This is a genomic window from Anaeromyxobacter sp. SG64 (assembly GCF_022690745.1).
Taxonomy (GTDB): Bacteria; Myxococcota; Myxococcia; order Myxococcales; family Anaeromyxobacteraceae; genus Anaeromyxobacter; species Anaeromyxobacter soli.
This window is the reverse complement of record NZ_JALCZB010000031.1, coordinates 1-48538: the sequence shown is the minus strand read 5'-3', so window position 1 is coordinate 48538 and position 48538 is coordinate 1. Positions and strand designations below refer to the sequence as shown.

Annotated in this window: 46 protein-coding genes and 1 pseudogene; 24 read left to right on the top strand and 23 right to left on the bottom strand. The window is 73.0% G+C overall.

Features of this window, described 5'->3' with window-relative positions; genetic code table 11:
• Positions 1–132 precede the first annotated feature (132 nt).
• On the top strand, positions 133–840 hold the full coding sequence (locus tag MNZ29_RS11640) for a J domain-containing protein (RefSeq protein ID WP_242355307.1): 708 nt from the start codon (positions 133–135) through the stop codon (positions 838–840).
• A 6-nt stretch (positions 841–846) separates the two neighbouring features.
• Complete coding sequence (yhbY, locus tag MNZ29_RS11635; RefSeq protein WP_242355305.1) at positions 847–1314, top strand: ribosome assembly RNA-binding protein YhbY; 468 nt, start codon at positions 847–849, stop codon at positions 1312–1314.
• Between the two features lie 202 nt (positions 1315–1516).
• Here yhbY and MNZ29_RS11630 read toward each other — a convergent pair whose 3' ends face one another.
• Positions 1517–1819, bottom strand: a complete 303-nt coding sequence (locus tag MNZ29_RS11630; RefSeq protein WP_242355303.1) for a hypothetical protein — start codon at positions 1817–1819, stop codon at positions 1517–1519.
• A 110-nt stretch (positions 1820–1929) separates the two neighbouring features.
• Here MNZ29_RS11630 and MNZ29_RS11625 point away from each other — a divergent pair, with 110 nt between their 5' ends.
• Positions 1930–2550, top strand: a complete 621-nt coding sequence (locus MNZ29_RS11625; RefSeq protein WP_308197061.1) for a putative metallopeptidase — start codon at positions 1930–1932, stop codon at positions 2548–2550.
• A gap of 139 nt (positions 2551–2689) precedes the next feature.
• On the opposite strand, the gene MNZ29_RS11620 is transcribed toward MNZ29_RS11625, so the two are convergent.
• A complete protein-coding gene (locus MNZ29_RS11620; RefSeq protein ID WP_242355301.1) occupies positions 2690–3283 on the bottom strand; it encodes a fumarate hydratase C-terminal domain-containing protein in 594 nt (197 codons plus the stop codon).
• 220 nt (positions 3284–3503) lie between these two features.
• On the opposite strand from MNZ29_RS11620, the gene MNZ29_RS11615 reads away from it, so the two are divergent.
• Positions 3504–4439, top strand: coding sequence for an RluA family pseudouridine synthase (locus MNZ29_RS11615; RefSeq protein WP_242355299.1), 936 nt, complete (start codon positions 3504–3506; stop codon positions 4437–4439).
• Between the two features lie 95 nt (positions 4440–4534).
• Here MNZ29_RS11615 and MNZ29_RS11610 read toward each other — a convergent pair whose 3' ends face one another.
• The 4 genes from MNZ29_RS11610 to MNZ29_RS24940 form a co-directional block, all read right to left on the bottom strand.
• The gene (locus tag MNZ29_RS11610; RefSeq protein ID WP_242338327.1) at positions 4535–4990 is read right to left on the bottom strand and encodes a biopolymer transporter ExbD; all 456 of its coding nucleotides are present in this window, start codon (positions 4988–4990) and stop codon (positions 4535–4537) included.
• A gap of 2 nt (positions 4991–4992) precedes the next feature.
• Positions 4993–5409, bottom strand: coding sequence for a biopolymer transporter ExbD (locus tag MNZ29_RS11605; protein WP_242338329.1), 417 nt, complete (start codon positions 5407–5409; stop codon positions 4993–4995).
• Between the two features lie 43 nt (positions 5410–5452).
• Positions 5453–6211, bottom strand: a complete 759-nt coding sequence (locus tag MNZ29_RS11600; RefSeq protein WP_242338331.1) for a MotA/TolQ/ExbB proton channel family protein — start codon at positions 6209–6211, stop codon at positions 5453–5455.
• 65 nt (positions 6212–6276) lie between these two features.
• Positions 6277–7020: an energy transducer TonB gene (locus tag MNZ29_RS24940; protein ID WP_242338333.1), complete on the bottom strand. Its 744-nt coding sequence runs from the start codon at positions 7018–7020 to the stop codon at positions 6277–6279.
• Between the two features lie 488 nt (positions 7021–7508).
• Between MNZ29_RS24940 and MNZ29_RS11590 the strand changes: the two genes are divergently transcribed.
• Together MNZ29_RS11590 and MNZ29_RS11585 are read left to right on the top strand one after the other, a co-directional pair.
• Complete coding sequence (locus MNZ29_RS11590) at positions 7509–10925, top strand: TonB-dependent receptor (RefSeq protein ID WP_242355297.1); 3417 nt, start codon at positions 7509–7511, stop codon at positions 10923–10925.
• 22 nt (positions 10926–10947) lie between these two features.
• Positions 10948–11502, top strand: coding sequence for a hypothetical protein (locus MNZ29_RS11585; RefSeq protein WP_242338337.1), 555 nt, complete (start codon positions 10948–10950; stop codon positions 11500–11502).
• 279 nt (positions 11503–11781) lie between these two features.
• On the opposite strand, the gene tsf is transcribed toward MNZ29_RS11585, so the two are convergent.
• The 3 genes from tsf to MNZ29_RS11570 all read right to left on the bottom strand — a co-directional run bounded on the left by tsf (position 11782) and on the right by MNZ29_RS11570 (position 14919).
• Complete coding sequence (gene tsf, locus MNZ29_RS11580; RefSeq protein ID WP_242338339.1) at positions 11782–12441, bottom strand: translation elongation factor Ts; 660 nt, start codon at positions 12439–12441, stop codon at positions 11782–11784.
• A gap of 83 nt (positions 12442–12524) precedes the next feature.
• Complete coding sequence (gene rpsB / locus MNZ29_RS11575; protein WP_242338411.1) at positions 12525–13478, bottom strand: 30S ribosomal protein S2; 954 nt, start codon at positions 13476–13478, stop codon at positions 12525–12527.
• A gap of 421 nt (positions 13479–13899) precedes the next feature.
• Positions 13900–14919: a competence protein CoiA family protein gene (locus MNZ29_RS11570; protein WP_242338341.1), complete on the bottom strand. Its 1020-nt coding sequence runs from the start codon at positions 14917–14919 to the stop codon at positions 13900–13902.
• A 122-nt stretch (positions 14920–15041) separates the two neighbouring features.
• Between MNZ29_RS11570 and bcp the strand changes: the two genes are divergently transcribed.
• From bcp to mutM, 3 genes are read left to right on the top strand one after another with little or no spacing between them, the layout of a single operon-like run.
• Complete coding sequence (gene bcp, locus MNZ29_RS11565; protein WP_242338343.1) at positions 15042–15497, top strand: thioredoxin-dependent thiol peroxidase; 456 nt, start codon at positions 15042–15044, stop codon at positions 15495–15497.
• A gap of 44 nt (positions 15498–15541) precedes the next feature.
• A complete protein-coding gene (locus MNZ29_RS11560; RefSeq protein WP_242338345.1) occupies positions 15542–16855 on the top strand; it encodes an RsmB/NOP family class I SAM-dependent RNA methyltransferase in 1314 nt (437 codons plus the stop codon).
• A 53-nt stretch (positions 16856–16908) separates the two neighbouring features.
• Positions 16909–17736, top strand: a complete 828-nt coding sequence (mutM, locus tag MNZ29_RS11555; protein ID WP_242338347.1) for a bifunctional DNA-formamidopyrimidine glycosylase/DNA-(apurinic or apyrimidinic site) lyase — start codon at positions 16909–16911, stop codon at positions 17734–17736.
• 203 nt (positions 17737–17939) lie between these two features.
• Here the strand turns inward: mutM and MNZ29_RS11550 are convergent, their stop codons facing one another.
• Entirely contained in the window at positions 17940–18326 is a 387-nt protein-coding gene (locus tag MNZ29_RS11550) for a GFA family protein (protein ID WP_255821299.1), read from the bottom strand.
• Positions 18327–18491: 165 nt separating this feature from the next.
• On the opposite strand from MNZ29_RS11550, the gene MNZ29_RS11545 reads away from it, so the two are divergent.
• The 8 genes from MNZ29_RS11545 to MNZ29_RS11510 all read left to right on the top strand — a co-directional run bounded on the left by MNZ29_RS11545 (position 18492) and on the right by MNZ29_RS11510 (position 24547).
• Positions 18492–18929, top strand: a complete 438-nt coding sequence (locus MNZ29_RS11545; RefSeq protein WP_242338351.1) for a VOC family protein — start codon at positions 18492–18494, stop codon at positions 18927–18929.
• 62 nt (positions 18930–18991) lie between these two features.
• Positions 18992–19528, top strand: a complete 537-nt coding sequence (locus MNZ29_RS11540) for a dihydrofolate reductase family protein (RefSeq protein ID WP_242355295.1) — start codon at positions 18992–18994, stop codon at positions 19526–19528.
• Between the two features lie 81 nt (positions 19529–19609).
• The gene (locus tag MNZ29_RS11535; RefSeq protein ID WP_242355293.1) at positions 19610–19876 is read left to right on the top strand and encodes a hypothetical protein; all 267 of its coding nucleotides are present in this window, start codon (positions 19610–19612) and stop codon (positions 19874–19876) included.
• A gap of 347 nt (positions 19877–20223) precedes the next feature.
• Positions 20224–21189: a ribonuclease HII gene (locus MNZ29_RS11530; protein WP_242355292.1), complete on the top strand. Its 966-nt coding sequence runs from the start codon at positions 20224–20226 to the stop codon at positions 21187–21189.
• Between the two features lie 116 nt (positions 21190–21305).
• Complete coding sequence (locus MNZ29_RS11525; RefSeq protein ID WP_242355290.1) at positions 21306–22919, top strand: CCA tRNA nucleotidyltransferase; 1614 nt, start codon at positions 21306–21308, stop codon at positions 22917–22919.
• A gap of 90 nt (positions 22920–23009) precedes the next feature.
• Positions 23010–23759, top strand: coding sequence for a UMP kinase (gene pyrH / locus MNZ29_RS11520; RefSeq protein ID WP_242338365.1), 750 nt, complete (start codon positions 23010–23012; stop codon positions 23757–23759).
• 18 nt (positions 23760–23777) lie between these two features.
• Positions 23778–24341: a ribosome recycling factor gene (gene frr, locus MNZ29_RS11515; protein WP_242338367.1), complete on the top strand. Its 564-nt coding sequence runs from the start codon at positions 23778–23780 to the stop codon at positions 24339–24341.
• Entirely contained in the window at positions 24338–24547 is a 210-nt protein-coding gene (locus tag MNZ29_RS11510) for a hypothetical protein (RefSeq protein WP_242355287.1), read from the top strand. Before frr ends, MNZ29_RS11510 begins: the two co-directional genes overlap by 4 nt.
• 296 nt (positions 24548–24843) lie before the next feature.
• Here MNZ29_RS11510 and MNZ29_RS11505 read toward each other — a convergent pair whose 3' ends face one another.
• The 4 genes from MNZ29_RS11505 to MNZ29_RS11490 all read right to left on the bottom strand — a co-directional run bounded on the left by MNZ29_RS11505 (position 24844) and on the right by MNZ29_RS11490 (position 29080).
• Positions 24844–25932: an IS110 family transposase gene (locus MNZ29_RS11505; RefSeq protein WP_242355285.1), complete on the bottom strand. Its 1089-nt coding sequence runs from the start codon at positions 25930–25932 to the stop codon at positions 24844–24846.
• A 261-nt stretch (positions 25933–26193) separates the two neighbouring features.
• Positions 26194–26631, bottom strand: a complete 438-nt coding sequence (locus tag MNZ29_RS11500; protein ID WP_242355283.1) for a hypothetical protein — start codon at positions 26629–26631, stop codon at positions 26194–26196.
• 147 nt (positions 26632–26778) lie between these two features.
• Entirely contained in the window at positions 26779–27114 is a 336-nt protein-coding gene (locus MNZ29_RS11495; RefSeq protein WP_242355281.1) for a hypothetical protein, read from the bottom strand.
• A gap of 259 nt (positions 27115–27373) precedes the next feature.
• Positions 27374–29080, bottom strand: coding sequence for an NAD+ synthase (locus MNZ29_RS11490; protein WP_242355279.1), 1707 nt, complete (start codon positions 29078–29080; stop codon positions 27374–27376).
• Between the two features lie 69 nt (positions 29081–29149).
• Between MNZ29_RS11490 and MNZ29_RS11485 the strand changes: the two genes are divergently transcribed.
• The 3 genes from MNZ29_RS11485 (at position 29150) to MNZ29_RS11475 (ending at position 32349) form a co-directional block, all read left to right on the top strand.
• Positions 29150–30133 (top strand): ABC transporter substrate-binding protein, encoded by a 984-nt coding sequence (locus tag MNZ29_RS11485; protein WP_242355277.1) that lies wholly within the window; start codon positions 29150–29152, stop codon positions 30131–30133.
• A gap of 253 nt (positions 30134–30386) precedes the next feature.
• Entirely contained in the window at positions 30387–31748 is a 1362-nt protein-coding gene (locus MNZ29_RS11480) for a serine protease (protein ID WP_242355275.1), read from the top strand.
• Between the two features lie 259 nt (positions 31749–32007).
• On the top strand, positions 32008–32349 hold the full coding sequence (locus MNZ29_RS11475) for a LuxR C-terminal-related transcriptional regulator (RefSeq protein WP_242338380.1): 342 nt from the start codon (positions 32008–32010) through the stop codon (positions 32347–32349).
• Between the two features lie 168 nt (positions 32350–32517).
• Here the strand turns inward: MNZ29_RS11475 and tkt are convergent, their stop codons facing one another.
• The 4 genes from tkt to MNZ29_RS11455 form a co-directional block, all read right to left on the bottom strand.
• Positions 32518–34518, bottom strand: a complete 2001-nt coding sequence (gene tkt / locus MNZ29_RS11470) for a transketolase (protein ID WP_242355273.1) — start codon at positions 34516–34518, stop codon at positions 32518–32520.
• A gap of 112 nt (positions 34519–34630) precedes the next feature.
• Positions 34631–35077, bottom strand: coding sequence for a histidine phosphatase family protein (locus tag MNZ29_RS11465; protein WP_242355271.1), 447 nt, complete (start codon positions 35075–35077; stop codon positions 34631–34633).
• 3 nt (positions 35078–35080) lie between these two features.
• Complete coding sequence (locus MNZ29_RS11460) at positions 35081–38137, bottom strand: malto-oligosyltrehalose synthase (protein WP_242355269.1); 3057 nt, start codon at positions 38135–38137, stop codon at positions 35081–35083.
• Complete coding sequence (locus tag MNZ29_RS11455; RefSeq protein WP_255821296.1) at positions 38121–39776, bottom strand: 4-alpha-glucanotransferase; 1656 nt, start codon at positions 39774–39776, stop codon at positions 38121–38123. The genes MNZ29_RS11460 and MNZ29_RS11455 overlap by 17 nt, the downstream gene beginning before the upstream one ends.
• Before the next feature lie 107 nt (positions 39777–39883).
• Here MNZ29_RS11455 and gluQRS point away from each other — a divergent pair, with 107 nt between their 5' ends.
• Positions 39884–40843, top strand: a complete 960-nt coding sequence (gene gluQRS, locus MNZ29_RS11450) for a tRNA glutamyl-Q(34) synthetase GluQRS (protein WP_242338392.1) — start codon at positions 39884–39886, stop codon at positions 40841–40843.
• Between the two features lie 84 nt (positions 40844–40927).
• Here gluQRS and MNZ29_RS11445 read toward each other — a convergent pair whose 3' ends face one another.
• Positions 40928–41458, bottom strand: a complete 531-nt coding sequence (locus MNZ29_RS11445) for a hypothetical protein (protein WP_242355267.1) — start codon at positions 41456–41458, stop codon at positions 40928–40930.
• A gap of 123 nt (positions 41459–41581) precedes the next feature.
• On the opposite strand from MNZ29_RS11445, the gene MNZ29_RS11440 reads away from it, so the two are divergent.
• A complete protein-coding gene (locus tag MNZ29_RS11440; RefSeq protein WP_242338395.1) occupies positions 41582–42148 on the top strand; it encodes a tRNA-(ms[2]io[6]A)-hydroxylase in 567 nt (188 codons plus the stop codon).
• A 277-nt stretch (positions 42149–42425) separates the two neighbouring features.
• Positions 42426–43466 carry a zinc-dependent alcohol dehydrogenase family protein gene (locus MNZ29_RS11435; RefSeq protein WP_242338397.1) on the top strand — a complete coding sequence of 347 codons (1041 nt, stop codon included), beginning with the start codon at positions 42426–42428 and terminating at the stop codon, positions 43464–43466.
• Between the two features lie 65 nt (positions 43467–43531).
• On the opposite strand, the gene MNZ29_RS11430 is transcribed toward MNZ29_RS11435, so the two are convergent.
• Positions 43532–44620, bottom strand: coding sequence for a histidinol-phosphate transaminase (locus MNZ29_RS11430; RefSeq protein ID WP_242355265.1), 1089 nt, complete (start codon positions 44618–44620; stop codon positions 43532–43534).
• Between the two features lie 138 nt (positions 44621–44758).
• On the opposite strand from MNZ29_RS11430, the gene MNZ29_RS11425 reads away from it, so the two are divergent.
• Positions 44759–45073 carry a hypothetical protein gene (locus MNZ29_RS11425; protein ID WP_242338401.1) on the top strand — a complete coding sequence of 105 codons (315 nt, stop codon included), beginning with the start codon at positions 44759–44761 and terminating at the stop codon, positions 45071–45073.
• A gap of 131 nt (positions 45074–45204) precedes the next feature.
• Here MNZ29_RS11425 and MNZ29_RS11420 read toward each other — a convergent pair whose 3' ends face one another.
• The 3 genes and pseudogenes from MNZ29_RS11420 to MNZ29_RS11410 all read right to left on the bottom strand — a co-directional run.
• Positions 45205–46311 (bottom strand): arginase family protein, encoded by a 1107-nt coding sequence (locus MNZ29_RS11420; protein ID WP_242355263.1) that lies wholly within the window; start codon positions 46309–46311, stop codon positions 45205–45207.
• 65 nt (positions 46312–46376) lie between these two features.
• A complete protein-coding gene (locus MNZ29_RS11415) occupies positions 46377–47957 on the bottom strand; it encodes a leucyl aminopeptidase (protein ID WP_242338406.1) in 1581 nt (526 codons plus the stop codon).
• Between the two features lie 122 nt (positions 47958–48079).
• Positions 48080–48538, bottom strand: a pseudogene (locus MNZ29_RS11410) (serine/threonine protein kinase); the annotation flags it as partial.

Here is a 48538-nt window from a genome sequence, read left to right as displayed (position 1 = left end):
GCGCCGTCGGCCGCGACTTCGCCCATGCCCTCGCCCGGACCGCCCGCCGCGCGACCCGCCTCGCCCGCGAAGCCATCCCCCGTCGCTCCGCGACCCCCGCCCGCCGCCACCCGTCCGCCGGCGGCGCCCGCGGTGTCCCGCCCGAGCGCGCCCCCGCCGCCTCCTCCTCCGCTCGACGCCGGGGAGCTCCGAGTCCTCCTCGAGGGGCTCGCGAGCGCCGATCACTTCGAGGTCCTGGGCGTGAAGCGCGCGGCGACTGCGGCGCAGGTGAAGGTCGCCTACTTCCGGCTCGCGAAGACCTACCACCCGGACGCGGTTCCGGCGGACGCCCCCGCCGAGGTGCGTGCGCTCTGCGCCGACGTGTTCGCGAAGGTGAGCGCCGCGTGGAGCGTGCTCGGTGACGAGGCGCAGCGCGCGAAGTACGAGGAAGAGCTCGCGTCCGGCGGGGCCGCAGACGTGGACGTCATGCGGATCCTCCAGGCCGAGAACGTGTTCCAGGCGGCGACCGTCCTCGTCCGCGCCCGCCGCTACGCCGAGGCGCTCGCGAAGCTCCGCGAGGCGATCGTGCTCAACGCCGACGAGCCGGAGTTCGCGATCTGGGCGGCGTGGTGCGAGTTCCTCGTCGCGAGCGAGCCGCGGGCGCAGCACGCGGCGAGCGCCGCCTCCATCGAGGAGGGGCTCCGCCGGAATTCCCGCTGCGCGCCGGGGTACCTGTTCCTCGGCCAGATGGCCAAGCTCGTGGGGGACCTCTCCCTCGCCGAGCGCCACCTCAGGCGCGGCCTCGCGGTCGCGCCCGAGCACGTGGACCTCGTCCGCGAGCTCCGCTATCTCAGGAAGTGAACGCACATGCCTGCTCCCACGAACCCGAAGAAGCGCGCCCTGATGGCCTCGACCCGGCTGCGCAAGACCCTGCGCGCCGCCGGACACCACCTCTCGCCCGTCGTGCAGGTGGGCAAGGAGGGCGTGACCGAGGCGGTGCTGCGCCAGCTCGACGACGCGCTCGGGACGCACGAGCTCGTGAAGGTGAAGATCGGGACCGAGACCCCCGAGGATCGCTTCGAGGCGGCGGACCGGCTCGGCGCCGAGACCGGCGCGCAGGTCGCGCAGATCCTCGGGCGCACGATCCTCGTCTACCGGCGGCACCCCGAGAAGCCGCGCTACGAGGCCGCCCCTGCGCGCCCCGCGGCTGAGGCGCCCGAGCGTCCCACGCGCGCGCGCGCGACGAAGCGCACGTCGGCGCGCAAGTCGACGGCGGCTCGCGCGAAGCCCACCCGGGGCGCCGGCCGGTCCCGACCCCGGACCCGCACGCGCTAGGGCCCGGCTCACGGGCCGGTCAGCGCCGTCTCACGTCCGCAGGGAGGGGCCCCGTCGCGAAGCGACGGGGAGGGATGCAATCCCTCCCGGCGGGGAACGGTCGCGAACCCGCGAAGCGGGCGCGACCGTTCACGGGACCCGCCGCGCAGGGGTGGGGCCCCAGCGGCTCTGCCGCGGGGGCGGGGACGCAGTCCCCGTTGGATCAATTCAGCTCGCCGTCGCGCGCCCGGTCGTAGCCGGAGGGCGCGTCGGCGATGAAGCGCCGGCGCACCGCCTCGATGTCGTCTTCGTCGGCGACGCCCTTCTCGAGCAGCACGTTCTCGGCGATCTCCGCCTGCGTGACGGCCTGGGCGACCTCCCCCTCGGCGGCCTCGAGCCGCATCCCGAGCTCGCTCACGCGCTCTCCCAGCTCGGAGACCTCGGCGACCAGGCCGCGCTCGCGGCGGACCAGCCGCACGAGCGCGGTGGAGAGCAGGGCGACGGCGAGCGTGAGGAGCAGGACCATCGGCGGCCATCGTATCGGGCCGGCCCGGCGAAGTGAAGGATGCGGGTGCGGCGAACGGTGTCGCTGTGGGAGCTTGTCGCCCGGGCTGCGCTGGGCGATCCTGGCCCTGCGTGGCCCGGCTCAACGTGACGCTGGCGGTGAAGCGGCTCGTGCGCGACGTCGCCGCGCGGATCCCCGAGCTCGCGCACGTGCGCGTCTCCCGCATCCTCGTCGTCGCCGGCGAGGCGCGGCGCGCCTCCCGCGCCACCATCCGGCCGGCCCACTTCAGGCAGACGCGGGCCCGCGGCGACGCCGGTCGGAAGAAGCCGCTCATCCGCGTGAAGGGCCGCAAGATCCTCTACGTCGTCACGCTGCGGCCGCTCTGGTTCCGCGCCTCGACGCCGGAGCAGCGGATCGGCACGATCCTCCACGAGCTCTACCACGCCTCCACGCGCTTCGACGGCACGCTGCACCGCGGCCGGCGTCACTCGCGGCTCGCGCGGGGACCCTACAACCGCAAGATCCGCAGGCTCCTCGAGCGCTACCTGGCCGAGGCGCCGGCCGAGATCGTCGCGCCCTTCTCCAAGCACGGGATCGTCCGGGCGCGCATGTGGCTCGAGCGGCCCTGCGGCTACTACCGCGAGGAGAGCTACCGCGGACGGCAGACCTACACGGAGGCGCAGCTCTTCTACGGCCTCGTGCGCATGGAGCCGCCCGGGCGTCGCCGCGCGCCGCGCCGCAAGACGCGGTGAGCGTTCGCGGGGTGGGGCGCCCGCGGGGCACTCACGGCCGGCCCGCGCGGCTCGAGCTCCTCGCCGAGGCGCCCGAAGGCGTCGCCGCGGGGCAGCCTTTCGCCTCGGCGGGAGCCGCACCGCCCGAGCGCGAACGCAATCAGAGGCTCGTCCGCTCCAGCAGCGCGCGCGCCGCCTCCGCCTCGCGCTCGAGCGTCGCGTGCAGGCTCTCGCCGTGCGCGTCCATGGTGACGATCGCGGGGAAGTCCTTCACCTCGATGTCCCAGATCGCCTCGCGCACCCCGAGCTCGTCGAGCCTGTGCACGCCGTGCACGCGCACCACGCGGCGGGCGAGCGTCACGGCGAGCGCGCCGACCGCGTGCAGGTAGACGGCGCCGTGGCCGGCGAGCGCGGCCAGCGTCGCGGGCCCCATGCCGCCCTTTCCGACGACGCCGCGCACCCCGTAACGCGCGATCACCTCGGCCTGGTAAGGCTCCTCGCGCAGCGACACGGACGGGCCGGCGGCGGCGAAGCGCCAGGCGTGCGTGGCCGGATCCTGGGCGACCACCGGGGCGCAGTGATAGATGAAGCGCCCTTCGACGAGCCCCTTCACGGCCGGATCGAGCGCGCGCAGGAGGGCGCGGTGGGCGGCCTCGCGAGCCGTGATCATGCGACCGCTGAAGAGCACCTCGTCGCCGACGTGGAGCGAGCGGACGGCCTCGTCGTCGAGGGGCAGGGTGAGCGAGGTCGGCATGATCCGGTCCTAGCCGGAGGTGGGGCGCTGCGCCGCGGCGGGGCGGCCGCTCGACCGGGGCGCTGCAGGCGAAACGCGGTTGCCTCGCCGGGCGGAGAGGCTCTATCTCCCTCTCGGGGCCGAGCCTCCCCGATAGCGTGGCGCCGCGAACCCGGCGCCGAACGGGGCCCAGGGGCTGGCTCCGCAAGAGGCCGCGCCAGGGGCGCGGAGAACGGATCGCATGCGACGGGAGATTCGACTGCCGCTCACCGCCTCGGGGCGGCTCGATCGGGCGCTCGCGGACGCGCTCGGGCTCGGGCGGGCCACGGTGAAGCGCGCCTTCCAGCTCGGCGAGGTGCGGGTGCGTGGACGCCGCGCGCGCGCGAGCGACGCGGTCGAGCCGGGCGCCCTGGTGGAGATCGACGTGGAGGCGCCGGCGGGTCCGCCCGAGCCCGAGCCGGAGGCTCCGCTCGCGGTGCTCGTCGAGACGCCGCGCCTCGTCGTCGTCGACAAGCCGGCGGGCATCGCCGTCCACCCGCTCGCCCCCGGCGAGGGCGGGACGCTCGCGAACGCGGTGGTCGCGCGCTTCCCCGAGTGCGCCGGCGCGTCGCCGGAGCCGCGCGAGGGCGGCGCCGTCCAGCGGCTCGACATCGAGACGAGCGGGTGCGTGCTGTTCGCGCGCGACGCCGAGGCGTGGGAGGCGCTGCACTCCCGCTTCTCGCTGCGCGAGGTCGAGAAGGTGTACCTCGCGCTCGTCGTCGGGCGGGTCGCCTCCGGCGGGGTCTCGTCCGTCCCGCTCGCGCAGCGCGGCGGCCGGTCGGTGCCGGTCCCCGATCCGGAGACGGAGGAGCGGCTCCTCGCGAAGGGGCTCCGGCCGCGACCCGCCGAGACGCACTGGGAGGTCGCGCGACGCTACGAGACGCACACGCTGCTGCGCGTCCGCATCGTCACGGGCGTCATGCACCAGATCCGCGCGCACCTCGCGAACCTCGGTCACCCGGTCGCGGGCGACGCGCTCTACGGCGGCGCGGCGTCCGAGCTCCCGGGGCTGCGCCGTCAGTTCCTGCACGCCTCGCGGCTGGCCGTGGACGGCCCCGACGGCGCGCGCGTCGAGGCGATGAGCCCGCTCCCGCCGGAGCTCGAGGCGGTGCTCGAGCGGCTCGGCGCGGCCCAGTAGGGCTGGGGCCCCGGAGCCTGGGATCGGGGCGCGCCGCTAGTAATGAGAAGGGCCGGCGCGAGCCGGCCCTTCGAGACGCTCCGCCTGGAGCGCGGCTACTGCGGCGCGGGCTGCGCCGCCGCGGCCTGGGCGGTGATCGGCGGGTCGGTCATCATGCCGATGGTGTTCACGCCGGAGCCGTGCGCCTGGTCGAGCACGTACACGACCTGGTCGTACTTCACGGTGTCCTCGGCGTTGAAGAACAGCACCTTCGAGGGCCGTCCGTCGTACGCCACGTGGAGCCGCTGCATCGCGTCGGCGACGCTCATCTCCTGCTTGTTGAGGAGCACGTTCCCGTTCTGCAGCGCCGTGAGGATCGTCTGGTCGGGCGGCACCGAGTCGGGCGGGACCGGCTGCATCTCCGGCTGGTAGTCGGGGACGCGGATGAACTTCTGCTTCTCGGCGAGCGGCGTCAGCACCATGAAGATGATGAGCAGCACCAGCACCACGTCGATGAGCGGCGTGACGTTGATGTCCGAGGCGGGCTTCTTCGTCCCGAGCGCCATCCCCATGGCTATCTCTTCTCCTTGATCTCGCTCGCGGCGAGGCTCACGCCGAGCAGGTGCGTCTTCGAGACCTCCAGGATGATCTCGCGGACGCGCTTGTAGTCGACGGCCTTGTCGCCCTTGATCATCACGGGCGAGCCGGGCGCCATCTGCATCGCCACGTTGAGCTCGGTGGAGAGCTCTTCGAGGGGCACCTCCGCCTTGTCGATCCAGGCCTTCCCATCGGCGGTGATGGAGAGGAGGACCGGGTCGCCGCCGCCCTTCAGGGCGGAGACGTGCTTCGCGTCGGGGAGCTGCACCGGCTTCCCGCGCTGGAGCATCGGGGTGATGACCATGAAGATGATGAGGAGCACCAGCACGACGTCGACGAGCGGCGTCACGTTGATGTCGCTCTTCACCGACTTGCTGCCGACATCCATCGACATCGCGTTCGGCTCCTGAGAGGCGTCCCGGAGGTGCGCGCGGCGGCTACTTCGCCTCGCGGCCTTCCTTCATGAAGAAGTCGACGAGCTCCGTGGCGGAGTCGGTGATGTCGACCTGCATGTCCTCGACGCGGTTCGTGAGGTAGTTGAACATCATGACGGCGGGGATCGCGACGAGGAGGCCGAAGGCGGTGTTGATGAGCGCCTCGGCGATCGCGCCGGACACCGTGCCGAGACCGCCGGAGCCGGTGGCCGCCATGTTCTGGAAGGCCTTGATGATGCCCCACACCGTGCCGAGGAGGCCGACGAACGGGGCCGTCGAGCCGATCGTCGCGAGCGAGCCGAGGCCGCGGCGGAGGTCGTTGACGGTGCGGAGCGAGCTGCGCTCGACCGCGCGGTTCACGGCCGCGATCACGTCGAAGTCGCCCACGTCGTGGGGACCCTTGGTGCGGACCGCGTCGACGCCGCGGCTGTACTCCTCGATCGCGAGGCCGAGCACCTTGGGCAGGTGGCCGCGCTTCAGCTTCTTGGAGAGCTCCACCGCGTCGCCGAACTTCCCGCCGGGGAGGAGGTCGCGCAGGCTCGCGGCGTACTGGCGGGAGGCCTTGTTGGCGCGGGAGTAGGTCACGAGCCGCTCGGCCATCACGCCGAGCGAGTAGATGCTCATGATGCCGAGGATCGCGGCGACCACGATGCCGAAGCCCTCGATCGACTTCACCATGTTGACGAGATCGAAGGTGCCCGGGGCGGCGCCGGCGGCCTGGGCCATGACGAGGTTGTTCAAGGAAGCGAGCGGCTGGAACATCGACATCTCCTGTGGGCTGAAACTACTTCTTCGAAAGGTGAACGCCTCGACGCGGGAACGAGCGCCTAGCCTGCGGTGAAGCGGATGGGGAGGATCACCCAGATGGACACCGGGCGGCCCTGGGCATCCGCGCCCGGCACCCAGCGGCACCCCTGGACCGCCTGCCAGATCGCGGTCGAGATGCGCTGGTCGGGGACGTTGGTCATCACCTCGAAGCGCGACGGCGAGCCGTCCGGCCGGATCGCGAACTTCACGGTGATCGGGCCGGAGATGTAGCCGGCGAGCTGCTGCGGGATGCGGACCGAGCGCTGGACGCAGCCCGGCTCGGCCATCTGCGGCTTGCGGTAGCCCGCAGTGGCGAACGCGGGTGCGTCCTCGATCTCGTTCGTGGGCCGGGCGCCGACGACACCGCCGACCACGCCCTCGCCCTCGGCCGCGTCGCCGTAGTCGTACTCCGGCTCGGGCGCCTCGTTGGGATCCGGCGCCTTCATCTCAGGCTGGATCTCCTGAGGCTGGATCAGCGCCTGGGGCGGCGGCGGCTTGGGCAGATCCGTCCGCGGCTTCGCGTCGGGCGGCCGCTTGCGGGCCGCGGGGGGCGGCGCAGGCGGCGGGGGAGGGGGCGGCGGCGGCGCGGTCTTGACGAACTTCACGTCCACGACCGGCTCGTCGATCACCTTCGCCTTGATGGCTGCGGAGGCGGTGATGATCGCCGCGATGAGAATGCCCTGGAAAAGCGTGGAACCGAAGACGTAGCCCGCGCGACGCGCAGCGGCCTTACCGCCTTCCTTCTTGGTGACTTCGTCGAACACGCGCCGGCGGCCTCGCTGCTGCTGCGGTTGACGGCAGAATCAGCCGGAAAAATTGAAGACGCTTCCTAGTCTCCGCGCCTGCACGTTGTCAACAGCGCTGGCGAAAATAGTGCGCATGGCGCGGAGGCGAAGGCAAACCGTTGCGCGTGCTCGATGTGCGCTGACCACGGCCGGCCGACCTTCCAGCCGCTCGGGATCCCCCGAGGGCGTGCGAGCAGCGTCCCTTCTGCGGTGCCCTCCACGCCCTAAGCGGAACGTCGCGACTTGCCGGGGCTTTCGGAAAAAGCACGTAAACTCGGAGTGTTACGTCCCGGGCGGGGTGTAAGAGACAAGCTCGGCTAACAGTCGGCGTCGTCTTGACATTCCTCATAACGACTGCCTACAAGGGCGCACTGACCCGTCGGTCGATCGCTATGTGTGCCGTGATGTGCCCACACGAGCGATCGCCCGCCTGGCTGCGGCTGAGTGCTCTCTCCCTGGAGGAAGTCATGAGGAAGAAGTTGCTTCGCCTCGCGCGCCTCGCGCCGCTCGCGTTGCTGTTCGCGAGTGTCGCCTCCGCGCAAACCACCGGCACCATTCTCGGTGTGGTAACCGATGCTTCGACCGGAAAGCCGGTCGCCGGCGCCGTCATCGTCGCCACGAGCCCTGCGCTTCAGGGTGAGCAGACGGCCGTCACGGACAACAACGGCAACTTCCGCTTCACCCTTCTCCCCTCCGGCGCTTACCGCCTCGCGGTGCAGCTCGAGGGCTACAAGTCCACCGAGCGCTCCGACGTCACGCTGCGCCCCGACAAGACCATCCGCGCGAACCTCGCCGTCGTCCCCGAGGCGGTGCAGATGGAGGAGCAGGTCGTCCGGACGGGGGCCGCACCCGCGGTGAACGTCGGCTCCGCCGAGGCGGGCGCCGTCGTCTCCAAGGAGTTCATGTCGAGCATCCCGGTCGGCCGCGGGTTCGACGCCATCGCCGTCGTCGCCCCGACCGCCAAGCTGGACGCCACGGGCGTCGGGTTCGCCGGCGCGCAGGGCGCCGAGAACCAGTACATCGTCGACGGCTTCAACACGACCGACCCCGCGTACGGTACGCGCGGCGGCAACGGCGGCTTCAACGCCCCGCCCTCCCTCCGCTCGAACTTCCTCCAGGAGATCGACGTCAAGACGAGCGGGTTCAACGCCGAGTACGGCCGCGCCACCGGCGGCATCATGAACGTCATCCTGAAGTCGGGCTCGAACGAGTTCCACGGGTCCGTCTTCTCCACCTTCACGCCCAGCATGCTCGTCGAGCCGACGGGCAAGACGACGGGCGGCCTCGGCGAGGCGCTCGCCTACCGCGCCAAGCCGGACGAGGGGTCCTACGGCCTCGACTTCGGCTTCGAGGTCGGCGGCCCGATCATGAAGGACAAGCTCTGGTTCTACGCCGGGTTCTCGCCTGTCACGAGCCGGACCATGTACCAGCGGTTCGCCCGCCAGAACGCCACCGAGCTCAACTCGGGCGGCACCTGCCCCGCCGGGACGACGCCGGACGGCGGTCACGGTGAGTGCGTGGACGCGCTCCTCAACCCGATCCAGACCACGATCCCCGGGACGGAGCGGAACCTCCGGACGAGCCGCACCACCTACCAGTGGGTCGGCAAGCTCACCTACCTGCTCGACGAGAACAACAACTTCACCGTCACGGGCTGGGGTGCGCCGTCCTCGCGCACGTCGCTCAACGCCGGCGGTCCGTTCTACGGCGCCTCGCCGGCCGCGGCGGCCCGGAGCCGCGAGCTCCTCCCGCTCGACGAGAACCAGCTGTCGGTGCTCGGTCGCTACGGCGGCAAGTTCCTGGACAAGAAGCTCATCACCGAGGTCTCGGGCGGCGTCTACCACTCGAAGACCTCTCCCCAGGACAAGACCGTCGGCGGCGTCGACCAGTTCAAGACCGCCGAGGTGGAGTGGGGCGGCACGGAGCTGAACCTGACCGACTTCGAGGCCCTTCCGGCCGGCGCCGTGGCGCAGGGCTTCTGCAGCAACCCCGCCGACACGGCGGCGTGCCCGCTCGACGCGTACACGACGGGTGGCCGTGGCACGGTCTTCGACAGCACGAGTGACCGCTTCAACGGCAGGGCGTCCGCGGCGTACCTCGCCGAGCTCGCCGGCCAGCACACCCTGAAGGGCGGCGTCGACCTCGAGCGCGTCCAGTACAAGGTCGACGGATATCACTCCGGCGGCGCGATCTGGTACTTCGCGCCAGCGACTTCTACCCTGCCGGATCGCTTCTACGCGTACCGGTCGTTCGGCACGATCGTGAACCCGGGCGGCGGTCCGCTTCCGACCAACGCCAGCACGGGTTTCCCCGGCCTGGAGCTGTCTGCTATCCAGGCCGCGGCCGCGGCTGGTACGCCGGTCGTCACGCGCACCACCCAGACCAACAAGTCCGAGACCGACAGCTTCGCGTACTTCCTCCAGGACTCGTGGCAGCCCGGGTTCTTCCCGAACCTGACCCTCAACGCGGGCCTCCGCCTCGAGACCCAGTCGATGAAGAACCTGTCCGTGAAGAACGGCAGCTCGTTCGACATCACCGACAACTGGGCGCCGCGCGTCCAGGCGATCTGGGACTTCACGGGGAACGGCCGCGGCAAGCTCGCCGGTGCGTGGGGCCGCTACTACTACGCGATGCCGCTCGACATGGGTAACCGGTCGTTCGGCGCCGAGGTCCAGCTCCAGTACTTCCTGAACGCGTCGAGCTGCGGCTTCGCCGGGAACTTCGGCTCGTTCGACCCGAAGAGCCTCGACTTCCCGTCGGCGCTCGGCAACGGGTTCAACTCGACCTCCTGCGCGATCCAGCCCCGCTCCGGTGGCAACAACGACGTGCGCCTGTACGGTGGTGCGACCCCGATCGACCCGAAGCTCAAGGGCTCGTACAACGACCAGTTCGGCGCTCAGGCCGAGTACGAGATCCTCCCCGATCTCGCCGTGGGCGTCGATTACCAGGGCCGCCGCCAGGGCGCCGTCATCGAGGACATGTCCTCCAACGACGGCGGTACGTTCTTCATCTCCAACCCCGGCGAGCGGAGCGGTGACATCACCGTGAACGGGGTGGTCGTCGGCAACGCGACGAACGTGCAGACCTACGATCCGATGACGAACAAGACGGTCACGACGAAGTTCCCGAAGCCGGAGCGTTCGTACGACGGCGTCACCTTCAAGGCGACGAAGCAGTTCTCGAACAGCTGGCTCGCCCAGGCGAGCTACACGTACTCGTCGCTGCGCGGCAACTACTCCGGCCCGTACTACCCTGAGTACGGCCAGCTCGACCCGGGCATCACCGCCGCGTACGACCTCGCGTCGCTCATGGCGAACACGACGGGCTACCTCCCGGGCGACACCACCCACCAGGTCAAGCTCTTCGGCGCGTACACCTACAGCTTCAGCCCCCGCCTGAGCGCGACCGCCTCGGGCGCCTACAACGGCATCTCCGGCACGCCGGTCAGCGCGATGGGCGCCCACCCGGAGTACGGCTCGAGCTCCGCGTTCATCATCCCGCGCGGCCAGGCCGGCCGCACGCCGTTCGTGAACACGGTCGACGTCGGCGCCGGCATCGGCTACACGGTGAAGCCGCCGTACGCGCTCAACTTCCGCGTCGACGTGTTCAACGTGTTCAACGCGCAGGAGACCCTGGAGTACGACCAGGACTACACGTTCGACACGGTCACTCCGATGAACGGGCTGAACTGCGACTCGAAGAACTCGATCGGAAAGTCTGACCCGATCGGCGCGATCCAGAAGGACTGCCCGGGGCTCGCCTACCTCAAGAGCGTCGACGGCCGTCCCGTCACCGTCAACCCCAACTTCGGCCGTCCGAGCCGCGCCACCACCGCGTACCAGCTGCCGATCTCGCTGCGGCTGGGCGTGGCGCTCTCGTTCTAGCCCGGTCCAGGGAGGAAACGACATGAAGAACACCAAGTGGTTGTCCCTGGTGGCGGTGGCGGCGCTCGCCGTCGCCTGTGATCCGTACTCGGACGCGAAGAAGGGCTCGCCCCAGATCGTCGCCGTGACCGCGGCGAACCTGGCGGGCGGTGCAGACGCCGTCTCCGCAGACCGGACCGGCGAGGCGTGGAGCTCCGCGGGCACCTGCGGCGGGATCCTCGACAAGGATAAAGCTGTCGTGAATCCTGGCCAGTTCGACGCGACGACCATCTTCGTCACGTTCGATCGACAGGTCGACGGCGGCCTCGTGCAGACGTCGCTGACCGACTGCACGCCCGCGGCCGGCTGGCTCACCGTGACGCCCGCCGCTCCGGCGGGATCGGCCTGGTACTCGTGCTACTCGCCGTCGTCGCCCAGCGCGGCGGAGGGCGGGTCGGTCGTCGTGTACCTCGGCCCCGCCGCCGGCTCGGACGGCTGGGGGGACGCGGAGTTCATCGACGGCTCCGCTCCGGTCCACATCACCGGCACCGTCGCTGGCAGGGCCATCGACGTGACGCTGGGTGCCTGCGCGCCGTAAGCGTCGCGAGCACCACGTAAGACATGAGAGGGCCGGCCTCCGGGCCGGCCCTCTTCTATTTGCGGGTGACGCCAACAAGCCCGCCCCAGCCCCCCGCGCGACGCGACCGACCCGCGACCCCCGCGACCCGACCGAGAGTTCTCGCGTTCGTCCGGTGAGTCCGTCCCGCGGACGGTCGCGCTGCGGCGCCCGCTCCGTGGAAACCCGTGCCACGACAAAGCCCCGGCCCGCTTGCGCGGACCGGGGCTTCGGATGCTGCGAGGCTTCTGGAACCGCTGCCTACTTCTGCAGGCCGGCCGCCTTGGCGACCTCTTCGGCCAGGTTCTCCTGCTTCTTCTCGAGCCCCTCGCCGAGCACGAAGCGGGCGAACCGGCGGACCTGGATGTTCTCGCCGATCTTGGCGACCGCGTCCGTGAGGACCTCGGACATCTTCTTCTTGTCCTCCTTCACGAACGGCTGGTCGAGCAGGCAGAACTGCTCGTAGAACTTCTCGAGCTTGCCCTGGGCGATCTTCTCGAGGATCGCCTCGGGCTTCTTCTGATCGCGCATCTGCGCCTTCGCGATCTCGAGCTCCTTCGCGACGATCTCGGCGGGGACCTCCTCGCGGCGGACCCAGGTGGGCGACGCGGCGGCGATCTGCATCGCGATGTCCTTCACGAGCGCCTGGAAGCCGTCGGTGCGAGCCACGAAGTCGGTCTCGCAGTTCACCTCCACGAGGACGCCGATCTTGCCGCCCATGTGGATGTAGCTCGCGACCTGGCCCTCGGTGGCGGCGCGGGAGGACTTCTTGGCCGCGGCGGCGAGGCCCTTCTTGCGGAGCACCTCCTCCGCCTTCGCGAAGTCGCCGCCGGCCTCGGCGAGCGCCTTCTTGCAGTCCATCATCCCGGCCCCGGTCTTCTCCCGGAGCTCCTTCACCATGTTCGCGTTCACTTCGGCCACGGGTGTTCTCCTTCGTGCGTTGAAAAAGGATCGGGGGCGGACCCGCCGGGCCCGCCCCCGGAAAGCTCCGGGATGCGCCGGGTCTACCGGTTCGCGTCGCCGCCGGGCGCAGGCTGCGCCGGCGCCGCCGTCACGTCGCCCTTGCGGACGACCTCGACGTTCGCGCTCGCGGCGGCGCGGTCCTCGCGCGGCTCGCGGCGCTCGCGGTCACGGCCACCTCCGCGGCGGTCGCGGCGGTCGCGGCGATCCTTCTGCCCGCGCTCGCTCGACGCGTCGCGATCCTCCTCGCCCGGGCGCCGCTCCTCGCCGTGCTGCGCGGCCCAGGCGGAGTAGCGGGCGCGGCCCTCGATGCAGGCCTCGGCGACCTTGCCGGTGAAGAGGCGGATCGAGCGGATGGCGTCGTCGTTGCCCGGGATGACGTACTCGATGCCCTCGGGATCGCAGTTCGTGTCGACGACCGCGACGACCGGGATGCCGAGCCGGTTCGCCTCGTGCACCGCGATGTGCTCCTTCTTCGTGTCGATCACGAAGATCGCGGCGGGCAGGCGGCTCATCTCCTTGATGCCGCCGAGGTTCTTCTCGAGCTTCTCGCGCTCGCGCTCGAGCTGGGCGACCTCCTTCTTGGGGAGCCGCTCGTAGGTGCCGTCCGCCGCCATCTTCTCGATGGTCTTCAGCCGGTCGATGCCCTGCTTCACGGTCTTGAAGTTCGTGAGCGTGCCGCCGAGCCAGCGGTTCGTGACGTGGTACTGGCCGGAGCGGGAGGCCTCCTCGCGGATGGCGTCCTGCGCCTGCTTCTTCGTGCCGACGAAGAGGACCATGCCGCCCTTCGCGGTGGCGTCCGAGACGAAGCGGAGCGCGCCGCGGGCGAGGCCGACGGTCTTCTGGAGGTCGATGATGTAGATGCCGTTGCGGGCGCCGAAGATGTACGGCTTCATCTTCGGGTTCCAGCGCTTCGTCTGGTGGCCGAAGTGGACGCCCGCCTCGAGGAGCTGCTTCATCGTGATGGCGGTGCCCGTCGTCGTGAGGGCGCTCGCCATCGTGGGCTCCGCGGCCTGGGCGGCGGGGGCCGCCTCCGGCGCCTCGGGCGTCGGCGTGGGGGGAGCGATCGGGTCCTGCTGCTGCGGCTGCTGCTGGTTTTCCATGTGATCTCCGGTTTGTGTCCGCCACCTCGCCGGGACTGAAGACGCGCCTTTTGACCCACGGGACGGGCGAGAAGCCGCCGTCGCCGGGAGCACCGGAGCGCGCCGATGCGGGAGGTGTGTGAATTTGCTGCGCCACGCGTCCCAGGCTGCGGGTCGCGCCACCGCGAGCCACGAGGGCGCACGGGGGACCGTCCTCTAACACAACGGACTCCCCGTCGCAAGGCGACCCGACGTGGACGGCGAGTGGCGGAGGATGTCGAAAACCTCCGTGGTTGCCGCGGCTTGCGGGGGACTTTCCTGCGCCCTCCGTGAAGGGTCAGCGCCGCCACCAGGACAGCGCCACGACCGTGCCGTCGTAGCCCCGCCAGGCGACCGGCCGCGCGGTGCGATCGGGGCAGGCGTGGCGGGCGATGCGCGCTCCGAAGCCGAGCTCCCCGCCGCCGCACTCCGGGCAGCGGAAGCGCTCGGCGAGGTCCGCCCGATCAGCGTCGGAGAGCGGTGCGTCCCCCTTGGCCGCCGCGGGGGTGGCGGAGGCCAGCGCCGGCCGGGCGCCGAAGAAGCCGCGCGCCCGGTACGCCTCGAGCTCGGCGATCTCCGCGTGCTCGCCGCCGAGCGCCCGATCCGCATCCGCCCGCGCCTCCGCCGCGCAGGCGGGGCAGGGGCGAAACCCCAGGCTCCGGAGGCATGCGACGGAGATCCCCTCCGCGTCCTCTCCCTCCCACTCCTCTCGAGCGTCGATCTCGACCGCCGGGACGCCCGCCGCCGAGAGCGCCGCCTCCTTCTCCGCGTCCACCGCGTGCGTCACGACCACCTCGATCGCGAGCGCGGGACGCTCCCCGGCGAGGACGAGCACGTCCGCGCGGAGCGCGCCGACGGCGCCCTCGGTCAGGGCCCGATCGCCCTCGCGGGCGAGGTCCCGGGGCGCGGCGCGCCGGCACGAGGGGCAGCGCGCGAGGAGCGTCACGCGGCGGCGGCCGGCGAACGCGTCCTCGCAGAGCGCGAGCAGCCGCTCCTTCGCGTCGAGGTGGAGGGCGGTCTCGGGCGCGGTGAGCGGGCAGGCCGAGCCGGCCCGGTGGGCGAAGTGGCGCCTGCGCACCTTGCCGAGGTGCGGCACGAGCTCGTCGCCGCAGCCGAGGCAGGTGAACGGCGCGCGGCGGCGGCGGTCCGCGGGGTCGAGGCGGAGCGCGTGGACCTTCCTGCCGTCGCGGTCGCGCGCCCAGGCGAGGAGCACGTCGTCCGCGGCCCCCGGCGCGGTCGGACGGGCGCGGGGAGCCGCGGGCGAGGCTCCGGGCGGCGCGAGGGTAGGGCCGTGCCTGGGCTTCGAGCGGCGGCGCATCGGTCGGAGTGTAGCGCCGTCCCCGCCCGGGATCCTGCGCCCGCGCTCCGCGCCGGGTACGGGTACGCGGTCGCTTCCGACAGCCGGTCGTGACCGCGCCGGCGGGAGCCCGAGGAGGATCCATGGCGCTCGAGGTGGGCCAGAAGGCCCCGCAGTTCGCGCTGCCGGACGAGGAGGGGAACGAGGTGAAGCTCTCCGACTTCGCCGGGAAGCGCGTCGTCGTGTTCTTCTACCCGAAGGCCGACACCCCCGGTTGAACGCGGGAGGCCTGCGACTTCCGTGACGAAGTCGACGCGTTCAAGAGGAAGAAGGTCGCGGTGGTGGGGATCTCGAAGGACACCCCCGCCGCGCAGAAGAAGTTCAAGGAGAAGTACGACCTGCCGTTCCCGCTCCTCTCCGACCCGGGCGCCGAGGTGATGCAGGCCTGGGGCGTCTGGAAGGAGAAGAACATGTACGGGAAGAAGACGATGGGGACCGAGCGGACGACCGTGCTCGTCGGCCCGGACGGCAAGGTCGAGCACGTCTTCCCGAAGGTGAAGGTGGAGGGGCACGTGGCGGAGGTGCTCGAGAGCCTGTAAGGTCCGCGCGCCCGCCGGCCCCCGCCGGCGGGCCCCCGACTGCCATGCCGCGCAAACCGCTCCGACCCCGCCCGAACCGCCTCGACCTCGTGGACCCGCTCGTCCTGGAGGTCTACGGCCTCGTGCGCGACCAGGGCTGGCTCGCGGATCGCGCCCTGGAGCGCGCGCTCCGCCGCGACCCGAAGCTCTGGGCCTCCGAGCGGCGAGCGGTCGCCGAGTCGGTCTACGGGCTCATCCGCTGGCAGGCGCAGCTCGACTACCTGCTCGGCGGCGCGCCGGATCTCGCGACGCGCTACGCCGCTTGGCTCGTCCGCTTCGAGCACCTCGCCCCGGCGGACGCGGCGCGGCGGCTCGCGGTCTCCCCGGCGGCGCTCGCCCGGCTCGAGGGCGCCGAGGCGCGGATCGCCGCGATCGCGGACCCGATCGAGCGGCTCGCGCTCGAGGCCTCCTTGCCCCGCTGGATCGCCGAGCGCTTCGCGGGCGAGCTCGGCCTCGACGAGGCGCGCGTGCTCGCGGCCGCCATGAACGCGCGTGCGCCGCTCACGGTCCGCACGAACCTCCTCAAGGGCGACCGCGAGGAGCTGCGCGGCAAGCTCGGCTCGGAGGGCGTCGCCGCGGAGCCGACCCGCCACTCTCCATGGGGGCTCGTCCTCGACGGCCACCAGAACGCCTTCGCGCTCGGCTCGTTCCGCGAGGGCCGCTTCGAGATCCAGGACGAGGGCAGCCAGCTCATCGCGCTCGCGTGCGGCGCGCGGCCCGGCAAGATCGTGGTGGACGCCTGCGCGGGCGCGGGCGGCAAGTCGCTCGCGCTCGCGATGGAGATGCACAACAAGGGCTCGCTCCACGCCCTCGACACGGACGCGGACCGGCTCGAGGACGCGAAGAAGCGCGCCCGCCGCGCCGGCGTGCACAACCTCCGCGCCCGCGTCATCGCCGCAGGGCCCGAGGCCGAGGGGCAGCTCCAGGACCTCGCCGGTCAGGCCGACCTCGTGCTCGTGGACGCGCCGTGCAGCGGCCTCGGCACGCTGCGCCGCAAGCCCGACGCGCGCTGGCGCCTCACGCCCGAGGACCCGGTCCGCTTCGCCGGGATCCAGCGCACCCTCGTGCGGCGCTTCGCGGCGCTGCTCAAGCCGGGCGGGCGGCTCGTCTACGCGACCTGCTCGATCGGCCGGACCGAGAACGGTGAGGTGGCGGACTTCGCCGAGCGCGAGGTCGGGCTCGTGCCGGTCCCGCTCGCGCCCTTCCTCGGCGAGGAGCGGGCGAAGGTGCTCGGGGTGGACGGCGCGCGGCTCGAGCTCTTCCCGCACCGGCACGGGACGGACGGGTTCTTCGTGGCGGCGTTCGAGAAGCGGAAGTAGGGCGACGGCGGTCGCGGTGGGGATCGAGAGCGGGCTCGAAGCCGAGGTCACGCGTGCCTGAGCTTCCCGAGGTCGAGATCGCCGCGCGTAATCTCCGCCGCTGGACGAAGGGCCGGCGCATCGAGCGGATCGAGCCTGACCCGAAGGCGCGCTACGTCTTCCGGCCCGCGAGGCCGGCCGCGTTCGCGCGCGGCCTCGAGGGCGCGCGCTTCGGTTCGATCCGCCGGATCGGCAAGCAGCTCCTCGTCACGCTCGAGAAGGACGGCGCGCCGGTCGGCCTCCTCGCCCACCTCGGCATGACGGGCAAGTGGCTCCGCCGCGACGGCGACGGCGTCCCGACCCGCTTCTCCCGCGCGCGTTTCCACCTCGACGACGGCGCCGTGCTGCACTTCGACGACATGCGGCTCTTCGGCCGGCTGCGGGTCGTGCCGGGCGCGCGCTTCGAGGAGGTGCCCGAGATCGCCGAGCTCGGGCCCGATCCGCTGGAGCAGGGCATCGATCTCGAGCGGCTCGCGAACTCGCTCGGCCGCTCGAAGCTCCCCGTGAAGGTCCGCATCCTGGACCAGGCGCTCCTCCCCGGCGTCGGCAACATCCTCGCGAGCGAGTCGCTCTTCCGCGCGAAGATCGATCCACGCCGGCAGGCCCGCTCGCTCACGCGCGCCGAGGTTCGACGGCTCGCCGACGGGATCCTCGCGACAGTGAAGGAGACCATCGCGCGCGAGGAGGGCCCTGAGATCACCTACGTGGAGGAGGGGGCGGAGAACCCGTTCCTCGTCTACGCGCGCGAGGGCGAGCGCTGCCCGCGCTGCCGGCGGGCGGAGATCGTCCGCATCGTGCAGGCACAGCGCTCGACGTTCTACTGTCCGCGCTGCCAGCGGTGAGGGTCACGGCCGGCTTCGGGACGAGGAACCGCACCCGCGCGCCAGATTGCGATTTCGAATCGTTCTCCCGCGGACCTCGACCCGAATTCTCCGCCTCGCGACGTGAGCGCCACCGAGACGTGGGCGCTTGGCTCGCTACGGCGAGCCGGAAGGAGCGGGGCGATCAGCTCCCACGTGCCATCAGGAATGTTCCGGCCGTCGCTCTAGAGCGCCTTCCCGTTGATGACCTGGACTTCTAGGGAGAGAACATCGAGGTCATGAACGCAGCCGAGGTTGACCCGATAGTCCCCCAGCCTTGCGGGTCCTTGGTAGTCGGGTGGTACGGACGCCACCGTGCTGAACGGAGATATGCCGCAGGTGCGGCAGAAGAAGTGGTTCATGGCCTTGTCCCCGAACTGGTAGAGGGCCAAGTGCTCTTTACCTTCCACGTCGACATCCGATGGGCGGAAATAGTTCGAGGACATGACCGCCCCCTTGCGGATGCAGATGGAGCAGTTGCACCTTCGGCCGCTCGTGATCTCCTCGCACGTGAACGTGAAACGGACGGCACCACAATGGCAACTGGCGCTGTAGGTTCTCGGTGTTGTCATGTCATGCCTGATTAGCCGCTTAGCGCCGGCCACGAATTCGCGACATCCGAGCCACTCCGGCTCGCTACGCTGACCCGCGCGAGACCGTGCATCACGAGGCGTGACCTCCTAAGTCAACGGATGGCGAGCACGAGGCGGATACAGGTACTGGAAGGCATAGCGTCGATGACGGTCAAGCGCATGGACAACGTCGGGATCGTGGTGGAGTCGCTCGATACCGCGATCTCGTTCTTTGGTGAGCTGGGCCTGAAGCTCGAAGGACGAGCCACGATCGAAGGAGAGTGGGCGGGGCGCGTTACCGGGTTGCGCGACCAGCGCGTCGAGATCGCCATGATGCGCACGCCGGACGGCCACGGCCGGCTCGAGCTGTCTCGATTTCTCACGCCCCGTGTGGTCGCCGATCACCGGAACGCCCCAGTGAACGCTTTCGGTTACCTACGTGTCATGTTTGCCGTCGAGGACCTCGACGATACGATCACCCGGCTCCGCAAGCGCGGCGCAGAGCTCGTCGGCGACGTGGTCCAGTACGAAGACACGTATCGGCTCGCCTACATACGCGGGCCCGAAGGACTTCTCATCGGGCTCGCCGAAGAACTCGGCTGAGCGCTCGAGAGTGTATGCGATGCACGGACCCCGTGTGGCGGCCAGGTGATCCCCACAACGACATGAACATCGCCATCTACATCGCCACCTCGGCGAACGGCTTTATCTCAAATGCCCGCAACGTCCCCGACTGGCTGTCTCCAGAGTACGGTCGGGGGTTCTACGAGACCTGCCGGAAGAATGCCGTCATCATGGGCAGGAAGACGTACGACATCCTCGCGCCGGACCATCTTCCGCTGAGCGAGGGGGGCCTCGTGGTGGTGCTCACGAGCCACGCGGGCGCGGCCACCCCGAACCCGAGCGTCGTGTTCACGAGCGCCCGTCCCCACGAGATCGTCTCGATGCTCGAGGGGAAGGGGTTCTCGGAGGCGGTGATCGTCGGGGGCACGGTCACAATGAGCCAGTTCATCGATGCTGGGCTGGTGAACGACATCATCCTGGTGGTGGAGCCGGTGCTCTTTGGTGGCGAAGCCCTACCGCTGCTGAGAGGGGTCGCGCACGACCACAAGCTCCACCTGATCGACAGCGCAAAGCTGAATGACGACACGATTCGGCTGCACTATCGGGTCGCCGCGCGAAGCCGTAGCCACTCCACGTGAACGACGTGGCAGACCCGATCGACGACATCGTCAAGATCTCCCCGGAGATCCACGAGGTCATCTTCGAAAACGACCGGATCCGTGCTCAAGGTAACGGTCAAACCCGGCGACCGGGTGGCCATGCATAAGAACCCGGAGAACATCAACTACATCCTCAAGCCGGGTACGCTGCGCCTTACCAGCCTCGAAGGCTCGGTCGTCGACGTGGCGCTCACCGACGGGCAAGTGATCCCTGCTCCCGTGGGCTCACACGCGGTCGAGAACGTCGGCGGCACGGTAGTGCAGACCATCTGCATCGAGCTCAAGAGCTGTTCTACGCATTTCCGATCCGGTCTTCCGGTGAGCTAGGTAACGCGCCATGACGGAGTGGCTGCAATCGGTGCCCGGCCTGGTCATTGGCATATTGTTGATACTGTTTCGCAGGCGCTTCGCCGACCACGTTGTCGACTCCCAAAATTGGGTGCTCGGGATTCGTTTAGGCGAAAGAGATCGGCAGGGGATTGTGCTTGTTAGTTGCAGCCGGGGGCTGCTTGATGATCGGCATGTCCATCTTTGGTCTCGCGGGGTGGTTACCCTGAGCAGGTAATGTCGCTGATCGGTCGAGCTCGTCGAGGTGAACGCCTTCGGCCCGTCGCTGCGGACCGCGGCGTGGTTCGCCCTTCGCGCCGCGACGAGGTGGCGCTAGACTCGCCCCGATGCGCCCCGAAGACCTCGCGCGGATGTCCGTGGCCGAGCTGCGCGAGCGGTTCCTCGACCGGAACCGCGCCCTCTCGCCCGAGTGCGAGGCGGCCCTCACGGTGGACCCGCGGGCGGGCGCGCGCGAGGTGCTCCGCCAGATCCTGAAGCGTCGGCACGCCAACCGCGCGGAAGGACAGCGCCTTCGGCATCTGCTGCGCTACGAGGGGGAACTCTGGGACAGGGGCGTCACGCTGGTCGCGGGCGTGGACGAGGCCGGCATGGCGCCGCTCGCGGGGCCGGTGGTGGCGGGCGCGTGCATCCTCCCGCGCGACTACCGGCCGCGCGGCATCGACGACTCGAAGCAGCTCGACCGGCGGGAGCGCGAGCGGCTCGCGGAGGACATCCGCGCGAACGCCATCTGCTGGGCCGTGGCGCGCGCCGAGGTCGAGGAGATCGACCGGCTCAACATCTACCGCGCCGGCTTGCTCGCCCTCACGCGCGCCGTGCAGGGGCTCGCGACCCTCCCCGGGCACGTGCTCATCGACGCCCGCAAGCTCCCCGAGCTCCCGCTCCCGCAGACGCCCATCATCCACGGCGACGCGCTCTCGCTCACCATCGCCGCGGCGAGCATCCTCGCGAAGACCGCGCGCGACGCGCTCATGACCGAGCTCGACGCGGTCCACCCGGGCTACGGGTTCTGCCGCCACAAGGGCTACCCGACCGCCGAGCACTTCGAGGCGCTCAGGCGGCTCGGCGCCTGCCCGGTCCACCGGCGCTCCTTCCAGCCCGTGCGTGAGGCGCTCGGCCTCGAGCCGCTGCAGGGCGAGCTGTTCGCGCCGCCCGTGAGCGACGAGGACCTGCCTCCTGGCGAAGAAACACCCTGCGGCGACGCCGAAATGGTTCCGGAGAAGGGGGACCCGGACGCGACCGCGGCCCTGGACGCGCGTGAGCCGCGCACCCCCGCGATCGCACGACGGGTTTGACCAAAGCCGCGCCGCTCGCTACAACGCCCCCAAGGACGAGCCCGACGGTGCAGGCGCGTTCCCGCGAGCCGGGGAGTTCACCTCGGCGCGGGACCGCCCCCCGATCCGGCGACTGCATGCACGACCGATCTCCGACCGATCCGTTTCCCGCAACGCACGAAGAAGAAGTCGAAGAGAGCCGCCCGCACCGCCCGCCACCCGGCCTCGCGCTCGATCCTCCCGAGGAGCCGCCGCCGGAGCACCCGCCCGAGATCCCGCTCGATCGGCTCGACTCCGACGCGGTGAAGGTCATCGCGCGGCTCAGGCACATGCGCCACCGCGCGTACTTCGTCGGTGGCTGCGTGCGGGATCTGCTCCTCGGCGCCAAGCCCAAGGACTTCGACGTCGCGACCGACGCCCACCCGGGCGAGGTCCGCGCCATCTTCCGCAACTGCCGCCTCATCGGCCGGCGCTTCCGGCTCGCGCACGTCTACTTCCGCGGCGGGAAGGTGATCGAGGTCGCGACCTTCCGGAAGAACCCGGTGGACGTGGGCGAGGACGTCCCCGACGACAGCGACCTGCTCATCACCCGCGACAACGTCTTCGGCACCGCCGAGGAGGACTCCGTCCGCCGCGACTTCACGGTGAACGGCCTCTTCTACGACGTCTCGACCGGCGAGGTGATCGACTACGTCGGCGGGCGCGAGGACCTCGAGGCGCACCGGATCGCGACCATCGGCGACCCCGAGATCCGCATGCGCGAGGACCCGGTGCGGCTGCTCCGCGCCGTCCGCTTCGCGGCGCGCCTCGGCTTCACCATCTCGCCCGACACCTTCGAGGCCATGCGCCGCCACGCGGGCGAGCTCGCGCGCTGCGCGCCCGCCCGCGTGCTCGAGGAGATCTTCAAGATCCTCCGCTGCGGCGGGTCGGCGCGCGCGTTCGAGCTGCTCCGCGCGAGCGGCGCCTTGCCGGTCATCCTGCCGTCGCTCGCCGCGGCCCTCGAGGGCTGGGAAGAGCGCGGGCGACGCGCCTTCTTCGCGCACCTCTCCGCGCTCGACCGGCTCGTCCGCTCGGGCGAGGAGGTCTCCGACGCGGTCCTGCTCGGCGCGATCGTGATGCACCTCGGCGGCCCCGCGATCGCGGCGCCCGACTCGGACGCGACGGGCGACCACGCCGGCCCGGAGCGCGGCCACGACACGGCGGACGCGCTGCTCGCATCGCTCGTCCAGACCTCCCGCCTGCCGCGCAAGATCGCCGAGCGCACCCGCCTCGCGCTCCACGCCCTGCGGACGTTCCGCGAGCCGTCGAAGAAGCGGCGCCGCCGCGGGCGCGGGCTCGCGGGCCAGAGCTACTTCCAGGACGCCGTGCAGCTCCTCGAGATCTCCGTCGCCGCGACCGGCGAGGGGCAGGAGCTGCTCGAGCGCTGGCGCGCCTCCGCGGGCGGCCCGCCGCCTCGCGAGGAGCACGAGGAGCGCCGCCCGCGGCCGGAGCGCGGGCCGGAGCGCCGCCGCGGTCCTGCGGCCGCTCCCGCTCACGTCGAGGGGAGCACACGGGAGGTTGTCGCCGAGGCCGGACCGGGTGGCGCGACGGAGACCCCGTCGGTCGAGGTTACGGCCGGGGGCGAGAGCCCCCGTACGGGCGCCGAGGGCGCTCCCGAGGCCGCCGAGGGCTCGCGCCGCCGCCGTCGGCACCGCGGCGGGAAGCGCCGTCGGCGTCGCGGCGCGGGGGCCCCGGCCCCGGCCGGATCATGATCCCGGCGCGCCGCCCGCGCGTCGGGTAGAATTCCGCACGAACCGCGCCGCCTTGACCGACTCGGCGGCCTTCTGTAGAACGCGCCGACCATGCCGAGCGACCGAGCCGCGACGCCCAAGCCCAGCTACAAGCGCATCCTCCTCAAGCTTTCGGGCGAGGCGCTCATGGGCGACGGCAAGTACGGCATCTCGCCGAAGACCCTGTCCGCCATCGCACAGGACGTGAAGGACTGCGTCGAGCTCGGCGTCGAGGTCGCGCTCACCATCGGCGGCGGCAACATCTTCCGCGGCGTGTCCGGCGCGACGGAGGGCATGGACCGCTCCTCCGCCGACTACATGGGCATGCTCGCGACGGTCATCAACGCGATGGCCCTCCAGGACGCGCTCGAGAAGATCGGCGTGAACACCCGCGTGCAGTCGGCCATCGAGATGCACCAGGTCGCCGAGCCCTACATTCGCCGCCGCGCGATCCGCCACCTCGAGAAGGGCCGCGTCGTCATCTTCGCGGCCGGCACCGGCAACCCCTACTTCACGACGGACACCGCCGCCTCGCTCCGCGCCATGGAGATCCACGCGGACGTGCTGCTCAAGGCGACCAAGGTCGACGGCGTCTACACCGACGACCCGAAGAAGAACCCGACCGCCACCAAGTTCAAGCAGCTCAGCTACATCGACGTCCTGAAGAAGAACCTGAAGGTGATGGACTCGACGGCGATCAGCCTCTGCATGGACAACGACCTGCCGATCATCGTGTTCGACTCGACGCTGCGCGGGAACGTGCGCAAGGTCGTGCTCGGCGAGGCGATCGGGACCACCGTCGGACGGCTCGACGAGAAGTAGGACGCGAGGAGAGGGGCCATGAGCGTCGCGGACGACATCCTGAACGACCTGCACGGCGGCATCGCGAAGACGCTGGACGACCTGCGGCGCGAGCTCTCCGCGGTGCGGACCGGGCGCGCGAGCCTGCACCTCCTCGACGGCGTCAAGGTCGACTACTACGGCACGCCCACGCCGCTCAACCAGGTGGCCACGCTCTCCGTCCCCGAGGCGCGGCTCATCATGGTGAAGCCGTGGGAGAAGAACATGATCCCGCCGATCGAGAAGGCGATCCGTGACGCCAACCTCGGCGTGAACCCCCAGTCCGACAAGGACCTCGTCCGCGTCCCGATCCCGCCGCTCACCGAGGAGCGCCGCAAGGAGATCGTGAAGCAGGTGAAGCACAAGGGCGAGGACCACAAGGTCGCCATCCGCAACCAGCGCCGCGACGCGAAGGAGCTCATCGAGGTCGCGGAGAAGGACGGCGACATCTCGGCGGACGACGCGAAGAAGGCCCTCGAGAAGATGCAGAAGGAGACCGACGAGGGCGTGAAGAAGGTCGACGAGATCACGGCCGCGAAGGAGAAGGAAGTGATGCAGGTGTGAGCCTCCCCCGCTCGCTCCCGTCGCTCCTCGTCGTCTTCGGTCCCCTGTTCCTGCTCGGCTTCGGCGCAGGCGCGCTGCGCGCGCTCGCGTCCCGCCCCGGCACCAACGACCGCCGGCGCCGCGCGCTCCAGGCCGCGTGGGTGCTGCTCCTGCTCGGCGGCACGCCGCTCTGGCTGTTCCTCGCGGCGGCGCTCGGGTTGTTCTAGGATGAAACGGCCTGTCAATCGGGGACGCTCTCGCTGCCTCCAACTGGTCCGGTGAGGTTCGAGGGAGTCCGAGCAGCGGGCGGGCGGGCAACACCGACGACGAGTCACTCTAGGATTCGCGGGTTGCCCGCTCGCGCAGGCCGAGCCGCATGACAGTGAGCCGTCCGGAGCTGCCGCCGTCTGAGATCGCGAGTCCGGGGTCCGGGGACCCTTGTCGCACAGAACAAGCGCGGGTTCTCCTTTCGTGGCCCCGCTCGCCCGTTGCTCGCGCTCCCCCGAATCGTTCCTCCTTTCGCCTAAGCCGTCATGATTCCCCAAACGAAACCGCAGAGCTCGCGAGCGACCGCCGTGACGGCGACCTGCGAGCCCTTGCCGTGGCCGACGAGCTGGCGAAAGCGCTTGTGGAGCCGGAGCTGCGACCTCCGTGCGTACTCGACGATCTCGGGCGGCTGATCGCGGAGGGCCTGCGCGGCGCGAGGGCTGAAGGCGGGCCGGTGTCGGTAGCTCCAGGCGGCCTCGACGAGGATCCGCCGCGCGTGACTGCTGCCGGTCTTCGTGATGCCGCCTCGCTTCTCCTTCCCGCCGCTCGAGTATTCGCTCGGGACGAGGCCGACGTAGGCCATGAGCTTGCGGGGGGTGTCGAATCTCCGGAAGTCGTGGATCTCGCACAGGAGCGCCATCGCCGCGAGGACGGAGATCCCGCGCAGGCAGGACAGCTTCGCGACGGGAGCGGCGTATGGCTCGTTCTTCGCGATCCTCTCGATTTCGCGCTCCAGCCGCGCGCGGCGGTCTACGAGGTGCTGCACCTCGGTCACGTAGTGCTCGAACGTGAGCCGTTCGCCTTCGCGCTCGAACTCCTGCTTTCGGAGCCAATCCCAAAACCGCAAGGTCCAGTTCTTCCCTCCGCGGAACAGCCGGCCGTGGCGGATCAGGAACTTCCCGAGCCGATGGCGTGCGGCGGTCAGGTCCTTGCGCACGTCCTCCCGTGCGCGCACGAGATCTCGGACCGCCTCCTGGTCGCTCGTCGGAACGGTGATGGTCGTGAGCTCGCCGGCACGGTAGAGGCGCGCCAGCTTCGTCGCGTCGCGGCGGTCGGTCTTCACGCGATCACCGGCCTTCACCGGGATCAATGCGGGCGCGACGACCTCACACTCGATCCCCATCGCCTCCAGTTGCCGGAAGACCTCGTACCCGCACGGCCCGGCCTCGTAGCAGCACCTGAGTTCGTGTGCGGAAGCGGCCAGCCGCTGGAACGTCCGGCGGATCACCTTCGGGTCGTTCGGGATGTCCCGCACGACGGGCTCCCTGCTGGTGCCCTCGAGGGAAGCAAGGACGATGCGCTCGGCGTGCACGTCCAGCCCTACGTGAGTGATAACCTTCTGCATGGCCGGCTCCTCCGCTTGCGGCTCTGGCCGCGGTTGGTCTCGCGACCCCATGGCTAATCCGCGCACTCGCGCAGTGAGCCGGCCGTTTCATCTTGTCTGAGGTCCTGTCCGCGCCGCGGGCGCGACGGTCCGTGACCTCCCGTGGCTCGAGGGGCGCACCGGGAGCAGACCGGTGTCGACGGTTCCCCACCGGTGTCGACGGTTCCCCAGGTGAAAGGCCGCTCCCCCGAGCCTGTGAAGGGCGAGCGGTCGCGTCACCGATCAGATGGGGAACACCATCGTCGCGAGCGCGATGAGCCAGAGCGTGTGGGCCATCCCGGACCACATCGCCATCCGCTTCACGGCAGGATCCGCGGGCGGGACGTCCTGGCCGCCCGCGAGCCGGGCCGCGATCGCGCGCCAGGCCGGCCTGAGCCCGACGAGTACCACGACGATCCGGATCAGGGTGAGCGTGAAGCCGATCATGATCCCGGTGCGCGGGTGGACGCCCTGGAAGGCGAGCACGAGGAGCCCGGTGAGCACGGTCGCGACGCCCATGACGACGTCCAGCGTGATCGCGGGTGCGACGCGCGCCGCGAGGCCCGCAGGGTAGGGCCGCCCGAGCGCCAGCGTGCGCCGCACGTCGCCGGCGACCCAGAGCGTCGCGCCGAGCCAGGCCGAGGCGGAGAGGATGTGGAGGAACCGGAGCAGGTCGTTCAAGGTGTGTTCCCTCCGAGGAGTCGGGCGCCGCAGCGCCCGGGCGGAGCTTAACGGAGGCTCGCTGGCCGGCTCGTCACGCAGAGGTGCTGCGCAAGGTCGCACGCGTTCGCCATAGGTGCACGGCGGCCTCGCGCGGCCGGACGTTCGTCACCCACGCCGCAGCACCTCGTCGAGCCGGCCGGTGAGCTGGCCGCGGGTGAGCACCTCGTCGACCCCGGCCTCCTCGGCCGCCTCGATGAGGTCCGCCTGCAGGTGGCCGAGGAACCCGACCACGCGCGCGCCGGTGTCGCGCTTCAGCGCCGCGAGCTCACTCACGAGGCCGGGCTGGTTGAGATCCGCGAGCACGCTCGCGCCCGGCGCTTCGCGGACGACGTCCGCGAGCGGCCGGTCGCGCGGCACGAGCACGATGGGCACCGCGAGCCGCTCGGCGGCGGAGGTGATCTTGGAGCGGAAGAGCAGATCCCGGACGGCGACGACGATCATGGGATGGGCTTAATGGCGGCGGCGCGTGAAGGCGAGCCGCACCGCCGGAGAAGAGTCGGCGACCGTCCGGGGCGCGGCCGCGCCGGACGCGGGGCGGAACTCTCGGTCGGGTGCCGGTCCGGGTCGGGTGCCGGTCCGGTCTGGGGAGGAGTGGCGACCGTCCGTGGCGCGGCCACGCCGGACGAGGCCCGGAACTCTCGGTCGGGCGGAGGCGAACTCTCGGTCAGGCCGCGTGGAGCGGCCGGCCGCCGGCGGCTTCTCAATACCGGTACCCGTGCGCGATCGGGAACCGCCGCCCCTCGCCGAACGCCTTCTCGCTCACCTTGAGCACCGGCGCCGCCTGGCGGCGCTTGTACTCGCTCGCGACGACCATGCGCAGCACGCGCCGCACGACCGGCTCCGCGTGCCCGCGCGCGACGATGGCGTCGAGCGGGAGCCGCTCCTCGACGTAGGCCTCGAGGATGTCGTCGAGGATCTCGTAGGGCGGCAGCGAGTCCTGGTCCACCTGGCCGGGCTTCAGCTCGGCGGAGGGCGGCTTCGTGAAGGTGCGCTCCGGGATGAGCGTGCGGCCCGCGCGCGCGTTCGCGGCGCGCGAGACGCGGTAGACGAGCGTCTTCGGCACGTCGCCGATGACGGCGAGGCCGCCGGCCATGTCCCCGTAGAGCGTGCAGTAGCCGACCGCGAGCTCGCTCTTGTTGCCGGTCGAGAGCACGAGCCCGCCGGTGTCGTTCGAGATCGCCATCAGGATCTGCCCGCGGATGCGGGCCTGCACGTTCTGCTCGGCGAGATCGCCGAGCGGCTTCCCCTCGGCGCGCTCGAGCTGCGCCATGAACGCGGCGTGCATCGGCTCGATCGAGATCTCCTTGAACGGCAGGCCCAGGTTCTCCGCGAGCGCGGCGGCGTCCTCGCGCGAGTGGCTCGAGCTGTAGCGGGACGGCATCGCCACGCCGAGGACGTTCTCCGGCCCGAGCGCGTCGGCGGCGAGGCAGGCGGTGAGCGCGGAGTCGATCCCGCCGGAGAGCCCGACGACCGCGCTCCTGAAGCCGCACTTGCGCACGTAGTCGCGGACGCCGAGCACGAGCGCGCAGTGGACCTCGTCCGCCTCGGGATCGGCGGCGCCCGCGTCGATCGCGACCTTCTCGCCGTCGAGCCGGACGGTGGCCGAGGCGCCGGTCGCGAGGTCGGCGACGAGGAGCACCTCCTCGAAGAGCGGGGCGCGCGCGAGGATCGCGCCGTCCCGGCCCACGAGCATCGACCCGCCGTCGAAGATGAGCGCGTCGTTGCCGCCCACCTGGTTCACGTAGGCGATGGGCGCGCCGTGGCCGGCCGCGCTCGCCGCGAGCATCCGCTCGCGCAGGGCGGGCTTGCCCATGGCGTAGGGCGAGGCGGAGATGTTCACGACGAGCCCCGCGCCGCCCGCCTTCACGAGCTCCGCGATGGGGTCGCGCGCGTAGCGCGGGTGCACCCAGAAGCGCTTGTCGTTCCAGACGTCCTCGCAGACGGACAGGCCGAGGCGGAGCCCCACGCCCCCCGCGTCGGCCGCGGTGGACGCCTCGGACGGCAGGAAGTAGCGCGTCTCGTCGAACACGTCGTAGGTGGGCAGGAGCGACTTGCGCCCGACCGCGACGACGCGGCCCTCCGAGATGAGCGCCGCGGAGTTGTAGACGCCCGGCGGAGGCGCGCCGGGGACGCCCTCCGGGAAGCCGACGACGACCGCGATGCCGCGGGACCACTCGGCCGGCGCGGCGAGCTCGGCGAGCGTGCGCGCCGCGCGCTCGAGGAACTCGGGGAGATCGAGGAAGTCGCGCGGCGGGTAGCCGCAGAGGGCGAGCTCGGGGAAGACCACGAGCGCCGCGCCGTCGGCGCGCGCGCGCTCCGTGACGGCGCGGATCTTCGCGGCGTTGCCGGCGAAGTCCCCGACCGTGGTGTTCACCTGCGCGAGGGCGATGCGTCCTTGGGGGGCCACGTGAGGATGTTACATTGCCGGGCGCGCGCCGCGCCCGCACTTCCGCGAGGCGCCTCGCCCGAGGCCGCAATGACCGCCATCGCGCGCCGCCGCGTCCTCGCCGTGCTCCCGCTCGCGCTCGCGCTCGCGCTCGCCTGCTCGCGCCCGGCGCGGACGCTCCCCGAGGTGAAGGTCTTCGTCGCGGCGGAGCTGCCCGCGGACGTCCTCGTCGACGTCGCCGCGCACCGCGGGGTCGCGCGCGTCGTCCGCGTCGCCCGCGCCGACGAGGCGGAGCTCGTCTGGGCCGGCGATCCGGCCCAGGCGCTCGCGCTCCGCGAGCGGCTCGACCCCGGCAGCGCCCCGGCCGCCGAGGACGTCCCGGCGCGCTGGCGGGACGCGCGGCGCCGCTTCGCGCCGCTCGGCGCCCGCGCGCGCGTGCTGCTCGTGTCGCCCCGCGCCCGGCTCCCGTTCGCGCCCTCGAACCTGCGCGACCTCGCCGACCGCCGCGCCCGCGGCAAGCTCGCGCTCGTCCCGCTCGGACAGGGCGCCGGTCCGGTGACCGTCGCCGCGCTCACCCTCGCGTACGGCGAGAAGAGCGCCGGCCGGTTCCTCGCGCTCGTCGCCGAGAACGCGCCGCAGCTCGCCGCCTCGGACGGCGAGGTCCGCGCGCGCGTCGCCTCGGGCGGGGCGGCGTTCGGGCTCGCCAGCTCGCTCGAGGGCGCGGCCGCCGCCGCCAGCGCGGCGCCGCTCGAGGTCGTCTACCCGGATCAGGTCGGCGCCGGCGCCGTCGCGCTCCCCACGGCGGTCGCGCTCCTCCGCGGCGCCTCCCACGGCGCGCGCGCCCTCGCGGGCTGGCTCGCCGGCCCCGAGGCGGAGCGGATCCTGGTCGCCCGCATCCCCGGGCTCCTGCCGCTGCGCCCCGAGGTGCCGGTCCCGGTCGGAGTCGAGCCGGCAGGGAACCTCGTGACGCTCTCGTTCGACTGGGACGCGCTCGCCGCGGAGACGGCGCGGCAGACGGCGCGGCTCGCGCGCTGGCCGGAGGGGTTCACGAAGGGGACGCCCGGCGCCAGGTGATGGGTGAAGGCGGCGAGCCGCCGCCCCCGCGCCATCGAGGCGCAGGAGCCCGGAGCCGAGGCGGGCACCCGCAGCGACGCGCACCGAGGCGCGCCTCCGACGGGAGCCGCAGCCCAGCGGCGCCTCGCAGTGCGCCGCAGGCGCAAGGAGCGAGGACGCCCGCCGCGGGCCCGGGATCGTGCGCCGAGGGACCGGCCGGGAGGACCCTTCGTCGCAGGCGCCACACGCTCGGCGGGCACCTAGCTTCCCCTCGATGCACGTCCGCGCCGCCCGTGCGCTCCTGCCCCTGGCCCTCGGCGTCGCCGCCGCGGCCCCCGCACCGGCCGCCGATCGCGGCGCGCCGCGGGTGGAGTGCGCCGGGCGGTACGCGGACACCCTCTCGGCGATGAAGCCCGGCGCGCGCGCTCGCGAGGCGCGGCCCGCGGCGGACTACGTGTACTGCCTGCGCGCGACCGCGGTGTACGAGCAGCTCTCGTACGGCCGCGGGGGGAAGCTCCGCCGGCAGTACTACACGAAGGTCCGCCACGGCACCGGCTTCGCCTACCGGCTGCGCGGGGAGGAGGCGCTCCTCGCCACGAACCACCACGTGGTGGACTTCCCCGAGGTGACCGGCGACGGGGTCGAGCTCGAGGGCGTGCCGCCCGGCTCGCGGCGCGTGCGCGAGGAGATCCGGATCGTCGCGAACGAGGCGGAGCAGGACGCGCCGGCCCAGCTCGCGCTCACCCCGGTGGTGTCCGACCCGGCGCTCGACGTGGCGGTGCTCTCGGCCCCGGCGAAGCTCCGGACGATGCCGTACCGCACCGGCAGCGCGGAGGAGCTCCGCGTGGGCGACGCCGTCCTCGTGCGCGGCTTCCCGCTCGGCGCGTTCCCCGCGGCCAACGCGGGGCGCGTCATCGCGGTCGGCCAGCGCGACCTCGACCGGGGTTGGGACCACGAGGACTTCGCGGTGGACGCGCTCCTCAACCTCGGCAGCTCGGGGAGCCCGGTGCTCGCGGTCTCCTGCGCCACCGGCGAGCCCGAGCTCGTCGGCATCTACCACGCGGGCTACCGCGGGGCGCAGGGGCTGAACGTCGTCATCGGCATCGACCAGCTCCGCGGACTCCTCACGGAGCTGCGCCCCTCGCCGCGAGAGCTCGCCGGGCGCGAGCCCGGCGCCGATCCGGCCGCCGCGCGCGCGGCGCTCGCGAGAGGGCCCATCGTGATGCCCTTCGGCGGGCGCGCGGTGCGCGTCGAGGCGACGGGCGGCGGCGTGCGGTTCTCCCTGCTCGACGCGAGCTACCCGCTGTCGACGCGCGTCGAGCTCGCCGTCCTCGGCGGGGCGGGGGCGGGCTCGGGCGAGAGCGAGCTGCGCGACGCCCTCTGGGAGCAGCTCGCCCTCGTGCTTCGCTACCGGCGGGCCGAGGACGGCGGCGACGGCTCGGGCTCCGAGCTCGTGCGGGCGCGCGTGGCCGAGCGGATCCGCGAGCGCGAGGAGGAGCAGGCGGACCTCGTCGCGGCGACCCAGGCGGGCGCGGACGGGCTCGCGGTGATCCGGCCGCCGGGGCGGGAGCCGGCGAACGGCGGCACCGTCCGCGACGGCAGCGGGGCTCCGCTACCGAGAAACCGGGTCCCGTGAAGCGGGGATACAGCTGGGGGAGCAGACGGGCATCCGCCTCAGCCCCTGCCGGGACCACGAGCCATAATTGAGCCGTCGAAACGGGGGGTTAGAAAAAAGTTGTGCCCGGGGGGTGGCAACCGTGTGGGGCGTTATTATCGTCCCGATCGCCGACGACGGGCGACCGAGCAGGGGTGCGGTGGGGCAGCAGTTGCTCGGCTGAGTCTCGATTTGGTCGGCGAAACGGCCCTACATTCAGGGCCCTTCCGGGGAAGAAACGATGGCTCAGATCGATATCGAGATCCTCACGCCGTTCGCCGCCAAGTTCATGGAGGGCACGACGCTCACGCCTGCGGAGCGCGCCGAGGTCCTCCGGATCGCCCAGGGCTTCGCCTGCAAGGACTCCGCGGCTGCGGCCGGCGTCTCGCCGGAGACCATCCGCGCGCGCCGCAAGCGCATCTACCGCAAGCTCGACGTCCCCGGCTCCGGCGAGCTCCTCGCGAGCCTCCTCGCCCTCTCGCTCAAGATGCTCGCGAAGGGTGAGCGGATCGAGCCGCGCCCCGTCGTCCCGGCGCAGCCGCAGCCTGCCGCGACGGCCTCCTCCGCCGTCGTCGCTCGCTAGCAGCACGCAGGTCGTCGCCCCACCGCCGAAGCGGCCGGGCGCAGTCACTCGATCGCGTATCGACGCCGCGCGCTTGCCGCGCGCCCCGTGGAGGGGTGCGGGGCGGGCGCGCGATGCGTTTTGAAGGTGCCGTGGCGCAGCGCCGCGAGGGACGGCGCGCGCCGAGGGTCACCGGGTCGCGAGCCAGGACTCGACGCGCGCCGCGACCTTCGCGGGCGTGAAGCCGAACTCCTCGGCGAGCGCCTTCTCCGGGGCGCTCGCCCCGAAGCGGTCGATCCCGAGGACGAGCCCGTCCTTGCCCACGAGCTTCCACCACTCGATCCCGCGCGCCGCCTCGATCGCCACGGCCGGAAGCGCGGGCGGGAGCACCTCGTCCCGCCAGCCCTTCGGCTGCGCCTCGAAGCACGCGAGGCACGGCACCGAGACGAGCCGCCCGCGGAGCCCCTTCTGCGCGAGGAGCTCGAGGGCGGCCTGCGCGAGCGCCACCTCCGCGCCGGTCGCGAGGATCGCGAAGCGCGCGCCCTCCGGACCCGCGACGACGTAGGCGCCGCGGAGCGCCGCCTCTGCGTCGAACTCGGCGTCGCGCTTCACGGGCGCGATCTTCTGGCGCGAGAGGATGAGCGCGGTCGGGCCGTCGCGCCGGGTGAGCGCGTGCGCCCACGCGACCGCCACCTCGTCGCCGTCGCAGGGCCGGCAGACGTGGAGGTTCGGGATCGCGCGCAGCGCGGTGAGGTGCTCGATGGGCTGATGGGTCGGGCCGTCCTCGCCGAGGAAGATCGAGTCGTGCGTCCAGACGAAGATGTTCTGGAGGCCGGAGAGCGCGGCGAGGCGCACCGGCGGGCGCATGTAGTCGGCGAACTGCAGGAACGTGCCGGTGAACGGGACGTGGAGCCCGTCGTAGGCGAGGCCGTTCGCGATGGCGCCCATGGCGTGCTCGCGGATGCCGTAGTGGACGTTCCGGCCGGCCGGGTTCGCGGGCGAGAACGAGCCGCCGCCCTTGATGTCGGTGAGGTTCGACTCCGCGAGATCGGCGGAGCCGCCGACGAGGCACGGCACGAGCGCGGCGATCTTCTGGATCGTCGCGGCGGAGAGCTTGCGGGTCGCCTCCGCGCCGGCGGCGCCGTCGAGGACGCGCTCGAGGATCCGCTCCGGCACCCAGCGCTCGACGTGCACGTCGAGGAGCGCCGCCTTCTCGCCGTGGGCCTGCCGCCAGCCGCGCTCCTTCGCGCGCCAGGCCTCGACCTCGCGCGCCTTCTCGGCCTGCACCTCGCGCCAGAAGGCGCGGACGTCGTCCGGCACGAGGAAGCGCGGCTCCTCCGGCCAGCCGAGGTTCTTCTTGGTGGCGGCGAGCTCGGCCTCGCCGAGCGGCGCGCCGTGCGCGGACGACTTGCCCGCCTTGGCCGGCGAGCCGAAGCCGATGGTGGTGCGGACGCGGATGAGCGACGGCTTCCCCGTCTCCGCCTTGGCCGCCACGATGGCGCGGTCGATCGCCTCGTGATCGCGGCCCTCGACCTCCTGGACGTGCCAGCCGTAGCCCTCGAAGCGCTTCGTGACGTCCTCGCCGGTGAAGGCGATGGAGGTGTGGCCGTCGATGGTGATCTCGTTGTCGTCGTAGAGGTAGACGAGGCGGCCGAGGGCGTTGTGGCCAGCGAAGCTCGCCGCCTCGGCGGCGACGCCCTCCATGAGGTCGCCGTCGGAGACGATCGCGTAGACGAAGTGGTCCTCGAGCGGGTTCCCCGGGCCGAGCTTCGCCGAGAGCATCGCCTGGCCGAGCGCGAAGCCCACGCCGTTCGCGAAGCCCTGGCCGAGCGGGCCGCTCGTGATCTCGACGCCCGGCAGGTAGCCGAACTCCGGGTGGCCGGGGGTGCGGGAGTGGATCTGCCGGAACTTCTTGAGATCCTCGATGGTGCAGTCGAAGCCGGCGAGGTGGAGGAGCGAGTAGAGCAGCATCGACCCGTGCCCGGCGGAGAGCACGAACCGGTCGCGGCCGAGCCAGCGGGGCTCCTTCGGGTCGAAGCGCAGGTGGCGCGTCCACAGGACGAAGGCCATGTCGGCCGCGCCCATGGGCATGCCGGGGTGGCCGCTGTTCGCCTGCTGCACGGCGTCAGCCGCCAGCATGCGGATCGTGTTGACCGCCTTCTCGACGAGATCTCTGCTCGCGCTCGGCACGGGGTTCCTCCGTAAATTCGCGGGCGCAACATCGCGCAGCGGGGGAGGGAGATCAAGGGGGACCGCCGCCGGGCGGCTGCCTGGCCGATCGCGCGGTGCCCCCGCGCCGCCCTCAGGCGCTCGGAGCCCGGAGCCAGGCGAGCGCGATCGCGCCGTCGGGCGCGATCTCCAGCGCCGCCACCGCGCCGGGCGGCACGGCCAGCTCGCGGCCTGCGGCGAGCGCGACCGCCTCGGCGATCTCCGGGTTGTGGCCGACGAGCGCGGTCCCCGGGGACACCCGCCGGGCGAGGGCGAGGAGGGCGCGCCCGGTCGAGGCGCCGGAGGCGAGCGCAGGCTCCTCGTCGACCGGCGATGCGGTCGCGGCAGCGAGCAGCGCGGCGGTCTCGCGGGCGCGCTCGAGGGGCGAGGTGAGCACGGCCGCGAGCCCGAGCGACGGCGCGAGCGCGCGCGCGTGCGCCTCGAAGCGCGTCCGGCCCGCGGGCGTGAGGGGCCGGGCCGCGTCGGTGGTCGTCCGCGGGGCGGCGTCCGCGTGACGGACGAGGTAGACGCGGCCGGCCACGGCTCACTCCGAGACGAGCAGCGCGACCGGGAAGTCGGAGAAGAGCGCCTCGAGGGGGAGCGCGTCGCCCTCGCGCACCGCGCCGGTCACGACGTCGCGCCAGCGGCGCGGCAGGCCGTGCGGCACGGGGATCGCCCCCTCCCAGCGGATCCGCCCGCCGCCCGCCTCGACGAGGCCGAGCACGAGGCGCGGCACCACGCAGAGCGCGGCGCGGCCGCCGTTCCCGGCGTGCGCCCGCGCGAACGCGAACACGCTCCGCGCGTGCGGCCCCTCGGCGAGCGCCGGCCGGTAGTCGCCGGCGAGGAAGAGCTCGCGGTGCTCCCGGCGTGCGTGCAGCGCCGCGTGGAGGAGGAGGAGCTTGGCGCGGCCGTCGGCGAGCGCCTCCGGCGCGGACACCTGCCGCGCGAGCGCGCGCCGCGCGTGGGGGCCGCGCGCGACCTCCGCGTAGAGCGCCTCGAGCGTGCGCGCGCGCAGCCCGTAATCCACGGGGCGCCGGTTGTCGGGATCGACGAGCGAGAGGTCCCAGAGCTCGCAGCCCTGGTACACGTCCGGCACGCCCGGCGCGGCGCACTTCACCGCCACCTGCGCGAGCGAGGACAGCCGCCCCGCCGCCGCCGTACGCCCCGCGAAGGCGGTGAGGTCGGCGAGGAAGGGGGTCGCGGAGAGGCACCGCTCGACGAAGGTCCGGACGCCGGACTCGTAGTCCTCGTTCGGGCTCGTCCAGCTCGTGTGCACCTTGGCCTCGCGGATGGCCTTCTCCATGTAGCCCTGGATGCGGCCCACGAAGTCGGCGTGGAGGCGGGTGCCCGGCTCGACGCCGCCGTCCGGGAGCGCGCCGACGAGCGTCTGGTAGAGGAGGAGCTCGTCGGCGCGATCGGGGGCGCTGCCGTTCTCGCCCCCCACGTGCGGCCGGTTCATGCGGTGCCAGCGCAGGACCGCGCTCCGGAACTCGGCCGGGATCTCCGAGAGCGCGTCGATGCGGGTGCGCACGTCCTCGCTGCGCTTCGTGTCGTGCGTCGAGGTGGCCGAGAGCGAGCCGGGGAAGCGCGCCTGCCGCTCGGAGAGGAGCGCGTGGACCTCCTCCGGCGTCGAGCCGAAGTGGCGCGGCTCGCCCCCGACCTCGTTCAGGGACGCGAGCCGGACGTAGCTGTAGAAGGCGGTGTCCTCGACGGCCTTCGCCGTCACCGGCCCGGTGACCTGCTGCAGCTTCAGCGTGAACTCGAGCCACTCGTGCCGCTCGTCCTCGGTGAGCCCCTCCGGATAGCGCTGCAGCACGACGTCGCGCAGGAAGTCGTAGATGGACGGGTCCACCACCGGGCTCCGCCGCCGCGCCCGCGCGATGGTGCGCTCGACGAGCGCCCGGTCGCGATCGTCCACCTCGCCGCGGCGGGTCACGTAGGTGCGGTAGACCGGGAACAGCGCGACGAACTCCACGAGCGCGCGGGTGAGCTCGTTGAGGGTGAAGTCGCGCGTGCGCCGGTTCATCTCGCTGATGCGGTTCAGGCGGTGCGCGAGGGTGTTCACCTCGCCGGCCATCGAGGAGGACATCACGAGCCGCTTCTTGTCCACCACCACGTCGGCGAACTGCTCGCGGCGGCCGGAGAGGCGCGTCCACATCCCGTCGAAGGCGCGCTCCGCCTCCGGCTCCACGAAGAGCCCGTTCACGGCGGCGAGGAACTCGTAGCCCGTGGTGCCGTCCACGTCCCAGCCCTCCGGCATGCGCTCCGGCGCGACCAGGATCTTCTCGACCACCACGTAGAGCGGCCTCGCGGGGAGCCGGCCCGCCTCGAGCGCCTCGAAGATGCGCTCGAGCACGAGCGCCTCGGTGTCCGCGTCGAGCGGCGTGCCGCGCCGGGCCGCGAGCGCGCGCGTCCGCTCGACGAGGTAGGACGCCTGGAGCCGGCGGAAGTAGGCGGGCGGCGCGTACAGGCCGTCGGGGTGGTCGATGCGCAGGCCCGTGATGTGCCCGTCGCGCAGCAGCCCCAGCACGAGCCGGTGCGCCTCCCGGAAGACGCGCGGCTCCTCCATGCGGATCGCCGCGAGCGCGTTCACGTCGAAGAAGCGGCGGTAGTTGATCTCCTCGCCGGCGACCCGCCAGAAGGCGAGCCGGTAGGCCTGACCCTCGAGGAGCCGCTCGAGCAGATCGAAGCTGCTCCGGTCGCCCTTCCTGCCGTTGAAGACGCGGATGTTCTCGTCGACGAAGGCGCGCACGCGCGGGCTCGCGTCGCAGAGGGCCGCGAGCCGCCGCTTCGCCACCTCCTTCTCGCGCGCGCGGTCGGCCACGGCCTGGGGCGAGGTGTCGGTGCGCGGCGCCAGCTTCTCGAGCGAGACGCAGATGGACTCGAGCTCCTGGAAGTGGACGTCGCCTTCGCCGAGCTCGGCGCGCAGCTCGGGCAGGCGGTGGCGGAGGAGCTGCGGGACGGAGCGCGGCGCCACCGGGAACACGTGGTCCCAGTAGCGGACCTCGAGCGCGCCGCCCTCGCGCGCGAGCTTCAGCTCGCCGGCCTCGAGCACCTTGCCGAACTGATCGCCGAGCAGCGGGACGAGCACCTTGTGGCCGAGCTCGGTCTTGAGCGGGCGCCACTCGACGTCGAAGGCGGGGGCGTGGACCGACGACGGGCCGTTCTCGAGGACGTCCGTCCACCACGGGTTCCTCGCCCCGATGCCCATGTGGTTCGGGACGAAGTCGACGAGGATCCCCATGCCCCGCTCGGCGCACGCCGCGGCGAGCCCGAGGAAGGCCTCCTCGCCGCCCAGCTCCGGGTTGAGCCGCCCGTGGTTCACGACGTCGTAGCCGTGGCGCGAGCCGGGCGCGGCCTCGAGGATGGGCGAGAGGTAGAGGTCCGTGACGCCGAGCGCGTGGAGGTAGGGGACGACGCGCGCGGCGTCCTCGAAGTCGAAGTCGCCGTGGAGCTGAAGGCGGTAGGTCGAGGCGGGGCGGCGCGTCACGCCGGTGCCGTGCGAGAGCTCCTGCCCGAGCGCGAGGATGAGCTCCTCGGCGAGCGCCGCCCGCGCGATCTCCGCCGCCGGCTCGGTCCCCGTCTCAGTCGCGTCCGCCACCCGAGGTCCTCGCGATTCGCCCGCTCCGCTCGGAGAGCGCGCGCAGCCGGTCGCGCGCGGACAGGTCGGCGGCGAGCGCGCCGAGGTCGCGCGGCATCCGGTACGTCCAGTTCTCGTCGTTCACGGTCCCCGGCACGTTCACCCGCTCGCGCAGCCCGAACGCGTCCTGGAAGGGCAGGAGGAGGAGGTCCGACCCGGCGCCGTAGACGAGGGCGAGCAGCGCGTCGCGCACGCCGTCGTCGAAGGGGACCTGGCCGCGCGCCCGCAGCGGGGCGAGCTCGGGGAGGGCGAGGAAGGCGGCGCGCTCGTCGCCGGGCATGCCGTCCCACCAGTCCGCGAGCGCGTCCGTGTCGTGCGTTCCGGTGGTGGCCACGGACAGGGCGGGCCACGCGCGCGGGTCGCGGAACGGCTGGCCGGGCGCGTTCCACTCCCGCTCCCAGCGCAGCACGCGGTAGCCCGGCACGGCGATCCGCTGCAGCGAGGCGCGCACGAAGTCCGGGACCGTCCCGAGGTCCTCCGCGATGACGCGCGCGCCGGAGGAGAACAGCCCGAGCACGCGCTCGCCGTTCTGGATCTGCGCCGCCTCGCCCTCGGGGATGAAGGCCGGCGGGCTGCCGTCGTTCGGGAAGAAGTAGGTCCGGTAGAGGCCGACCACGTGATCGACGCGGTAGAGGCCGTAGAGGTCCGCCATGCGGCGGGCGCGCTCGGAGAGCCAGGGGTACCCCTCGCGCTCCATCACGTCCCAGCGGTAGACGGGCAGCCCCCAGTCCTGCCCGGTCGCGCTGAACGCGTCGGGCGGCACGCCGACGCGGGCGTCGAGCCGGAAGTCGTCGCGCCGCGCCCAGACGTCGGCGGAGTCGGTCGCGACCATGAACGGCAGGTCGCCGGCGAGCTCGACGCCGGCGCCGTTCGCGGCGTGCCGGGCGGCGCGCCACTGCTCCTCGAGCTGCCACTGGAGCCACGCGTAGAACAGGATCGCGCGGGAGTGGCGGGCGCGCGCGTCGGCGAGCGCCTCCGGGGCGCGGTCGCGCAGCGGCTCGGGCCACTCCATCCAGGCGCGGCCGCCGAGCGCGTCGTCGTGGATGGCGACGAAGAGCGCGTAGTCCTCGAGCCACGCGGCCTCCTCGCGCCGGAACGCCTCGAGCGCCCGGGCGCGCGCCGTGCCGCGGGACCACTCGTCCCGCTCGAAGCGCGCGAAGGCGAGCTCGAGCGCGCGCCGCTTGAGGGCGCGCACCTCTTCCCAGCGCACCGCCGGCGCCGCCCGCACGCGCGCGAGCCGCTCGCGATCCTCGGCGGAGAGCGCGCCCTCGCCCCCCGCCGCCTCGAAGTCCTCGAGCCCGCCGAGGGCCAGGTAGACCGGGTCCACCGCGAACGCGCTGAGGGCGGCGTAGGGGCTGCTCTGCCCGCGCGAGGCCTCGTTCACCGGCAGCACCTGCACGATGGAGAAGCCCGCGCCCGCGCACCAGCGGGCGAACGGGACGAGGTCCGGGATCTCCCCGACGCCCCAGTCACGGGCGGAGCGCATGGAGAAGAGCGGGAGGAGGACGCCGGCCTGTCGGGGCATGGAGGAGCGGGCTCGTGAGCGGGCCCTTCGGCCGCGCTCGAAAGGTTTGGGCTTGTGGCGATCGGGGGCAGGCATTATCAGGAGGCGCGCCCATCCGGCACCTGAAAAGCGGGGCGATACGCCACCGGCGCGCGGCCGAATCCCCGCATCCAGGCCGCGCGCGCGGCCACGCAAGGCACGCCTTGATCCGCGGCCGCTTCGCACCGTCCCCCACCGGTCCGCTCCACCTCGGCAACGCCCGGACGGCGCTCCTCTCCTGGCTCGCCGCGCGGGCGCCCGGCGGCCTCTACGCCCTGCGCGTCGAGGACCTCGACGGCCCGCGCGTCCGCCCCGGCCTGGAGGCGCGCATCCTCGACGAGCTCGCCTGGCTCGGGCTCGACTGGGACGAGGGGCCCGACGTGGGGGGGCCCTCCGGACCTTACCGCCAGTCCGAGCGGCTCCCGCGCTACGCCGCCGCGCTCGAGCGGCTGCGCGCGGACGACCGCGTCTACCCCTGCTTCTGCTCGCGCGCCGAGGTCGCCGCCGCGGCGCAGGCGCCCCACGGGCCGTCCGACGAGGGCCCGCGCTACCCGGGCACCTGCCGCGGACTCTCCAGGGCCGAGCGCGCCCTCCGCGCGCGCACCCGCGCGCCGGCGTGGCGGCTCCGCAGCGAGCCGGGCCTCGTCGCGTTCGAGGACGGGGTGCACGGGCCGCAGGCCTTCGACGTGGAGGGCTCGGTGGGGGACTTCGTCGTGGCGCGCGCGGACGGCCTCCCGGCCTACCAGCTCGCGGTCGTCGTCGACGACGCGGCGATGGAGGTGACGGACGTCGTGCGCGGCGACGACCTCCTCCCCTCGACCGCGCGCCAGCTCCAGCTCTACCGCGCGCTCGGCCTCGCGGCGCCGCGGTTCGCCCACGTCCCGCTCGTCGTGGGCGAGGACGGAGAGCGGCTCGCGAAGCGGCACGGCGCGCTCTCGCTCGCCGAGCTGCGCGAGCGCGGCGTGGCGCCCGGGGCGGTGGTGGGGCTCCTCGCCGAGCTGTCCGGGCTCGCCTTGCCGGGCGCGCGCTGCCGTCCCGCGGAGCTCGTCGGAGGCTTCACGCTCGGGCGGATCCCGCGCCGGCCGGTGACGCTCGGCGCGGCGCGGGTGGCGGCGCTCGGCTGAGGTGATCGCGGAGCCCGTGCGCCGGGCGCGGGCGGCCTCGCCGGCCGCGCGGTGGTGCCCCGGGGGCGCCCGCCGCCGGTCGCTCTAGAAATCCACCCCGACGCGCCCCAGCATCCCGAGGGCCGGCTCGTGAGAGTCCATGCCGGGCAGCCCCCAGCGCGCGAGCCCCCACACGCCGAGCCGGAGCGGGAACACCGGGAGCTTCAGCGAGACGCCCGGGCGCACGCCGTAGAACGTGGACCAGTTGCCCGCGACGGCCTCGCCGAGGTCCGAGCGCGTGCGAAGGTTCGCGGCACCGACCTCGCCGAGGAGCTCGATCCGCAGGAGGGGCAGGACGTCGAAGGAGAGCCCCGCGAGGCCGCTCGCGTCGTACCGCTCGAGCTGCGAGCGGTGGAAGTAGCCGCCGGCCGCGGCGCCCAGCGCGAGCGTGCCGACGCGCAGGAGCACCGTGCCGCCCAGCTGTCCCATGGGCAGGAGCGCCTCGTTGGAGAGCGGCGCGCGCTCCACCCCGAGCTTCTCCGCGCCGATGGTCGTCTCGACGCCCAGCGACACGCCGGCCCGCGCGACCCCAGCGCCTGCGAGCAACGCCACCGCCACCACCGTCCGAACGCGCATGCGCTCTCCCCCCCGCTCGAGTTCCAGCCTTCACTCGAAAGTGCGCACGCGCGCATCCCCGTCCGAGCCCATCCCGGGGGGGCGGACGAGCGGGGGAGGGGCACGGCAGCTACAACCCCGGCCGTGTCGCTCCTCCGCTCTCGCACCGATCCCCGCTGGCTCGAGGTCGCGCTCGCCGACCTGCCGTCGATCCTCGCCGACCACGCGCACTGCGAGAAGAAGGCGGCCGCGAGCGCGGTGAAGCTCGTCGCCGAGCACCCCGACCGCCCGGAGCTCGTGCGGGCGGTGGCGCGGCTCGCGCAGGAGGAGCTGCAGCACTTCCTCGCGGTGCTCGCCGAGATGGGCCGCCTCGGCGTCGCGCTCACGCCCGACGGGGGCGATCCATACGCGCAGGCGCTCCTGCGGCGCGTGCGCGGCGGCGAAGGTCGGCTCGTGGACCGCCTGCTCGCGGCGGCGCTCATCGAGGCGCGGAGCTGCGAGCGCCTCGCGCTCCTCGCCGGCGCGCTCGAGGAGCCGCGGCTGCGCGAGCTGTACGCCCGGCTCGCGCAGTCCGAGGCGGGGCACGAGCGGCTCTTCGTCGAGCTCGCCCGGCGGCACGGGGCGGGGGACGTGGACGCACGCCTCGCCGAGCTCGCGGCGGAGGAGGCGCGGATCGTCGCGGGCCTGCCGCTCCTGCCCAGGATTCACTGACAGCGCGGTGAACACCTGCGCGCGCCCAGCGCGGGAGCCCGCGGCGGGACGCGGACGAGCGCTCGAGGCCGGCGGCCGGGCGCGGGCGGAGATCGCGCCCGCCGCGCCGGCCTCGGTGCGCGGGCTCGGCCGCTCCACTTCGGAGGGACCCCGGGGCTCCGGAAAAGCGGCGGGGCTCCGTCGTGGTCCTGCCATTTCGGCCGTGGTCTGGGAGGCTGCGGGAGGTGCGGCGCGTTCGCTCCGCGCTCCAGGCGCTCCACGAAAGGAGGAGGTTGCGATGAAGGCGCTCGTCTATCACGGCCCCGGGAAGAAGGCGTGGGAGGAGAAGCCGAAGCCGACGATCAAGGAACCGACCGACGCGATCGTGAAGGTGGTGAAGACCACGATCTGCGGCACCGACCTCCACATCCTGAAGGGCGACGTCCCGGCGGTCACCGACGGCCGGATCCTCGGGCACGAGGGGGTCGGCGTCGTCGAGGAGGCGGGCGCGGGCGTCACGACCTTCAAGAAGGGCGACCGGGTCCTCATCTCCTGCATCACCGCCGACGGCAAGTGCGAGGCGTGCAAGAAGGGGATGTACTCGCACTGCGCGAACGGGGGCTGGATCCTGGGTCACCTCATCGACGGGACGCAGGCCGAGTACGTCCGGATCCCGTACGCCGACACGAGCCTCTACGCGGTGCCCCCGGGCGTGGACGAGGGCGCGCTCGTCATGCTGAGCGACATCCTCCCCACCGGCTTCGAGGTCGGCGTCCGCAACGGCGCCGTGAAGCCGGGCGACACGGTGGCCATCGTCGGCGGCGGGCCGGTGGGCCTCGCCGCGCTCCTGACCGCGCAGTTCTACTCTCCGGCCGAGCTCATCATGGTGGACCTCGACGACAACCGCCTCCAGGTCGCGAAGAGCCTCGGCGCGACCCAGACCGTCAACAGCGGAGACGGGAAGGCGGTCGAGAAGGTCATGGCGCTCACCGGCGGCAAGGGCGTGGACGTGGCCATCGAGGCGGTGGGGATCCCGGCCACCTTCGACGTCTGCCAGGAGATCGTCGCGGCGGGCGGGCACGTCGCGAACGTCGGCGTGCACGGCAAGAGCGTCTCCCTGAAGCTCGAGAAGCTCTGGATCCGCAACGTCACGATCACGACGGGGCTCGTGGACACGAACACGACCCCGATGCTCCTCAAGAACGTCGTCGCGGGGCGGCTCGCGCCGCGCAAGCTCATCACCCACGAGTTCGCGCTCCACGACGTCGTGAAGGCCTACGACACGTTCGCCAACGCCGCGAAGGAGCGGGCGCTGAAGGTCATCCTGCGAGCGGAGTGACGGCCCGGCGGGCGCGAACCCGCCTCGCGTGCCCGCGAGGCCGGTTCGCGCGCCGTACGCGTCACCTAGAGCTTGGCCGCCGCCGCGAGCAGCGCGTCGTTCTCCTCGGGCGTCCCCACCGAGATGCGGATGCACCCCTCGAGCCCGGCGTAGTGATCCTGCCGGCGCACGAGGATCCCCTTCGCGACGAGCGCGTCGAACGCCGCCTTCGCGTCCGGCGTGCGCACGAGCACGTAGTTCGCGGCGCTCGGGTAGGGCTTCCAGGTCGGGTGCGCGGCGAGGCCGGCGAGGAGCCTCGCGCGCTCCGCGCGGATCCGGGCATGGATCGGCGCGAAGGCGCCCGGCGCCTCGAGCGCGGTCAGCAGGATCGCGCCGGTGTGCGCGGGGATGCAGAACGGCGGCACGAGCGCCCGCACGATCGAGGCGACGCGCGGCGCGGCGAGCAGGTAGCCCGCGCGGATGCCGCCGAGGCACCACGCCTTCGAGAAGGTGCGCAGGATCGCGACGTTCGCGTTCGCGCGCGCGAGCGGGCGCGAGTCGGTGCCCGCGAAGGCGTGGTACGCCTCGTCCACGACGAGGAGCCAGTCGCGCTCGCGCGCCCGCGCCGCGAGCCGCTCCACCTCCGCCGTCTCGAACAGCCGCCCGGTGGGCGCGTGCGGGTTCGGCAGGAACAGGACGCCGGGAGGGCCCTCCATGGCGGCGAGGAGCGCGTCCACGGGGAGCGCGAAGCCTTCGCCGAGGGGGATGGAGCGGTACGGGGTGCCGGCCGCCGTCGCGCCCCCCTTGTAGTAAGGGAAGGCCGGGGCGGTATCGAGCACGGAGCGCGCACCCTGCGCGAGGGCGAGGACGAGCAGGTTCGAGCCCGGGGCGACGACGATCCCCTCCTCGGGCCACTCCTCGTGGCGCGACAGCGCCGCGCGGACGTCCTCGGCGTGCAGCTCCGGGTAACGGTTCCAGGGCAGCGCCTCGAGGCGCGCCAGGGCGCGGGCCTTGAGCTCCGGCGGGAAGTCCTCGGGGCTCTCGTTCTGGTCGAGCTTCACGCGCGCGTCGACCTTCGCGTACGGATAATCGGCGACTGCGACAAGGTGCGGCTTGAAGGCGTTCACGGGGTGAGGGTAGCACCACCCGGGCGGCACCGCGCTGTCGGGCGGCATGGCGGGCGCGTCGGGAATCCCCGACACGGCCGCGTGGAAGCCCGCGGAACGAGACGCGAACGAGCTGGCAGGCGAGATGCACATTGGCGAGGGTGGGTGGCCGGACGGACGGCCCCGGGACGAAAAGGAGAAACGGTCATGACGAAGAACTCGAAGGTTCCTGCTCTCGTTGGCGCCGGCGTCGGTCTCGCCCTCTTCCTCGCGGTCGCGCTCCTGCCCGCGCTCCTCTACGGCGGCTACGCGGGCGTGATGCTCGCCGGGGGCATCTTCGGCACGCCGGTCACCGCCTCCTTCGCTGCCCGGGCGCTCATCGTCTTCGGCATGGTCCTCGGCGTCACCGCCATCGGCTCGCTCTTCGCCGTCGGCGGCGCGGCCGCGGGCGCGGCCATCGGCGCCATCATCGGGCTCACGCCCGCGACGCCCAAGAAGGCCGCCGAGAAGGCGAAGGCGTAACGACCCGACGAGCGACCCGCTCGATCCCGTCCGAACACCCGAGGCCCCGGATCCGACGGATCCGGGGCTCTTCTTTTGCGCGGCCGCGCCTTTTCCCGGCCGCGCGCCGGACCCCGCCGGGCGGCGCGCCCCTAGCTCCCGAGCCCCGCGTCGATCGTCTCGCGCAGGTACCGCGCCGCGAGCGCGACGGTGCGCGGCCCGCCCCCGGCGCTGCGGGCGACGTTTGGAGCGACCTCCATCACGTCGCCGCCCGCGAGCCCGACCTCCCGCCCGAGCCGCGCGACGAGCGCGGACACGAAGTCCGGCGCGAGCCCGTCCGGCTCGGGCGTGCCCGTCGCGTCCGCGAAGGCCGCGTCGGTGCCGTCGATGTCGTTCGAGAAGTAGACCTCCCGCACGCCGGACGCCCTGACGTGGGCTAGGATCGCGTCGAGCGCCGCCGCGGGATCGCGGCGCACCTCCGCGGCCCAGAACTGCCGGACCCCGAGCGTCGACTCCCAGTGCTTCCGATCGCGCCCGGACGCCCGCGTGCCGACCTGGACGAGCCGGCCGCGGCGGCCGAGGAGCTCGTTCGCGTGGAACGACCAGGTCGCGAAGCAGTAGCGGACGCCGAGCCGCTCGGCGAGGAGGTCGGTGTGCGCGTCGATCTGGACGATGCCGAGGCCGGGGCGGGCCGCGGCGAGCGCCTTGACGACGGGCCAGGCGGTGGAGTGATCGCCCCCGAGGGCGAAGACCCGCGCGCGCGGGTTGGCGGCGAGGACGAGCCCGAGGGCGCGCTCGGCGATCGACAGGGGCGAGACCGGCCAGGTCCGGCGCTCGGCGTCGGCGAGGTCGGGGTAGAGCGCGCGGGCGCTCGCCTCGCGCTGCGCCTCCGAGAGCATGGCGTCCTCGAGGAGCTGCGGGACGACGAACACGTCGCCGAGATCGACGAGCCCGGCCTCGCGGGCCCGCTCGGCCCACCGGGAGTCGTCCTCCAGCAGCTGCGCGCGGATCGCGCCCGGCCCGAGGTTCGCGCCGCGCTGCACGCCGCCGCCGGAGTCCGACGGGATCCCGAGGAGCACCGCGCGCGCCCCCGCGGCGCGGCCGAGCGCCTCGCGCCAGCGGGCGCGGACCGCGTCCTGGTCCGCCGCGCCGTAGAGCCGGCGCTGCAGCTCGAGCTGCTCCGCCCTGCCGGTCGAGACGAGGTGGACCCCGCCGCCGGCGGGCCGCAGCATCCGGACGAGCGCGTCGATCGCGTTCACGGGAGAAGGTTACCCCGGCGGCGGGGGCGCCGCAGCGCCCCTCGCGCGGCCCGGGGCGGGCGCGCTCACCGGCCGAAGCCGCGCACGAACTCGACGAGCGTCCGCACCGCGAACCCGGTGCCGCCCTTCGCGACGTAGCCGCGCTCCTTCGGCGCGTGCGACGGGCCGGCGATGTCGAGGTGCGCCCAGGGCACGTCCTTCGCGAAGGCGTGGAGGAAGTGCGCCGCGCTGATGGCGCCGCCCCAGCGCTCGCCGGTGTTCTTGAGATCCGCGCGGTCGCTCTCGAGCTGCTCCTTCAGCGACTCCGTCATGGGGAGCCGCCAGATCTCCTCGCCCGACGCGCGCGCCGCGGCGAGCACCCCGTCCACCGTCGCGCCGTCCGGGCCGAACAGGCCGGCGGTGGTGTGGCCGAGCGCCACCACGCAGGCGCCGGTGAGGGTCGCGACGTCGATCATCGCCGCGGGCCTCAGCGTCTCGGCCGCCCAGGCGAGCACGTCGCCGAGGACGAGCCGCCCCTCCGCGTCGGTGTTGGTGATCTCGACGCTCTTGCCCGCGTACGAGACGAGCACGTCCGAGGGCTTGTAGGCCTTGCCGCCCGGCATGTTCTCGCAGGCGCCCAGCACCGCGTGGACCGGGAACGGCGGCGCGAGGTGGGCGACGACGCGCATCGCGCCGAGCACGGCCGCCGAGCCCGCCATGTCGGTGTTCATCGTCACCATGCTCTCGGTGGGCTTGAGCGACAGGCCGCCCGAGTCGAAGGTGATCGCCTTCCCGACGAGCACGACCGGGGGCTTCTTCGCCGCCGCGCCCTTCGGCACGTAGCTCACCGTCACGAGCCGCGGCGGCTCGGACGAGCCGCGCGTCACGCCGAGGAACATGCCCATCTTCAGGGCCGCGATCTCCCTCGGGCCGCGCACCTCGACGGCGAGCCTCGCCTCGCGCGCGAGCGCCTCCGCCTGCTCGGCGAGGAGCGCCGGCGTGCAGTCCGCCGGGCCGAGGTTCACGAGGTCGCGCGCCCAGGCGACCGCGAGGGCCACCTCGCGCGCGAGCTCGAGCGCGGCCTTCACCTCGGGGAGCTTCTCCGCGCCCGCCGGGACCGCGACGGTGAGCTCGGCGAGCGGCGCGCGCTTCGGCGCCTCGCTCTTGTAGCGCCGGAACCCGTAGCCGCCGAGGAGCGCGCCCTCCGCCAGCGCGCGCGCCGCGGCGGCGACGTCGCCCAACCCGTCCTCGGGCGGCGCGATCGCGAGGGAGCGCGCGCCGGCCTTGCCGGCCGCGCGGGCGGCCTTGCCGGCGGCGACGCGCAGCGGCTCGAAGCCCGCGGCGGCGAAGGCGCTCGCCTTCGCGCGCGGTCCCACGCCGACGAGCAGCACGCGGCCCGCGGGCGCGCGACCGAGGGTCGGGAGCGCCAGCTCCTGACCGGGCTTTCCCTCGAACCGCTCGGCCTTCGCGGCCGCCGCGAGGCCGCCGCCGAGCATCGCGTCGAGCCCCTTCAGGCGCCCGCGCAGTCCGCCCTTGACGTCCTCCTCGTACACCGGCAGCGCGAGCGCGTCCGCCGCGAGCTCCGCGGCCGGGGTGCCCGACGCCTTCACCGCGGCGGGCTTCGCCCCCGCCGCCGCCTTCGCTGCCGTCGCCTTCGTCCGCGCCATCCGGTCTCCTCGCGAGCCCGTCCGCCCCGCCGGAGCGGAGGGAGGGGAATGGAGTGCGGGCGTCGTTTAGCACGGCCGCGGGCGTCGCGCAGGGCTCCGCGCGGCGCTGGCCTGTTGGGCGCTCAGGGCGCGCGGACCGCCGCCTCGACACGCCGGGCGGCCGCCGCGGCCTCGGCCGCGCCGCAGGCCGGGGCCTGGCGCGAGATGCCGAAGATCCCCTTCGTCTCGACCCGGGCGGCCGCGGCCCGCCGGAGCGCGGGGAGCGCGGCGGGATCGCCGACCTCGCCCAGGCGCTCCGCGGCGGCGCGGCGGACGTCGCAGTCGGGCGCGTCGAGGAGCGCGCCGTACGCGGCGGGCCGATCGAGCCGCTCCTCCACGCCCATGTCGCGCGCGAGCTCGAGCGCGCGGAGCCGCTGGGCGGGCGCCCCCTCCCGCGCGCCGCGGAGCACGAAGGGGACCGCCGCCTCCCCCTCGTCGAGGAGCAGCCGGTGGGCGCGGTCCGCGACGGGCCGCTCCGCGGCGAGCGCCTCGACGAGGTCCGCCCGGGCGGCGTCGTCGAGCGGCGCCCGGGTGCGCGCCGT

Excerpts from the sequence above, each read along its gene's own strand:
- MNZ29_RS11455 (WP_255821296.1), bottom strand. The coding sequence starts at position 39,776 with ATGCCTGCCCCCGATCGCCACAAGCCCAAACCTTTCGAGCGCGGCCGA.
- MNZ29_RS11485 (WP_242355277.1), top strand. The coding sequence starts at position 29,150 with ATGACCGCCATCGCGCGCCGCCGCGTCCTCGCCGTGCTCCCGCTCGCG.
- MNZ29_RS11480 (WP_242355275.1), top strand. The coding sequence starts at position 30,387 with ATGCACGTCCGCGCCGCCCGTGCGCTCCTGCCCCTGGCCCTCGGCGTC.
- MNZ29_RS11550 (WP_255821299.1), bottom strand. The coding sequence starts at position 18,326 with ATGACAACACCGAGAACCTACAGCGCCAGTTGCCATTGTGGTGCCGTC.
- MNZ29_RS11590 (WP_242355297.1), top strand. The coding sequence starts at position 7,509 with ATGAGGAAGAAGTTGCTTCGCCTCGCGCGCCTCGCGCCGCTCGCGTTG.
- MNZ29_RS11495 (WP_242355281.1), bottom strand. The coding sequence starts at position 27,114 with ATGATCGTCGTCGCCGTCCGGGATCTGCTCTTCCGCTCCAAGATCACC.
- MNZ29_RS11505 (WP_242355285.1), bottom strand. The coding sequence starts at position 25,932 with ATGCAGAAGGTTATCACTCACGTAGGGCTGGACGTGCACGCCGAGCGC.
- MNZ29_RS11560 (WP_242338345.1), top strand. The coding sequence starts at position 15,542 with ATGCCGCGCAAACCGCTCCGACCCCGCCCGAACCGCCTCGACCTCGTG.
- MNZ29_RS11620 (WP_242355301.1), bottom strand. The coding sequence starts at position 3,283 with ATGCCGACCTCGCTCACCCTGCCCCTCGACGACGAGGCCGTCCGCTCG.
- MNZ29_RS11605 (WP_242338329.1), bottom strand. The coding sequence starts at position 5,409 with ATGTCGATGGATGTCGGCAGCAAGTCGGTGAAGAGCGACATCAACGTG.
- MNZ29_RS11570 (WP_242338341.1), bottom strand. The coding sequence starts at position 14,919 with ATGCGCCGCCGCTCGAAGCCCAGGCACGGCCCTACCCTCGCGCCGCCC.
- frr (WP_242338367.1), top strand. The coding sequence starts at position 23,778 with ATGAGCGTCGCGGACGACATCCTGAACGACCTGCACGGCGGCATCGCG.
- MNZ29_RS11475 (WP_242338380.1), top strand. The coding sequence starts at position 32,008 with ATGGCTCAGATCGATATCGAGATCCTCACGCCGTTCGCCGCCAAGTTC.
- MNZ29_RS11610 (WP_242338327.1), bottom strand. The coding sequence starts at position 4,990 with ATGGGGATGGCGCTCGGGACGAAGAAGCCCGCCTCGGACATCAACGTC.
- MNZ29_RS11540 (WP_242355295.1), top strand. The coding sequence starts at position 18,992 with ATGAACATCGCCATCTACATCGCCACCTCGGCGAACGGCTTTATCTCA.
- MNZ29_RS11445 (WP_242355267.1), bottom strand. The coding sequence starts at position 41,458 with ATGCGCGTTCGGACGGTGGTGGCGGTGGCGTTGCTCGCAGGCGCTGGG.
- MNZ29_RS11430 (WP_242355265.1), bottom strand. The coding sequence starts at position 44,620 with ATGCCGCCCGACAGCGCGGTGCCGCCCGGGTGGTGCTACCCTCACCCC.
- MNZ29_RS11415 (WP_242338406.1), bottom strand. The coding sequence starts at position 47,957 with ATGGCGCGGACGAAGGCGACGGCAGCGAAGGCGGCGGCGGGGGCGAAG.
- MNZ29_RS11545 (WP_242338351.1), top strand. The coding sequence starts at position 18,492 with ATGACGGTCAAGCGCATGGACAACGTCGGGATCGTGGTGGAGTCGCTC.
- yhbY (WP_242355305.1), top strand. The coding sequence starts at position 847 with ATGCCTGCTCCCACGAACCCGAAGAAGCGCGCCCTGATGGCCTCGACC.
- MNZ29_RS11530 (WP_242355292.1), top strand. The coding sequence starts at position 20,224 with ATGCGCCCCGAAGACCTCGCGCGGATGTCCGTGGCCGAGCTGCGCGAG.
- MNZ29_RS11435 (WP_242338397.1), top strand. The coding sequence starts at position 42,426 with ATGAAGGCGCTCGTCTATCACGGCCCCGGGAAGAAGGCGTGGGAGGAG.
- MNZ29_RS11615 (WP_242355299.1), top strand. The coding sequence starts at position 3,504 with ATGCGACGGGAGATTCGACTGCCGCTCACCGCCTCGGGGCGGCTCGAT.
- MNZ29_RS11525 (WP_242355290.1), top strand. The coding sequence starts at position 21,306 with ATGCACGACCGATCTCCGACCGATCCGTTTCCCGCAACGCACGAAGAA.
- MNZ29_RS11600 (WP_242338331.1), bottom strand. The coding sequence starts at position 6,211 with ATGTTCCAGCCGCTCGCTTCCTTGAACAACCTCGTCATGGCCCAGGCC.
- MNZ29_RS11585 (WP_242338337.1), top strand. The coding sequence starts at position 10,948 with ATGAAGAACACCAAGTGGTTGTCCCTGGTGGCGGTGGCGGCGCTCGCC.
- MNZ29_RS11425 (WP_242338401.1), top strand. The coding sequence starts at position 44,759 with ATGACGAAGAACTCGAAGGTTCCTGCTCTCGTTGGCGCCGGCGTCGGT.
- MNZ29_RS11630 (WP_242355303.1), bottom strand. The coding sequence starts at position 1,819 with ATGGTCCTGCTCCTCACGCTCGCCGTCGCCCTGCTCTCCACCGCGCTC.
- pyrH (WP_242338365.1), top strand. The coding sequence starts at position 23,010 with ATGCCGAGCGACCGAGCCGCGACGCCCAAGCCCAGCTACAAGCGCATC.
- rpsB (WP_242338411.1), bottom strand. The coding sequence starts at position 13,478 with ATGGCGAGCGCCCTCACGACGACGGGCACCGCCATCACGATGAAGCAG.